Origin of the sequence: Mycobacteroides chelonae CCUG 47445 (assembly GCF_001632805.1) — a bacterium.
Lineage (GTDB): Bacteria > Actinomycetota > Actinomycetes > Mycobacteriales > Mycobacteriaceae > Mycobacterium > Mycobacterium chelonae.
This window is the reverse complement of the sequence record NZ_CP007220.1, coordinates 2,699,910-2,755,753: the sequence shown is the minus strand read 5'-3', so window position 1 is coordinate 2,755,753 and position 55,844 is coordinate 2,699,910. Positions and strand designations below refer to the sequence as shown.

The window sequence follows — 55,844 nt, the reverse complement described above, 5'->3', positions numbered from 1 at the left end:
CCCGGCGGCGCTGCCGTGGGGCGACCTGGGCGTCGACGTTGTCGTCGAATCGACCGGCATCTTCACCAAGCGTGAGAAGGCGCAGGGCCACCTGGACGCCGGTGCCAAGAAGGTCATCATCTCCGCGCCCGCCAGCGATGAGGACATCACCATCGTGCTGGGCGTCAACGACGACAAGTACGACGGCAGCCAGAACATCATCTCCAACGCCTCGTGCACCACGAACTGCCTCGGACCGCTGGCCAAGGTGCTCAACGACGAGTTCGGCATCGTCAAGGGCCTGATGACCACCATCCACGCCTACACCCAGGACCAGAACCTGCAGGATGGCCCGCACAGCGACCTGCGCCGTGCCCGCGCCGCCGCGCTGAACATCGTGCCGACCTCGACCGGTGCCGCCAAGGCCATCGGCCTGGTGCTGCCCGAGCTCAAGGGCAAGCTCGACGGTTACGCCCTGCGTGTGCCGATCCCCACCGGCTCGGCGACCGACCTCACCGTGGAGCTCGCCAAGGCCGCTAGCGCCGACGAGATCAACGCCGCCATGAAGGCCGCCGCGGAGGGCAAGCTCAAGGGCATCCTGAAGTACTACGACGCGCCGATCGTGTCCTCGGACATCGTCACCGACCCGCACAGCTCGATCTTCGACGCGGGATTGACCAAGGTGATCGACAACCAGGCCAAGGTGGTCTCCTGGTACGACAACGAGTGGGGCTACTCGAACCGCCTCGTCGACCTGGTCGGCCTGGTCGGCAAGTCGCTGTAACGATGGCGATCAAGTCCCTCAACGACCTGCTGGCCGAGGGAGTTTCGGGCAAGGGCGTGCTGGTCCGGTCGGACCTGAACGTCCCGCTCGACGACAATCTCAACATCACCGACCCCGGTCGCATCGTGGCCTCGGTCCCGACCATCCGCGCGCTCGCGGGTGCCGGGGCCAAGGTCATCGTCACCGCGCACCTCGGCCGCCCGGACGGTGCGCCGGACCCCAAGCTGTCCCTGGCTCCGGTCGGTGCGGCGCTCGGTGAACTGCTGGGGCAGCACGTGCAGGTGGCCGGCGACGTTGTCGGGACCGATGCGCTGGCGCGCGCCGAAGGCCTGACCGACGGTGACGTGCTGCTGCTGGAGAACATCCGGTTCGACCCGCGTGAGACCAGTAAGGATGACGCGCAGCGACGAGCGCTCGCCCAGGAGCTCGCCGAATTGGTGGGCGGCCCAACGGGCACCGACGGTGCGTTCGTCTCCGATGGATTCGGTGTGGTGCATCGCAAGCAGGCCTCCGTCTACGACGTGGCGACACTGCTGCCGCATTACGCGGGTGGTCTGGTGGCCGCCGAGGTGGAAGTTCTCCGGGTGCTCACGGCCAGCACCGAGCGTCCGTATGCGGTGGTGCTTGGCGGGTCCAAGGTCTCCGACAAGCTGGCAGTCATCGAATCGTTGGCCACCAAGGCCGACAGCCTGGTGATTGGTGGCGGGATGTGCTTCACCTTCCTGGCCGCGCAGGGGTTGCCGGTGGGCAAGTCGCTGGTGCAGCCGGAGATGGTCGATACGTGCAAGCGGCTGCTGGATACGTATGCCGACGTGATTCACCTGCCGATGGACATCGTGGCAGCGGACGAGTTCGCCGCCGATTCGCCCTCGGAAATCGTTGCCGCAGACGCTATCCCGGACGGCAAGATGGGTCTGGACATCGGGCCCGAGTCGGTGAAGCGGTTCACGGCCGTGCTGTCGAACGCCAAGACCATCTTCTGGAATGGTCCGATGGGTGTCTTCGAGTTCCCGGCTTTCGCCGCGGGTACTCGGGGTGTGGCCGAGGCGATCATCGCGGCCACCGAGAAGGGTGCGTTCAGCGTGGTCGGAGGCGGTGACTCGGCGGCCGCGGTGCGTGCGCTGGACTTGCCGGACGACGGCTTCTCGCACATCTCCACCGGTGGTGGCGCATCCCTGGAATACCTTGAGGGCAAGACGCTTCCGGGTATCGACGTTCTCGAAAGCTAGAGGAGCATCGCATGTCGCGTAAGCCGTTGATCGCCGGCAACTGGAAGATGAACCTCAATCACTTCGAGGCCATCGCCCTGGTGCAGAAGATCGCGTTCTCGTTGCCGGACAAGTATTTCGACAAGGTGGATGTGACGGTCATTCCGCCGTTCACCGACATCCGCAGCGTGCAAACTCTGGTCGACGGGGACAAGCTGCGGTTGACCTATGGCGCACAGGACCTGTCGGTGCACGACTCGGGTGCCTACACCGGCGAGATCAGCGGCGCCTTCCTGGCCAAACTGGGCGTCACGTACGTCGTGGTCGGGCATTCCGAGCGTCGTCAGTACCACGCCGAGGACGATGCGCTGGTCGCCGCCAAGGCGGCCGCGGCCCTCAAACACGGTCTGACGCCGATCGTCTGCATCGGAGAAGCCCTGGACATCCGCGAAGCGGGCGACCACGTGCAATACAACGTGGACTCGTTACGGGGGTCGCTGGCCGGGCTTACCGCCGAGCAGGTCGAGAAGGTCGTCATCGCCTACGAGCCGGTGTGGGCGATCGGCACCGGCCGGGTGGCCAGCGCCGCCGACGCTCAGGAAGTGTGTGCGGCGATCCGGGCCGAGTTGGCGCAGATCGCCAACGCCGACGTGGCGGCGTCCGTGCGAGTGCTCTATGGCGGCTCGGCCAATGCCAAGAACGTGGGCGAATTGGTTGCGCAGGAAGATGTGGACGGCGCCCTGGTGGGCGGCGCCTCGCTGGATGGCGAGCAGTTCGCCCAGATGTCGGCGATCGCGGCGGGCGGGCCGCTGCTCTAACTCAGTTCTGCGGCAGGTTCTGTAGGTGCGCGCCACGCGCCAGCACGCCGTCCAGAATGGTGAGGAAGGTCGGCAGATTCGCGGTGATGTTCGCCGTGGTTTTGTTGACTTCTTCCGAAGTCGTTTCGTACCAATCGATTCCGGGTGAGCCGTCTGCAGCGGTATCGAGTGTTTCCATGGCTTTGAGCCATGCGTCGAGCTGCCCCAGGACCACAGCGTAGGGCGCCGCCCGGGTGAGGATGATCTCCCTGTCGGTGGGCTCCAAGTCCTCCATGCTGAGCTCACCCAAGTAGCGGCGCAGCGCGGCCACATGCGCTACCAGTAGCCGGCCACGAGCCGTTCGCACCGGAAGTAGCATTCCGGCCAGTGCGAAGACGGCTCCTACGCCGCATACCGCCACACCGATCATGGCGCTGCCGAAGCTCAGCGCCAGGGCGGCCGTGATCATGAGACCGCCGAGTAACACGCCGATCCCGTAACGGGTCAGGGAGCCAACGTGTTCTGGCGAACGGCGGAACCACCGATTGCGCTGGGCGTCGGCATACATCGTGTCGGAGATGCCGGCAAGATCCAGCCGGGAATCCGGTGTCTGGAAGCTGGATACGAAGACCGTCTCGGTGCCTTGGGGGAGCAGGATATTCAGCAGCTGGGTCTCGTAGGTGGTCAGTAGGCCATCCATCGGAGCGCGATGGGATATCTGCCAATCGAGCTGTGCACCGGGGCCGTCTGTTTCGGCGATCCAGAGGTATCCGCGCACCGCGAGGTCGACGATCGTCGCGGTGAGGTCCACGGCGTCGACACGCAGATCGACAACGGTGCCAACCTGTCCCGGTAGGACACCGTCCGGTGCTGCGAATCGTGCCCCCTTGTCATCGTGCACGAGGGGATCGGCCAAGGCGATGGCCATTTCGGCGGCCCGTGCATCACGACGGCGCGCGGTAATCACCCAGCAGGCTAGGGCGATCGCAGTGCCACCGAGCCCTGTGAGCGCGGTGATCGACGACCTCGTCAGCGCGAACGGCCCCGGCGCCCCGGGGATTGTGGTGAAGGTGGCGCTGGCCGGGACCGTGCCGGCCGGCAGCATGACGCTGAAGACGACGACAGAATCCGGTGGGAGTTCGTTCTGCTGAAGCCGGATTACCCCGGTGTGATCGACCTGCGCTGAGGTACAACGTATTTGAAAACCTGGCGCGCCGACAGAGCATTCGGGAGAGCTGGGTTTGGTGCTCGGGGACACGAACGAGGCCGTGACGTTTCGCAGTCCCGAGTCCCATCCGGAGGCTACGGGCCACAGCACCTGTTGCCGATCACCGATGTCGGTGACAGCGCCGCGCACCGTGTAGCTGATCGTGGCCGGGCCGTGAGCGACGGCGGTCAACGCGTTACCGTCCGAGATAGCCTGGGCGGCACCGGTAGTGGCTATCTGGTCGACTTCGAAATGCTGTACCCGATTGCCTTCGACGGCCGTGTCGAGCAGCAGGCGACGTTGCAGCACTTGGTCCTTGGCGGGCGTGATGGTTTCGGTGATGTGCAGCGTGCCGTCCTCGGCCAGATTCATGGCGACCGCCACGGTGCCGGCGGGATCGTCTGCGCGCGCAGGCGTCGCCGCGACCAGCCATCCGGTACCGAGCGTTAAACAGATCAACAGCCGCAACACCGCCCCGCGAATCATCTCTCCCACGGCGGTAACCCTAGGTCAGGGTCGATATGCTGGCGCGCATTCACCGAAGGTGTTCAGGGGGCGGACCACATGGGGCAGCAGCCGTACTACCAATCCAGGCCGGTGCCCGGCTGGGGTACACCACTACCGCCGCCCGCGCAGGCTCCGATGGCGCCACCTCCACGTGGATGGCGTCCACCGCCCGTTGCGCCATTGCCGGGACACCCTGCGCCTCAACCGCGGCCCGCCTACCCAGTGCCACCGGTACGTCCGGTGTATCTGCCGCCCGCCGGATACGGACCGCGGCCGCGTACGCACGGTGGGTCTCACACCGGCCTGATCGTCGCCGGCGTAGTTTGCGCTCTGGTTGTCGCTTTCGTGCTGGGCACGGTGGCGGTATGGGCACTGCGGCCGAATAGAGACCGTTCGGTGCGAGCCACAACCACGTGGCAGTACCCGTCGACCACAGTTCGCAGTACCACCGTGTGGACCGCATCGTCGACGAGGCCCACCACGGCACCGGCGCCCCCGCCGCCTCCTGGCCCCAAGCCGGTGTACGCGCTCGGCAACAATCCGTTATTTCGGAATCAGGACGCGGGATTCACGAATGCGCCCTGCTCCACGAGCACATGGCCGTTCGACATCCCGCACGCCGACGCCTTCTACCGCGACCTTCGCGGGTGCATGGATCCGGAGTGGCGGCGGCTGCTTGACGGGCACAGCCTGCCGTGGTCGTCGCCGGGTTTGGTAGTGGCGGGAGACTATGTGGATTCGCCCTGTGGAGGTGAATATTTCGGAAGGGAGAGGGCCGCCTTTTACTGCCCCTCGAACAACACCATCTACATGTCGATCGTGGGTGTGCCGCCGGGCAGGTATGGGAATCATGACGGTATCTACCTGGCCGTTTACGCCCACGAGTATGGGCACCATGCGCAGGAGCTCAGCGGGATGTGGGATGAGTACTGGCGCCAGCGCCGCGCTGCCGGAGTCGATTCACCGCTGGGACTTGAGCTGTCCCGACGACTGGAACTGCAGGCCCAGTGCTTCTCAGGAATGTTCCTTGGCTCCCGACGTGGTGGCACCATCACCCAGCAGGAACTCGACCTGGCCTGGAACGATCAGGATCGCGGAGATGGGCAACAGCCGCAGCGTGACCACGGTTCCAACCAGCACGCCGAGGCATGGTGGCGGCATGGTTCGCTCAAGAATCGACTGTGGGAATGTAATACCTGGCTGGCTGATAGTTCCGAAGTGAGCTGACCGGAGTCCCTGCGCAGATGAGCGGAACCGAGCCGGTACGCTTACCTCCATGGAATTGGCGTTGCAGATCATCCTGGTGATCACGAGCTTGCTCGTGGTCTTGCTGGTGCTGTTGCACCGTGCGAAGGGCGGTGGTCTGTCCACGCTGTTCGGTGGTGGCGTGCAGTCGAGCCTCTCCGGTTCAACCGTGGTGGAGAAGAACCTGGACCGGCTCACCTACTTCGTCACGGCTATTTGGGTGATCTCGATCATCGGCGTCGGGCTGGAGATCAAGCTCGGCGGATAACGGAACGACGTTTTACCGGCAGCGGACTACTCCACAGGTAGTCCGCTGTTTTGTCTCTGCGGTAGATATTCTCGCTGGTAGTTGATGTTTCATCTATTTGCCGAGAAATTTCTTCAAAATTCATGGAACCGATTCATGTCCTCGGACCATCAATCTCTATGTATGGCACTGAAGTCGACGAGTGCCATCAGCGGTCGGTGGACCGGGGACGCGGAGGGGACGTTCCCGTTTCACCGGCCGTACCCCCCCCAGGAAAGGAGCCCCTCGACATGTCGGAGTGCCGTGGTGACCCCCGCCAATGGATCCGTGAGTATCAGGATCGCCTGGAGGTTCTTGGGCAGCGCGCCCAGTACGTGCAGCAGACCGTGGGCCTGGTTCGCGGACACGCCAAGGATGATGTCGGAGTCGCGGTGACCGTTGGGTCGGGCGGCCGCATCGAGGCGCTGGATCTCGATGAGTCGACACTGTCGATGGACGCGCGAGATCTGTCGGCAATCATCACCAGGACTATCGCCGCGGCACAGGTCAATGCGGCCAGCCAGATCCACAGCACGTTGCATGACCTCACCGGTGATGGACCGGCCATGGACTACGTCAAGGGCTACCTGGACGGGGGGCACCTTGGGGAGGGTGAACATCTGGGACCGTCCTCATGAGCAATGAGCCGGGCGGGACCTTCCACTTTGACCGCGATGTGGTGTTGCACGAGGCGGCGAACCTGGAGAGCGCCGGGGAGTCGGTGCGGTTCTTGCTCGAGCACCACGGCGAGGGGCTCGGCGATCAGGACCTGGGGTCTGTGTCGTCGGATTTCGTGATGTCGGTGCGGGGAAGCATCGATGAGCTGTCCGACGCGGTCCGCACGCTGGGCGATGTCATTGTGGAGACGGGACAGCGCCTGCACGATCAAGCTCGGCAGATCGCCGAGGCGGAGGATCAGACTGTCGCCGCGATGACGAAGATTGGTGAAGGGTTCGGTGGACACCCTTGATGCCGAGCTGAAACCGCTCACTCGCCTCTATGACGCCGGATTGGGCTTCCTGGTCGAGCATGTGCAGTTCCTCGAAGAACCACTCGATGCAATGCGGGGTGACCCCGTCGCGGCGTCCGCCGAAGCCACGTTCTGGCGCTATTGCATTGCCGATATCACCAATGTGCAACAGGAACTGTCGGCGGTGCTCAGTGGGCTGGGCGATGGTCACAGCGGCGCGGCGGCAACAGGATTCGGTGAGGCGGCAGGTGCTCTCGATGACGCTTTGCAGGAGCTGCGCCTCGTCGCAGCGAATGTCAATCAGCGCATCAACGTCGTGACGGATCTGGTCACGCATACCCGGAGCATGCTCGGGCAATGGGTGGAAGGGTATGTGGACGACGTCATTACCGAGTTCACGGCGGCTCGGGCGGCCTCGCCCATCACGCAGGGTGGCAGCGTGGCGACCACGATCGCCTCCGCCGTGGCCGATGCCTCCGAGCTTGGAAACAAGATGGGCCGCACGCTATCGCAGCTCTTGGACCGTCTTGACGAGCATGCGGCAGCGATCCGGGATGCGGTGGCGGAGTTCGCGATCAATGTTCAGCGTCTGAAAACGCCCGCGCCGGGACCCTCCGTCGCGCCCTCGCCGGGTGCGCCAGCTCAGCTGTCTGCGCCGGCACCGGCCCAGACGGCGCATGGCCTGTCCGTAGACCCGGACGCGCTCTTCGCCGCCGGACAGGGCAACGAGAGCTAGACCGCCACGCACAGGGTGTAGGTAAGGATTGCGAAGACAACGATGATCCAAGTACCGCACAGTGTTTGAAGCCACCGCGGTGCGCGGTTGATCTCCATGTAGGAGGCGATGATGAGTACTGCCTTCACCGCAGTCAGCGACAGCACGATCAGTATCACCGCCTTCGAGGGCCGTACCGGGGAACTCTCGGACCACGAGAGCACGGTGCAGACCGTCAGCGCCAGCCAGGTAGGCAGTGCGGTACGACCCACGCGCGTGTGCAGCGAAGAAATGGTCATCGGCTTGCTCACTATCTAAATCAGGTAGATCAATGCGAACAGCACGACCCAGAGGACGTCCACCATGTGCCAGTACACGCCGATGCCTTCGAGGAGCGCTACGCCGTAGCGGCGTGTGGCGGTGGGACGCATTGAGCGGGCGGCAGCACTCAGGCCGAGCAGTCCCACCAGCACGTGCAGCAGGTGAATTCCAGTGAAAACGAAGTAGTACATGAAGAACTCACCCGCGACGGTATGAGAGCCCGCAGCCAGATGGCGACTGTATTCAACTGCCTTCAGCACCACGAACATCGAGCCGAATCCGATGGCGGCCAGATAGTAGCCCTGGGCGCGAGCCCATTGTTTCCAGCGGGCATGGGTAAGTGCGGCTACCACCGCAGCGGAACTCGTTATCAGGGTGAGGGTTTCGGCCAGCCCGAGTGGCTGTGACATGCTCGCGCGGCCGAGCTCGAACATAGCGGGGTTTCGGGAGTAGTTCCATCCCCAGATCGCGAAGAAGACGCCGAAGACCGTGAGATCCCCCATGATGAAGATCCACAGCTCTGCTTCGCCCGGTACGTGTCCTTTGGTGCGGGTCCGGTGCGTGGGCACCCGCACACCGGCCTCGAGGCTCACGAAAAGTGCGCCTTTGTAAGAGTATTGGAGGATTCGGATTCGGCGATGAGCGTGCGTACGGCTGGTACGAGGATCGCCGGTGAGACCGCGAAGTAGACGATGAAAAGAATTGCGGGGATCCAGAACCCCACGACACCGTTCCATGCGAACGGACCCGAATGGAAGAAGAACACCAGGAGCTCGGGCAGGTAGAGGATCGCGATCCACAGGTTCAGGTATCCGAACCAGCGCGGGATCAACGGGTCGTGACGGGGGCTCAGTACGAGTATGGCGTAGGCGCTCAGTATCCATACCATCAAGAACATGGGGATACCCCCGATGAATTGGAGAAATCCGTAATCGCTCGCGTACTGCACAAGCGCAGGGTCGCGCTCGGTCCGAAACGCCGCCACGGCGAACGAAAACGGTGTGTAGAAGTTCATCACCAGATACGTCGCCAGGGTCAGGCCCATCATGACGGTGACCAGGCCGGCGTGGCGCTCGATCCTCCGGGCAATCAGGACCAATAGTGCCGAAACTGGGAACAGGGCAAATGTCGAGCACATCATGAGTACCGCTGCGAGCATGAGCCAGACATGTCGGCGCTCGAACTGGCCGGCTACCGCCGCGGGGTCGGCCGAAGGTGGAATTGGTGGCATGAAGTGTGCCACCAGCATCCAGCCGGTGCCGAATATCAGCAGGTAAAGCAGCCCTGACCACGCGCTGGCGCGCTCTAACGTCCGGTCGTGCATGCGTCGAACTCCTCACCGTGTAGCCCGCCGTGTGCGGCTATCGCTCAGGACCCTGTTGGTCGAAAGGTCTGTGGCCGCGATGCGGTGTGGGTATGTCAGCGAATTGACCGATCGTTAACATATGCCCGAAGCGTGGAGGAGGTCAATACCCTGTGGGAAGTTGCCGCCGCATCGAATCTGAGCGCGTCGGTACGTGGAGTCGGTTCGTCGGGGGCGTCGGCGGATCTGGCGCTCGGTAAAACGCGAAGCGGCAATCTGTTTCGGCCCTGAATCAAGGCCGAATGAGGATCGCCTAGTTCAGCTGGCTCGCGGCGGCTTCGTCGAGCAGCCACACGGTACGTTCGGTGCCCTTGGCGCCTGCCGCGGGCACATCGATCGGATCGGCCCCTCCGATCGCCGCCGCGACGGCTTCGGCTTTGGCTTCGCCGGAGACGATCAACCACACCTCGCGTGAACGCTGAATAGCGGGCAGCGTCAACGTGATCCGCTGCGGTGGGGGCTTGGGGGAGTCGGGCACCGCAACCACCAGTCGGTGTGTTTCCTTGACGGCATCGGTATGCGGGAACAGTGAATTGATATGCCCCTCGCCGCCCATGCCCAGCAGGTGGACGTCGAAGGCCGGGCAGTCCTGGCCGGGCTCGGCATTGGCCGCCAGCAGCTGCTCGTAGGCGAGTGCGGCCGCGTCCAGGTCGGTGCCGTACTCGCTTTCGCTGTTGGGCATCGCGTGCATGTTGCGCAGCGGGAAGTCGACATGCTCAAGCAGTGCCTCCCAGGCCTGCCAGGCATTACGTTCCGGATCGGTCTTCGGGACGTACCGGTCGTCGCCCCAGAACACGTGGACGTTGGCCCAGTCGAGATCGCTGGCCACCTCGCGCAGATGCTTGAGCAGGGCGATGCCGGTACCGCCCCCGGTGAGCACGATCAGCGCCTTGCCGCGTTCGGCGAGGGCACCGGCGATTGCCGATGCCAGCCGGTCGCCTGCTGCGGTCACCAAAGTATCGGTATCCGCGTACTTTTCGATGATTGTTTCACTCATAGGTATTGCACCTTCGCGATTCCCTCAAGCGCCGTGCGGTAGATCTCATCGGGATCGAGGCGGCGCAAATCCTCGGCCAGGCAATCTCGTGTCTCTCTGCGCGGCAACGGAAGTGATGCTGTCGGGCGCCCGGTGCGGGCCAAGGTCGCGATGGCCCCGGTCTGCGGCCGGCTCAGGGTGACGACCTCGCTGTCCCGGTGCAGTTCCACCTTGAGCTCGCCGACCAGCCGGGTGACGGGTCCTTCGATACGTGACGCGAGCCAGCCCGCGGTGACATCGAGCGCGGGTTCGGTGGCGAGCCCGGACACCACTGCCGAGTTGATGCCCTCGTACGGTGGCTGATCCAGGGCCGAGGCCAGCAGCGCACGCCAGTAGGTGATCCGGCTCCATGACAGGTCGGTGTCGCCGGGGGTGTATCCGGCGAGCCGGTTCTTGATGGCGTTCAAGGGGTCTGGTGCCGTCGTCGCATCGGTGATGCGGCGGATCGCTAGACGTCCCAGCGGATCTTTCGCGGGAATGGCGGGCGCCTGGTTGGGCCACCACGCCACCACCGGGGTATCGGGCAACAGGAACGGGATCACGACACTGTGCTCGTGGGCGGCGAGAGGGCCGCGCAGCCGCAATACGACGACCTCGCCGGTCCCGGCGTCACCCCCGACCCGGATCTGGGCATTGAGCCCGGTGGTGGGGGCCAGCGGATTGCGCTCCAGCACGATGATGCGGCACGGATGCTCGTGGCTGGCGCCGTTGGCAGCCTCGATGACCTCTTCGACGTCATCGCCGGCGTCGGTGATGACAACCAGGGTCAGGACGCGCGCCATGGTGACAGCACCACCGGTTTCGCGCAGCTCCACCAGCTTTTTGTTGACGTCGTTGGTGGTGGTGTCGGGCAGATCGATGATCATGGTCGCCTCCAGTCACGTCCCGTACGGGCCAGCATGTCGAACGCCGACTGGGGGCCCCAGGTGCCGGATTCGTAGGTCTCGGGTTTTCCTTCCGACGCCCAGAAGTCCAGGGCGGGATCCAAGATCCGCCACGACAACTCGACTTCGGCGTTCACCGGGAACAGCGAGGGCTCGCCCAACAGCACGTCGAGAATCAATCGCTCGTACGCCTCGGGCGATTCCTCGGTGAAGGCCTGCTCATACGAGAAGTCCATGTTGACGTCTCGTACCTCCATCGCGGTGCCCGGAACCTTCGATCCGAAGCGCAGCGTGACGCCCTCATCGGGCTGCACCCGAATCACCAGCGCATTGGCGCCAAGTTCCTCGGTCATCGTGGAGTCGAAGGGCAGATGTGGTGCCCGTTTGAACACCAGGGCGATCTCGGTGACCCGGCGGCCGAGGCGTTTACCGGTGCGCAGATAGAACGGGACCCCTGCCCAGCGGCGGCTGTCGACCTCCAGGGTGATCGCGGCGAAAGTCTCGGTGGTCGAGGTCTTGGAGAAGCCTTCCTCCTCCAGCAGACCGGGCACCTGCTGGCTGCCCTGCCACCCGGGCCCGTATTGGCCGCGGGCAGTGGTTTCGGCGAGCGGCTCGGCCAGCCGAGTGGCCGAGAGCACCTTGATCTTCTCGGCCTGCAGCTCGGCGGGGGAGAAGTTGATGGGCTCTTCCATCGCGGTGAATGCCAGCAGTTGCAGCAGGTGATTCTGGATGACATCGCGTGCTGCCCCGATGCCGTCGTAATAGCCTGCGCGGCCGCCCAATCCGATGTCCTCGGCCATGGTGATCTGCACATGGTCCACGAAGTGGGCGTTCCAGATCGGGTCGAACAACTGGTTAGCGAACCGCAGCGCCAGGATGTTCTGCACCGTCTCCTTGCCGAGGTAATGATCGATCCGGAAGACCGATTCCTCGGGGAACACCTCATTGACCACGGCATTCAGCTCGCGGGCGCTCTGCAGATCGTGGCCGAAGGGTTTTTCGATCACGACGCGGCGCCATGCGCCGTCCACGGGCTGCGCGAGTCTGGACTTGGACAGCTGCTCGCACACCGTGGGGAATGCCTTCGGCGGAATCGACAGGTAGAAGGCGTGATTGCCGCCGGTGCCGCGTTCCTCGTCGAGCGTCTGCAGGGTCTTCTTGAGCTGCTCGAAGGCCTCGTCATCATCGAAACTGCCCTGCACGAAACGGATTCCTTCGGCAAGACGGTCCCAGACGTGCTGACGGAACGGGGTGCGTGAGTGTTCCTTCACGGCATCGAGCACGATCTGGCCGAAGTCCTCGTTGGCCCAGTCCCGGCGGGCGAACCCGACCAACGCGAAGCTCGGTGGCAGCAGCCCGCGATTGGCCAGGTCATAGATGGCCGGCATCAACTTCTTGCGGGCCAGATCGCCGGTGACCCCGAAGATCACCAGCGAGCAGGGTCCCGCGATGCGTGGAAGACGCTTATCGCGCTTGTCCCGCAACGGGTTTGTCGCCGATGAGCCGTTCGCGCGAAGAATGTCAGTCATGGATGAGCCTTTCGTGTGAAGACCGTCATCCACGCTCACTCCTTGGTGGATACCGCGTCGAGTTGGGCTTGGGTGGCGTCGATGAGCTCGTTCCAGGCGACCTCGAACTTGTCGACGCCCTCGGTCTCGAGCACCTCGAACACGTCGTCCAGATCGATGCCGGCGCGACTGAGCTCATGGAAGACCGCGTGCGCGCCGTCATATGTTCCGTGAATGGTGTTGCCGGTGACGATGCCGTGATCGGCAACGGCCTCCAACGTCTTCTCGGGCATGGTGTTGACGGTGTGCGGAGCCACCAGGTCCACCACGTAGAGGGTGTCGTCGTAGTCGGGGTTCTTGACTCCGGTCGAGGCCCACAGCGGACGCTGCACGCGCGCACCGGCCTTCTTGAGCTCGGCGAACCTGTGACCGTGATCGAAGACCTTCTCGTAGGCCTGGTAGGCGAGGCGGGCATTGGCGACCCCGGCCCGGCCCCGCAGGGACAGTGCCTGACCGTTGCCGATGTCCTCGAGGCGTTTGTCGATCTCGGTGTCTACCCGGGAGACGAAGAACGAGGCCACCGAGTGGATCTTGGAGAGGTCGCGTCCGGCTTCCTTGGCGGCCTCCAGACCGGCCAGGTAGGCATCCATCACTTCCTTGTGGCGTTCCACCGAGAAGATCAGGGTGACGTTGACCGAGATGCCTTCGGCGATGACCGCCGAGATCGCGGGCAGACCGGCCTTGGTGGCTGGGATCTTGATCAACAGGTTGGGCCGATCGACGATCTTCCACAGCTCGATCGCCTGCAGGATGGTCTTGTCGGTGTCGTGTGCCAGGCGCGGGTCCACCTCGATGGACACTCGGCCGTCGACGCCCTCGGAGGCTTCGTACTGCGGAGCCAACACGTCGCAGGCGGCGCGCACGTCATCGGTGGTGGCGGTGCGGATTGCCGAGTCGACATCGGCCCCCCGCTCGGCCAGCTCGGCGATCTGCGCGTCGTAGGCATGCCCCTTGGACAGGGCGGCCTGGAAGATCGCAGGGTTGGTGGTCACCCCGACGATGCTTCTGGTCGCGATCAACTCGGCGAGGTTGCCCGAGTTGAGTCGGTCCCGGGAGAGATCGTCGAGCCAGACGGCGACTCCGGCTTCGCTCAGTTCGGCGAGATTAGCGTTCTGATCAGATGTGCTCATGGGATTCATCCCTTCCTGATTCGGGGTTATTGAGCTGCTGCGATGGACCTTTCGGCGGCCGCAGCCACTGCATCCGGGGTGAAGCCGAACTCACGGAACAAGGTCTTGTCGTCAGCGGAAGCTCCGAAGTGCTCCAGTGAGACGATTTGACCGGCGTCGCCGACGAACTTGTACCAGCCTTGCGCGATGCCGGCTTCCACGGACACCCGGGCACGCACCGACGGCGGCAGCACGCTGTCGCGGTATTCCTGGGGCTGGGACTCGAACCATTCCACACAGGGGAACGACACCACCGAGGCCGCAATTCCCTTGGCGGCAAGAATCTTCTTGGCCTCGACGGCGAGCTGCAGTTCCGAGCCCGTGCCGATGAGGATCACATCGGGCTGGCCATCGGCTGCCTCCAGCACGTAGCCGCCCTTGGCCACACCCTCGCGGCTGGTGCCTTCCAGGATCGGTACACCTTGGCGGGTGAGCGCCAAACCGACTGGGCCGGTGCTGGATTGACGCTCCAGGACTGTCGCCCAGGCGTAGGCGGTTTCGTTCGCGTCACCGGGGCGCACCACCGAAAGGTTGGGGATGGCGCGCAGGGCGGCCAGGTGCTCCACCGGCTGGTGGGTGGGGCCATCCTCGCCGAGACCGATCGAGTCGTGTGTCCACACGTAGATCGGGTCGATGTTCATCAATGCCGCCAGGCGCACCGCGGGCCGCATGTAGTCGGCGAACTGCAGGAACGTTCCGCCGTACGCGCGGGTGGGGCCATGCAGCACGATGCCGGACAGGATCGATCCCATCGCATGCTCGCGGATGCCGAAATGCAGTGTGCGGCCGTATGGTTGGGCATTCCAGTCCGATGTCGCGATGGACGTTGGGCCGAAGGAATCGGCGCCCTTAATGGTGGTGTTGTTGCTGCCCGCGAGGTCCGCGGAGCCACCCCACAGCTCGGGAAGCTTGGCGCCGAGCGCCGACAGGGTGTCGCCGGACGCGGCACGAGTAGCCACGCCCTTGGAGCCGGGCTCCCAGGACGGCAGGTCGGCGTCCCAGCCCTCGGGCAGGGTGCGCGCCTCCAGTCGGTCCAGCAGTGCCTTGCGCTCGGGCTCGCGGGCGGCCCAGGCGTCAAAATCCTTGTCCCACTCCGCATGTGCTTGCTTGCCGCGCTGCACCAGCTCGCGGGTGTGGGCGATGACCTCTGGGGCCACGTCGAAGGATTTCTCCGGATCGAAGCCCAGAATCTTCTTGGTGGCGGCCACCTCGTCAGCCCCCAGCGCCGAGCCGTGCACGCCGCCGGTGTTCATCTTGGTGGGAGCGGGGTAGCCGATGATCGTGCGCAGCGCGATGAACGACGGGCGGTCGGTGACCGCACGGGCGTTGGCCAGTGCTTCCTCGATGCCGGTGACGTTCTCACCACTGATGACGGTCTGTACATGCCAGCCGTACGCCTCGTAGCGCGCGGGGGTGTCCTCGCTCAGTGCGATCTTGGTGTCGTGCTCGATGGAGATCTCGTTGTCGTCCCAGATGACGATGAGGTTCCCGAGCTGTTGGGTACCGGCCAAGGAGGACGCTTCCGAGGTCACGCCCTCTTCGATGTCGCCGTCGGAGGCGATGACGTAGATGAAGTGGTCGAACGGGCTGGTGCCGGGCGCGGCGTCGGGGTCGAACAAGCCGCGCTCGTACCGAGAGGCCATCGCCATGCCAACCGCCGAGGCCAGGCCCTGGCCGAGCGGCCCGGTGGTGATCTCGACACCCTTGGTGTGGTGGTACTCGGGGTGACCGGGGGTCAATGAGCCCCAGGTACGCAGTGCCTCGATATCGGAGAGTTCCAGGCCGAATCCGCCCAAGTACAGCTGCAGGTACAGGGTCAGGCTGCTGTGCCCACAGGACAGCACGAATCGGTCGCGCCCGATCCAGGAGGGGTCGCTGGGATCGTGGCGCAGCTGACGCTGGAAGAGCGTGTATGCCACGGGTGCCAGGCTCATCGCGGTGCCGGGGTGGCCATTGCCGACCTTCTGCACGGCATCGGCGGCCAGCACCCGCGCGGTGTCTACCGCACGCGAGTCCAGGTCTGTCCAGTCATCCGGGTGGTTGGCCCGGGTGAGGGTTGGGATATCGGTCGGGATCTCGTCGATCGCGGTCACGGGCCCATCGTAGTGCCGCCGATTTCGCGCCGCTGCCTCACGGCCGGGTCACGCCTCGTGGGCAATGTGATAGTCCGGTGGCGGACAACCTCTGTTCACTTCCAGGGGCCGACCTTGGTTGTCGACGCGCGACCCTGGCGGTCTACCATCGTCTGTAGTAGAGCGCTCAGTGCCGCGGGTCGGCTGGCTCACCGGATTAATTACCCAGGAGGATCAGCGCGGTGCGGATGCGAGAGACGCAAGGCGCGCGTGCTCGCGGCCCGTTCCTTTCGACAATCCTCGCCTACGTGGCGCTGACCAAGCCCAGGGTCATCGAGCTGCTGCTGGTCACCACGATCCCCGCGATGCTGCTGGCCGACCGCGGTCACGTGAATCCGCTGTTGATCCTGAACACGCTGCTCGGCGGCATCATGGCCGCGGCCAGCGCCAACACGCTGAACTGCGTGGCCGATGCCGATATCGACAAGGTCATGAAGCGCACCGCGCGGCGGCCGCTGGCGACATCGACGGTCACCACGCGCAACGCCCTGGTCTTCGGGATCGTGCTCGGCGTGGGGGCCTTCGCCTGGCTGTGGTGGACCGCCAACCTGCTGTCCGGCGTGCTCGCCGTCGCCACCATCGCCTTCTACGTGTTCATCTACACACTGGTGCTCAAGCGCCGCACCGCGCAGAACGTGGTGTGGGGCGGGGCGGCCGGATGCATGCCGGTGATGATCGGGTGGTCGGCGGTCACCGGCACCATTGCCTGGCCGGCGGTGGTGATGTTCCTGATCATCTTCTTCTGGACTCCGCCGCACACCTGGGCGCTGGCCATGCGCTACAAGGAGGATTACCGGGCAGCGGGGGTCCCGATGCTGCCCGTGATCGCCACCGAGGAGAAGGTCACCCGGCTGATTCTCATCTACACCTGGCTGACGGTGCTGGCCACGCTGGCACTCGCGCTGGCCGCGGGTGTCATCTACGCCGTGGTCGCGTTCCTGGCCGGGGTGTGGTTCCTGGCGATGGCGCACCAGCTGTACTCGGGTGTGCGCAAGGGGCAGCCGATCAAGCCGCTGCGGTTGTTCCTGCAGTCCAACAACTACCTGGCCGTGGTGTTCTGCGCCCTGGCGGTCGACTCGGTGGTCGGCTGGCCGCTGTTGTTCAGCAATGGGCTGCTAGGGCACTAGGACGACCGACCCGGTGGTCTTGCGTGCCTCCAGGTCGATGTGGGCCTGGGCGGCCTGCTCCAGCGGATAGCTGGCTCCGACGGTGATCTTCAATGTCCCGCGCGACACCAGGTCCAGGACATCATCGGCGCGCCAGGCGAATTCTGCCGGGGTGCGGATGAAATGCCCCATGGTCGGTCGGGTTAGCACTGCCGACTTCGCGGTGAGGCGCTGCGGGTCGAAGGGCGGCACCTGGCCACTGGCCGCGCCGTACAGAGCGATCAGGCCACGCACCCGGACTGCCGCCAGGCTTGCCTCGAAGGTCGACTTGCCGACGCCGTCGTAGGCGACCGCGACACCCTCACCCGAGGTCAGCTCGAGGATCTTCTCGGCGAATTCCGCCGGATCTGTGGGATCCGGGTAGGGCAGCACCTCGGCGGCACCGGCCTCGCGGGACAGTTTCTCCTTGGCCGCGCTCGACACGGTCGTGATGACCCTGACCCCGCGATGGGACGCCCATTGGGTCAGCAGCAAGCCCATTCCGCCGGCTCCGGCGTGCACCAGCACGGTGTCACCGGCGGCGACGGGGTATACCGAGGTGAGCAGGTAATGGGCGGTGATGCCTTGAAGCAGGGCGCTCGCGGCAACCTCCGAAGACAGGCCCGCGGGCACTTTTGCGGTGTAATCGGCTGGTGCGGTGGTCGATTCGGCATATCCCCAGGCGGCCACGGGGCTGGCGACCCGGTCGCCAGGGGCAAGGTTTTCCACACCCTCACCCACCGCGCTTACCACTCCGGTGACCTCGGATCCCGGAATGTGGGGGAGCGGGGCGGCGTAGCTGCCGTTACGCAGATAGATATCGCGGAAGTTGACCCCCACCGCGTCGACGTCGATGAGTACCTCGCCGGGGCCCGGTGTCGGAGCTGTCTTTTCGACGAGGGTGAGCACTTCGGGTCCGCCGGTCACCGGCACTTCGATGGCGCGCATGGGTACCAGTATCCAGGCACGTACGCTCTATACATGACCGATGAAGCCCAGCCCGCCGACAAGCAGCGGAAGGTGTCCGTTCCGTCGACCGTGCATCGCGCACTGACGGCGTTCGTGAAGGCGCATCACATGCCCACCAAGGCGGTGCTGCAGCCCATCGGGCAGGCGGGTGTTCGCATCACCCTGGTCGGCGCCGACGGAATCCTCGGCGATCAGGTGGTCACCGACCTGGCGACCGCGCACGCCGCCGTGGAGGCCGTCGAAGGCATCGAGGCCGTTGAGGAATGGGACCGCGAGCTGGTCAGTACCGCCACCCCGGCACCGGGTCACGCCAAGAAGATGGCCGGGTGGGTCGCCCGGACGTAAGGCTGGGACGGCCGGATATCTTCCATCCGCGCATCGTTCTGGCCGGTTGTCCTCAGCTCGTCTCCGGTGACGGTGACGACGCCGAACTTGTTGCTGCACTGCGTGTTCGTGACCTACACGCGCGTTGGCTGTCCTGGGATGACCCGGAGACCGCGCAAGCCGATCTGGTGATCCTGCGCGCTACCTGGGACTACCCCGAACGTCTTGATGAGTTCCTGCGATGGGCCGGGTCGATGCGCAACCTGCTCAACCCACTGCCGGTGGTGCGCTGGAACACCGACAAGCGTTACCTGAATGATCTTGCCGCAGCGGGTATTCGGACAGTGCCGAGCACCTTCTTCGCACCCGATGAGCCCGTCGTGCTGCCCGACGGCGAACTGGTGATCAAGCCCGCGGTGGCCGGTGGCTCGCGCGGCGCGGGGCGTTTCACGTGCCCGGAAGCCGCCCGTGATCATGCCGAGGCGCTGCAGGACGAGGGCCGCACCGTTCTCATCCAGCCCTACGACCCGCGTGTCGATGTGCACGGCGAAACAGCGTTGGTGTTCCTCAACGGCGAACCGTCCCATGCGTTTACCAAGGGCGCGCTACTACCTCCGCCGGGTGCTGCCGCCGAGGTCGACGAGTCGGGCCTGTTCCACTCCGAGCGGTTGGCACCGGTGAAACCGTCCTCGGCGCTGTGGAAGTTCGGCGCTTCGGCATTGGCTGCCGCGGCCACCAAATCCGGCATCGCCATGGCCGAGCTGCTGTATGCGCGTGTCGACGTGATCGGTGGAGTGCATGATGACGACCCGCAGCTGTTGGAGCTGGAATTGGTAGAGCCGTCTCTGGGCTGGCGTCAGCTGGAGACCGAAGAGCGCGATCTAGCGCAACGAAAGTTCGTGATCGGTGTGGACGAGGCGTTAGAGCGTTTGGGCCTTGGCCCGCTGGGGCAGCACCGACGCGGCTAGCGCCGGGGTGGTCAGCGCCGCCCAGAGAGCGGCGGTGGCCGCGGTGCACGCTGCCGCACCTGCGACGTGGACGGCGACGAGCACGGCAGGCACGCCGGTGTAGAACTGCACCACACCCACGAATCCCTGTGCCAGGGTGAGTGCCAGCAATACCGTGAAGCGCACCCAGATAGGCCGGGTCACGCCGACGGCCGCGAGCCCGAATCCCAGCCCCACCAGCAGCGCCAGGTAGGCGATGAGCAGTGTGCCGTGCAGATGCACCAGCGTGGTGATCTCCACCTGTAGCCGGGGCACTACCCGGGTGACGCTTTTGTCGCCGGCATGTGGGCCTGCTCCGGTCACCAGCGTTCCGGCCACCAGGACGGCGGCCAAGGTCACGCCGATCAGCGCGGTCAGGCGGCGCAGCGGTGCGGGCGGCGGCGGCACCATCGGGAAGTCGGAGACGACATCGGGCTCACCGATTTTCACGTAGAGCAGCGTGGCCAACCACACCATGCCCATCGACACCAGCAGGTGGATCGCAACCGTCCACCACAGCAGGCCGGTCAGTACGGTGATGCCACCGATGACGGCCTGTAGCACGGTCGAGGCCGGCATCAGCCACGCGTACACGAGCACCTCGTGGCGGCGGCGCGCACGTGTCACCGCAAGGACGGCCAACGCGGCGGTGATCACCACCAGGAAACTGATCATCCGGTTGCCGAATTCGACGGCCTGGTGGATGCGGGGCACTTCGGCGACGGCGACCGGGGTGAAACTTCCGGGGAAGCACTGCGGCCAGGTGGGGCATCCCAGGCCCGAGGCGGTGACGCGAACTACGGCGCCGGTCACGGCGATGCCGCCCTGGGTCAGCACGACCGCCGCGGCGATGAGTCGCTGCGCGCGCAGGCTCGGCATCGGCAGCAGATCGACCACCCGCAAAAACGCCCGATATAACACCCGATGAGTCTATGCCACTGCCAACTACGCGTTGTAGTAGCGGATGTCCTACGTTCGGACCCCTACTGTGGCGGCTCGATGGGCAGCGTTGGTCCGCCGTATGGGGTGGGGATGCTGAAACGTCCCGTGGGCGTCCGATCTGTGGTTATCCCGAGATCGGCCCCGGCGCGAGTCAATGGGCAACAGTGCGGAAATGGACCGGTTAGCCGAGTTTGCGGCTGATTCGCGGAAGTATGTAGTTGGCGTACGAGTACTTGCCGGTGATCTTGCCGCGCGCGTCAAAGTGGAAGACATCCAAGCCTTCCCACCCGAAACGGGGGAGGACAGCCGCCGCCAGGCGGGTCGCCAAACCCAGCAGCGGTACCGGGGACCGGCGCGCACGGATGTCGTGGTGGCAGGTCCACCGAATGGTCGCTTTGCGTGCGGACTGATCGATCAGTCGGTCGTGCTCATCGAATGTCATCGCGCCATAGGCGCCCCGGAACTGCGGTTCGAATTCACGACGAATGGCGGTGAGACCCACGTGGCGGGACCCATCGCCCGGCAGGTACTCGGCGTCCTCGGCGAAGTGCTGCATGACCACGTCCAGATCGTTGGTGTTGAACGCAGCCACGAAGCGATCCAGAGCTGCCGCGATATCAGCCATAAGGGGAGAGTACGGGTCTTTGCTAGTACTCGTCGTGCAAGCGCCACCACTGATAGGGCGGCGTCTGCGGCCAGCCGTCGGGGGAGTCTTCCCAATCTTCTTGACGACCATAGGGTGTGAGGTCGAGCAGCGTGAAGTCCAGGCGCATCTTGTCGCCGCCCCGGCCCGTGCTGAAGTAGGTCTGATACACGGTGCCGTCGTCGCGTAGAAACACGCTGATGCCGAATCCGCTCCCAGCGCCGCAATCCTCGGCGAAGGTCGTGTCGCGGGACGACACGAACGGGAACGACCACTGCATGCGGTGCTTGAAGGCGTCGATCTGTGCATACGGCATCGTGGACGCCACCGCGAAGGTGGTACCGCGGGCGTTCAGATGCTCGTGCCTGCCGATGTTGTCGCATACCGAGGCGCACCCGGAGCAGAAGTTGTCGGCACCGTTGTCCATGAACTGGTACACGATGAGCTGGTCGCGCCCGTCGAACAGATCCGGTAGTGACAGCTCGCCGCCGGGGCCGGTGAACGTGTAACCGCCGGGCATCGCGACCATCGGCATCCGGCGACGCCGAGCGGCCAGATCATCGAGGGCTCGCGTTGCGGCCTTCTCGTGGACCAACAACTCGGCGCTCGCTTCGAGCCACTTGTTACGGGAGACAATCGGGGGCAGAGGCTTGGCATGGGACATACGGGTATAGACCGGTGGTAAGCCCCGATCTCATCGGCTCAGGTGAACCGGAACCAGCGCAGCGCACCGTATCCGGCGAGCGAGCCCCACACCGCGAGCACGGCGATCGCGAACCAGTCCACCGAAAGCGTCATGGCGGCGGCCAGTGCCTCCGAGAGCGCACCGGAGGGAGACAGCCGCGCCAAAAGCACCACGGCATGGGGGATCGCATCGGTGGTGCGACCGTCCTCCAGGGTCAACGCCCCAAGCCCGGCGAAGATGAACCACAGCAGATTCGCCAGGGCGAGCACGATTTCCGCGCGCAGTGTGCCGCCGAGGAGCAGTCCCATCGCCGCGAACGTCGCAGTGCCGAGCGCGATGACCACAGCGCCGAGGAGTAGCCCGACCGGATGCGGGCGCCAGCCCAGCGTGGCACCAATGGCGCCGATGATAGCGGCCTGCAAGACCACCACCGTCACCACCGCCAGCGCCTTGCCTGCGATGATGCCCCATACCGGTAATGCGGTGGCGCCCAGGCGTTTCAGTGCGCCGTACCGGCGGTCGAACCCGACGGCGATGGCCTGCCCGGTAAAGGCGGTGGAGATGACCGCCAGTGCCATGATGGCGGGCACGAAGATGTCGGTACGCGATCCGGGGAATTGGCCCAGCGGCAGCAAGGTCAGCCCGATGAGCAGTGTGATCGGGATGAACATGGTCAGCAGTAACTGTTCGCCGTTGCGCAGCAATAGCTTGAGCTCCAGCCAGAACTGCGCGAAGAGCATGGTGTGTACCGCGCTGGCGCGCGGATCCGGCGTGAACGTTCCCGGATGGAAACGGGGTGTGGTGTCGGTCATCGCAATTCCCTGCCGGTCAATTCCAGGAACACATCCTCGAGACTGCGTTTCTCTACGCGCAGGTCGCTGGTCAACACATCCATGCGGGCGCACCACGCGGTCACCGTCGCCAGTACCTGCGGATCGACCACGCCCTCGACGCGATACTCGCCGGGCGTAACCTCGGCCACCTTGTATCCCTCTGGCAGCGCCGAGGTGAGCAGGGTCAAGTCGAGTCGTGGTGGCGCCGAGAAGCGCAGCTGGTTCTCGGCGCCGGTCTGCATCAGCTCCGACGGTGTACCGGCCGCCACCACGGCACCGTGATCGATGATCATGAGCTGGTCGGCCAGTTCCTCGGCCTCCTTCATGTGGTGCGTGGTCAGCACCACCGACACGCCGTCACGACGCAGGCAGTCGATGAGTTCCCACACCACCAGCCGGGCGTGGGCATCCATACCGGCTGTTGGCTCGTCGAGGAAGACCAGTTCGGGCCGGCCCACCAGTGCACACGCCAGCGCCAGGCGCTGTTGCTGTCCTCCGGACAGTCGTCGATACGGAGTGCGGGCGGCGTCAGTCAACCCGAGCGTGTCCAGAAGCCATTGCGGGTCAAGGGGATTAGCTGAATATGAGGCGACGAGGCCGAGCATTTCGCTGGCCCGGGCGGTGGGGTAGGCGCCGCCGCCCTGCAGCATGACGCCGATACGCGCGCGCACCGCCGAGTTCTTCGCGACCGGATCCATGCCCAGCACCTCAACGGTGCCCTCGTCGGGATGCAGGAAGCCCTCGCACAGTTCGACGGTCGTTGTCTTTCCGGCGCCGTTGGGGCCGAGCAGCGCGAAGACCTGGGCCTGCTCTACCTCAAGGTTGAGGCTGTGGAGTGCTGTCGTTGTCCCGTATCGCTTCGTCACCGACTGCATCCGCACCGGCGGCGCCGTCCTTGTCGGTGGTTGCGTCACGGTCAGTCAGCGTAAGCGGCGCGTCTTTGTCGCCGTTAGGCAGCCGACGCCACGGCAGATAGTCGTGCGTGATAGCGATGAGCAGTAGCGCGATGATCGCGCTGGCCACGGTGGCGTCGATGATCTGGAACAGGGCGAATCTGTCGCCGTTGGCGGTGGGCCCGAAAATGCCCACGAGCAGGGTGATGCCAATTGCCGTCCCGCGGAATGCGGGGCGGGTGGCCCACGCGGCCAGCGGAATGATCGCCCACAGCAGGTACCAGGGCTGGACTACCGGAAACAGCAACACGGTGATGCCCAGGGCGACACCCAGCCCGCCGACCGGGTGCAGGCGCCCACGCAGCACCGCCAGCAGCAGCCAGGACACCGCGATGCCGATGATGCCGATACCGATGCCACGGGTCAGGGACAGGATCGCGGTGGTGTGATCACCGAGGCCGAGCAGGATGCCGACTTGTCCGGTACCCAGCGCGACGAGCGTGGGCGGAGACATCCAGCTACGGACGGCGTTGGCGGTGCCGAGTGTGTACACCCAGCCGAACCCGAGTCCGCTGGCGAATCCGATGAGAACCGTGCAGGCGCCGGTGATGGTGCCCAGTAATGCTCCGGCCTGGAAGAGTCCGCGTACGCCACCGCCCCACCGGCGCGCCAGTGCCATGCCGACGAACCCCAGGGCTAGCAGCGAAGGGAGTTTGACCTGCGACGACGCGGTGATCAGCACCGTGCCGGCCAGCAGATTGCCTAGCGGCACCCAGGTTGCCCATTCGGTACGCACCCCGATGAGGGCACGTGTCGAGTCGACACCGCGCATGGCCAGCTCGGTGCCGGCCAGCATCAGGCCCAGCATGAGCGCTTCATTGTGGATTCCGGCGACCAGGTGCATCAGCAGCAGCGGATTCGCGGCACCGAGCCAGAGTGCGCTGACTTCCGCGACGCCGCAGCGCTGGGCCAAACGTGGTGTTGCCCAGATGATCAACAGGACCCCGAGCAGTTCGACGAGCCGATGGCACAGCGCACCGGCGACGATGTCATCGCCGGTGAGCCGCGAGATGCCTTTGCCGATCCACAGAAACAAGGGACCGTAGGGGGCGGGTGTTTCTCGCCACATGCTGGGCACCGACAGGGTGAACACGTGATCCAGTCCGAGGGCGACCGCTGGTCCTTCGGTGTAGGGATCCTTGCCCAGGCGCGCTATCTGGCTCTGGGCCAGGTACGAATACACGTCCTTGGAGTACATGGGCGGCGCGATGAGCAGCGGCAGAATCCAGAGCAGCAGGGTCCGGTCCAGTTGGCCGCGGGACATCCTGCGCACCGGGCCTCTGGTTCCATCCGGACGCCCGTCCGGACCTTTGTTGCGCAGGCTGCCGATGGCGAATCGACCCAGCATCAGCCAGGCCAGCGTCATCATCACCGCGCCGGTTGTCGTCATCGTCAGTGACACCGTTTGAATGCGCGAGGGCAGGTTGAGTAGCCGAACACCGAAGATCGGGTCTTGGATCACCGGACGCGCGCCGGCGCCGAGTGCGCCAATCGCCATAAGGGCGGTTCCCGTCGCGCCGAACAGCCGAGTTCGGTTCATGGCGGTGAGCTCGCGCTCATTGAGCGGGGCCGAGGAACGTTCGTCATCATGCAGATGCGACAGCGACGAACTCAGCCACTGACCACGTACCGACACGCGAGCAGCGTATCGGCCCGTCATCCCGGCTCCGTGGAACCTGCCGGACAGGGCCTGTCTGGCAGGCACGGCGGCGATCAACATAGGTAACCCTTGCTAGACGTGGCATTCTGAATTGCGTCACACTGGTGTTGTGAAATTCGGCCAGCCCTCTGCGGTGGCGTCTGCTGCGGCGACGTCGCAGGTGCTGGACGCTGCCCCGGCCGTGTCTCATGACGGGCAGACACGGGTGGCCGTGGTCCGGCTGCTCATGGAGTCCGGGCCGGTCACCGCGGGTGAGATTGGTGAACGGCTCGGTCTTTCGCCCCAGGGCGTGCGCCGCCACCTCGACGCCTTGATCGAGGCCGGGGACGCGATCTCGAATCCGGCGGCCGCATGGCAGCACAACGGCAGGGGCCGCCCGGCCAAGCGGTTCCAGCTCACCGCGGATGGTCGCGCCAAGCTCAATCACGCCTACGACGACCTTGCGTCTGCCGCCATGCGTCAGCTGCGCGAGATCGGCGGCGACGATGCGGTGCGCGTGTTCGCGCGCCGTCGCATTGACTCGATCCTGAGCGATGTGGTCGCCGGTGGACCGTTCCACGACACCGAGGCCACGGTGAATCAGTTGGCCGCGGCCCTGACCAAGGCCGGGTACGCAGCCAGTACCCAGCGGGTCGGGGGAGCCGGCGGACCCTCCAGTGGTGTGCAGATATGTCAGCATCACTGCCCGGTATCGCACGTGGCCGCCGAGTTCCCCGAACTCTGTGAGGCGGAACAGCAGGCCTTCGCCGAAGTGTTGGGAACACATGTACAGCGCCTGGCCACCATCGCCAACGGTGACTGTGCCTGTACGACCCATATTCCGCTGCACGTATCGACAACTCTGGCGCCCAGCCCCGCGTCAGATACAACGACCAGTAAGGAGTCACAATGACCCTCGAGCGTGAGGTGCTGACCCAGGACGAGACGATCGCGTCACTGGGCAATTACGGCTATGGCTGGTCGGACTCCGATGCGGCGGGAGCAAGTGCGCAGCGCGGTCTGTCCGAGGCTGTGGTGCGTGACATCTCGGCGAAGAAGAGCGAGCCCGAGTGGATGCTCGATGTCCGCCTGAAGGCATTGCGCACCTTCGACAAGAAGCCGATGCCCAACTGGGGATCGAACCTTGATGGCATCGATTTCGACAACATCAAGTACTTCGTGCGCTCCAGCGAGAAGCAGGCGGCCACCTGGGACGACCTGCCCGCTGACATCAAGAACACCTACGACCGCCTCGGTATCCCCGAAGCCGAGAAGCAGCGCCTGGTGTCCGGCGTCGCCGCACAGTACGAGTCGGAAGTCGTCTATCACTCGATCCGTGAGGATCTGGAGGCCCAGGGTGTGATCTTCCTGGACACCGACTCGGGCCTGCGCGAGCACCCGGAGATCTTCAAGGAGTACTTCGGCAGCGTCATCCCGGCCGGCGACAACAAGTTCTCCGCGCTCAACACCGCGGTGTGGTCGGGTGGCTCGTTCATCTATGTGCCACCGGGCGTGAAGGTCGATATCCCGCTGCAGGCCTACTTCCGCATCAACACCGAGAACATGGGCCAGTTCGAGCGCACGCTCATCATCGTCGACGAAGGTGCCTATGTGCACTACGTCGAGGGATGTACCGCACCGATCTACAAGTCCGATTCGTTGCACTCGGCCGTGGTGGAGATCATCGTGAAGGCCGGTGGGCGCTGCCGCTACACGACCATCCAGAACTGGTCCAACAACGTGTTCAACCTGGTCACCAAGCGTGCCCGGGCTGAGGCGGGGGCCACCATGGAATGGGTCGACGGCAACATCGGTTCCAAGGTCACCATGAAGTACCCGGCCGTGTGGATGACCGGTGAGCACGCCAAGGGTGAGGTGCTCTCGGTGGCCTTCGCGGGCGAGGGACAACACCAGGACACCGGTGCCAAGATGCTGCACCTGGCGCCGAACACGTCGAGCAACATCGTCTCCAAGTCGGTGGCGCGCGGTGGTGGGCGGGCCTCCTACCGGGGCCTGGTCCAGGTGAACAAGGGGGCGTACGGCTCCCGTTCAACCGTCAAATGCGATGCGCTGCTGGTCGACTCGGTCAGTCGCAGCGACACCTACCCCTACGTCGACATCCGCGAAGACGATGTCACGATGGGGCATGAGGCAACCGTCTCGAAGGTCAGTGACGATCAGCTGTTCTATCTGATGAGCCGCGGCATGACCGAGGACGAGGCGATGGCCATGGTGGTGCGCGGATTCGTCGAGCCCATCGCCAAGGAACTGCCGATGGAGTACGCGCTCGAGCTCAACCGTCTCATCGAGCTGCAAATGGAAGGCGCGGTCGGTTAAGGCATGTCGAATCTCACTGAAGCCGTAGAAGGTACGGCTGTCAACAAGGGTGAGCTGTTCAGCTCCTACGACGTCAGCGCATTCGAAGTGCCCGGCGGTCGCGACGAGCTCTGGCGTTTCACTCCGTTGCGCCGGTTGCGTGGTCTGCACGACGGCAGCGCCACCGCGACCGCTGAGCCCACGGTAGCCGTCGCCGCTGTTGACGGTGTGACGGTCGAGACCGTGGAGCGCACCGATGAGCGACTCGGCCGGGGCGGTGTCCCGTCGGATCGGGTTGCCGCACAGGCGTACTCGTCATTCTGGAAGGCGACCGTCATTTCCGTCGGCAAGCAGGCGGTGGCCGCGGACCCGATCGAGATCACGGTCACCGGCCCCGGTGCCGGGCAGGTGGCTTACGGACACACCCAGATTCACGCCGGCGAGCTTTCGGAATCGGTGGTGGTCATCGACTACCGGGGCAGCGGAACGTACGCCGAGAACGTCGAATTCGTGCTCGACGATGCTTCCCGGCTCACCGTCGTCTCGATCGCCGACTGGGCCGATGATGCGGTGCATGTCTGTGCACATCACGCCAAGCTCGGCAAGGACGCGGTACTGCGCCACATCGCGGTCACCCTGGGTGGCGATCTGGTCCGTCTCACCGGCACCGTCCGGTTTGGGGCGCCGGGAGGTGACGCCGAGTTGCTCGGTCTCTACTACGCCGACGACGGCCAGTTCTTCGAGCATCGGCTACTGGTCGATCACGCTCAGCCCAACTGCCGTTCCCATGTCACGTACAAGGGTGCGCTGCAGGGTAATCCGGCGTCCGATAAGCCCGACGCGCACACGGTCTGGATCGGTGACGTGCTCATCCGCGCCGAGGCCACCGGAACCGACACCTTCGAACTGAACCGCAACCTGATCCTCACCGACGGCGCTCGGGCCGACTCCGTGCCCAACCTCGAAATCGAGACCGGTGAGATCGCCGGGGCCGGGCACGCCAGTGCCACCGGGCGATTCGATGATGAGCAGCTGTTCTACCTGCGCTCGCGGGGTATCGCCGAGGAGGATGCGCGCCGACTGGTGGTGCGCGGCTTCTTCCAGGACATTATTGGCCGGATCGGGATCGAGTCAGTGCGCGACCGCCTCACCGCGGCCGTCGAAAACGAACTCGCCCAGACCAACTCGTAGATAGAAAGCAACTCAATGACCACTCTGGAAATCAAGGACCTGCACGTCAGCATCTCGCCCAACGAGGGCGAGGCCATCGAGATCCTCAAGGGCGTCAACCTGACCGTGAACTCGGGAGAGACCCATGCGGTCATGGGCCCCAACGGTTCCGGGAAGTCCACGCTGTCCTACGCCATCGCCGGACACCCCAAGTACGAGGTGACCTCGGGGTCCATCACCCTCGACGGGCAGGACGTGCTGGAGTTGTCCGTCGACGAAAGAGCGCGTGCCGGTCTTTTCCTGGCAATGCAGTACCCGGTCGAGGTGCCGGGCGTCTCGATGTCGAACTTCCTGCGCACCGCCGCCACGGCCGTGCGTGGCGAGGCACCGAAGCTGCGCCACTGGATCAAGGAAGTCAAGGAAGCGATGGGGGAGTTGGAGATCGACTCCGCCTTCGCCGAGCGCAGTGTGAACGAGGGCTTCTCGGGCGGCGAGAAGAAGCGCCACGAAATCTTGCAGCTGGGTCTGCTCAAGCCGAAGATCGCCATCCTGGACGAGACGGACTCCGGCCTTGACGTCGACGCCCTGCGGATTGTGTCCGAGGGCGTGAATCGCTACGCAGAGCGCGAGCACGGCGGCGTGCTGCTGATCACCCACTACACCCGGATTCTTCGTTACATCCAGCCGCAGTTCGTGCACGTCTTCGTCGGCGGGCGCATCGTGGAGTCGGGCGGCCCCGAGCTGGCCGACGAGCTGGAGGAGAACGGCTACGTGCGCTTCACTCAAGCGGTGGGAGCCTGACCGTGACCGCCACGGTGCCGCTGGACACCACTCGGATCTCGGAGATCAGGGATGACTTCCCGATCTTGAGCCGGACGGTGCGTGGCGGTAAGCCGTTGGTGTATCTGGATTCCGGTGCGACCTCGCAGCGGCCCATCCAGGTTCTCGATGCCGAACGTGCCTTCCTCACCGAGCGTAACGCCGCGGTTCATCGCGGCGCACATCAGCTCGCCGAAGAAGCCACCGATGCGTACGAGGGCGCGCGGAACACCATCGCTCGTTTCGTGGGTGTCGATGACGGCGAGATCGTCTTCACCAAGAACGCCACCGAATCGCTGAACCTGGTGGCGTACACCCTCGGTGACAGCAGGTTCGACCGCGCGTTGGGCCCGGGCGACGAGGTTGTCATCAGCGAGCTGGAGCACCACGCAAATCTGGTTCCCTGGCAGGAGCTTTGCCGGCGCACCGGCGCCACCTTGCGCTGGTACGGCGTCACCGATGACGGTCGCATCGATCTGGATTCACTTGAGCTCACGGGCGCTGTCAAGGTCGTCGCCTTCACGCACCAGTCCAATGTGACGGGTGCGGTGGCTCCCGTTGCCGAGCTGGTGCGCCGCGCTAAATCCGTTGGTGCTCTTGTTGTGTTGGACGCCTGCCAGTCCGTCCCGCATATGCCGGTGAATTTCCGTGAACTGGGTGTCGACTACGCGGCGTTCTCAGGCCACAAGATGCTCGGCCCCTCGGGTGTCGGCGTGCTGTACGGCCGTCGCGAACTGTTGGAAGCCATGCCTCCGTTCATCACGGGTGGCTCCATGATCGAGACAGTGACCATGGAGGTCAGCACCTACGCGCCGCCGCCGCAGCGATTCGAGGCCGGTGTGCCGATGACCTCGCAGGTGGTCGGCCTTGGCGCTGCCGTTGACTACCTCAACGCCATTGGCATGGAAGCCGTTGCCGCGCATGAACATCAGCTGGTATCGGCCGCGCTGGCCGGGCTCGGAAGTGTTGAAGGCGTTCGCATCGTCGGTCCCACGGAGAACATCGACCGTGGTGGCGCGGTCTCCTTTGTGGTGGATGGAATCCACGCGCACGATCTGGGCCAGGTGCTCGACGACGAGGGTGTGGCGATACGGGTCGGGCATCACTGCGCCTGGCCGCTGCATCGACGTTTCGGTATCGCGGCGAGCGCCCGGGCTTCCTTCGCGGTCTACAACACCCTGGATGAAGTCGACCGATTGGTGGCAGGAGTCCGTCGTGCGCAGGAGTTCTTCCTGGGCGAGCGGAGCGATGGGGGATCGTTCCTGTGAGGCTTGAGCAGATGTACCAGGAAGTCATCCTGGATCACTACAAGCATCCGCATCATCGCGGGCTGCGTGAGCCGTTCGCGGCCGAAGTCCACCACGTGAACCCGACCTGCGGCGACGAGGTGACCCTGCGAGTTACCTTGGATGACAACAGAATCGCCGATGTGTCCTATGACGGACAGGGCTGCTCGATCAGTCAGGCCGCGACCTCGGTCCTGACGGATCAGGTGATCGGGCTGACCGTGGATGAGGCACTCAAGACGGTGGCCTCGTTCAACGAGATGATTTCCTCACGCGGCACCATCGACGGGGACGAGGACGTCATCGGTGACGGCGTCGCGTTCGCGGGAGTTTCGCGGTACCCGGCCCGTGTGAAGTGCGCGCTCCTAGGATGGATGGCATTCAAAGACGCTCTCGTGCAGGCAGACGCCGCGACGAGCGGCACTACTGAGAAGGTGAAGCGATGACCGAAGTGTCAGCGGAAGTGAAGCTTCTCGAAGATCTCGAAGAGGCAATGCGCGATGTTGTTGACCCCGAGCTGGGGATCAACGTCGTAGATCTGGGACTCGTGTACGGACTCAACGTCGAAGAGGGCGAGAGCGGCAAAGTGGCCTTGATCGACATGACGCTTACCTCGGCGGCATGCCCGCTCACCGATGTCATCGAGGACCAGTCGCGTAACGCGCTCGTGGGCGCCGGACTGGTCAACGAGATCAAGATCAACTGGGTCTGGGTGCCGCCGTGGGGCCCGGACAAGATCACCGACGATGGTCGGGAGCAGCTCCGGGCCCTCGGCTTCACCGTCTAGTGCTGATGGCGGCCCTCCTGGCCGCCCACGCATGAGCCGTCCTGTGCGGCACGAAGGGTGATCGTCGTGGCCTGAAGATTGCCCGATGCGTCATCGGCGCCGTGCGCGGCGATGCACTTGCCTGCCGCGATCGCGCTCTGGGGCGCCGGAGCACGCTTGGCGTAGGCGGTGTCATTGTTGACGGTCACCGTCGCCGGGGTGGCAGCACCGCCGTTCGGGTCGGTGGCGGAGACGGTGATCGTGTTGCCATCGACGGCGGAGACTGTCCCGCGAATAGCCTGATGCTCGGCGCGTTTGTCCGATGTCGGGGCCGGGGAAGACTCTGGTGAATCCTTCTTGTGTGCTGGTGTGCAGTTGCCGTCCTCTGCCGGCCAGATCATCACCCGGCGGGCGGTTGGCGGGGTGGAGTCCTGCTGCGCCATAGCGGCGATACAGCTTCCCGTGGTGACGTCCGTCAATTGCGCCGAAGTAATCTCGGAAATCTTGGTGGATTGACCGAATCCGACGGTCGCGGTCCCGTCCTTCTTGGTCACCTGGATGGTGCTGCCCGAGACCGAGGCAATGAGTCCGGCTACGTGGTCCTTCCCATTGTGTTCACCGTGGGGTGCGGCCGAGGACGTAGCCGGTGCCGATGAATTCGTGGATGCGCCGGTGGTGTGTGTAGGTGTGCCGCAGGCGGCCACCGACAGCGCGGTGAGTCCGGCGAGTGCGAACAGTGCGCCGCGGGCGAACCGTGGTGGGGCGGCTGTCTGGTGTGGGTACATCGGTGTTCTCCATGGTCGATGAATGGGACACCTCAGCGTGCTAGCGCGGGCTGAAGTTGCGCTCCGGTGTGAGTGAGAAGTGGCTGTGTATCGCGGATGCCAGCTCGGATCTACCGCGGAGGAGGCCCACATCGCCCATCGGCTGCTGGGCCCAGGTCGATCTTGGTGGCCTGCAGCACCCCTTCGGCATTCTTGGTGCCGTGTGCATCAGCGCATTTGCCGGCGATGATCGCCGTGGCCTCGGTGGGTTGCCGTTGGTCGTAACGGGTATCGGCGGTCACCGTGACGTTGGTCTGAATCTCCGATGCCCCACTGGGGTCAGTGTTCGCCACCACGATGGTGCTGCCATTGACCGACGCCACCGCACCCTGGACGCTGGGGCCGCCGAACGGGGGAGGTGCGCCCTCGGGTCCGCCGCCCGGTGGTGGTCCCGGCGGTATGCCGGGGGGTGGTGCGCCGCCGGGGGGCGTCTCCACTGCGCATTTGTTGTCCTCGGCCGCGCTGATCAGCACCCGTTGCGCCGTGGCCTGGTCCGACTCATCTGCACCGGCTGTCGCCTGCACGCTGACGCAGCTGCCCACGATCACATCGGACAGGTCCGCGGGTTGCACCTCGGTGAGCTTGGTCATGGTGTTGAAGTCGATATCAATGCTGCCCACGGGGTTGGTCACCTGGACCGTGTGCCCCGACACCGAGGAGATCAATCCGCCCGCCCTGTCGTGCCCACCCGCGTGCCGTATGACGGTGGTCGAGGCAGGGCCCGCTGACGGCTGGGCCGGCTGATCCGCGGAGCCACCACACGCTGCGCTGGCGAACACGACGACTCCGGCGATCACGAGCAACGTAGGCCGTGGCCGGAGATTTGGTGACATGGTTGACCACGTTATCCGGAATGGATCAGGCGTCGGCGTAGTTTGACACCTCGTGACCGACGTGAGACCAGACGTAGCGCCCCTTTTCGAACCGTTCACCGTGAAATCGTTGACCGCACCGAATCGGTTCGCGATGGCGCCGATGACACGATCGGCTTCGCCCGGCGGAGTCCCTGGCGAGAACGTGGCGGCGTACTACCGCCGCCGTGCCGCGGGAGGTGTTGGGTTGATCATCACCGAGGGCGTCTTCATTCCCGATGACGCCGCGGGCGGTCAGGCCAGCGTTCCACGCCTAATCGGCGACGAGGCACTGGCGGGATGGTCGGCCGTCACCGACGCCGTGCACGACGAGGGATCGGCGATCGCGGCTCAACTGTGGCACCAGGGTGTCGAGCGCGGCGCCGATCCGGAGTTCAATCCCCAGGTGGAGTCGGTGAGCCCGTCGGGTCTGGCCGGAGATGCTTCCCCGCTGGGCCGAGCGCTGTTGACCGGTGAGCTTGCTCCGCTCGCGGAGCAGTACGCGTCGGCAGCGCGCAATGCCAAGTCGGCCGGATTCGACGCCGTGGAACTGCACGGTGCGCATGGCTACCTGCTGGACCAGTTCCTGTGGGAGCGCACCAACGTTCGGGCGGACGGGTATGGCGGCACCGTGGGTGACCGGCTGCGGTTTCCGGCCGAAGTCGTTCGCGCGGTGCGCGCCGCCGTCGGGCCGGACTTTCCTATCCTGTACCGATTTTCGCAGTGGAAGCAGGCTGATTACACGGCCACGTTGGCGGACAGCCCGGCAGAATTGGAGCGCCTACTGGCACCGCTGGTGGAGGCGGGTGTCGATGTTTTTCATCCGTCCACGCGCCGGCATTACGTGCCTGCCTTCGCGGATCTTGCCGGATCGGATGGCGAACTGAGCCTGGCCGGATGGACCAAACGCGTCACGGGCCTGCCGGCCATCGCTGTGGGCTCGGTGGGGTTGCAGACGGAATTCAAACCCACCGAGGTCCGAGATATCGAGCCCGCACCCGTCGAGGCCGTGCTTCGGCAGTTCGCCAATCACGAGTTCGACGTCATCGCCGTCGGTCGGGCGCTGCTGTCGGACCCCGCATGGGTGAACAAGCTGCGCACCGGGCGCCAGGATGAGTTCCTCGGATTCAACATCGGCAAGGCTCTGGCCGCGCTGTACTAGGGGCGGCGAGGAACCCGAAGGAACACCGCGCACCCCGGCAACGTTGAGGACAACATGGCAACACGTGACATCACCGCTGACGCATTCAACGACCTGATCCACGACAACGACATCGTGTTGGTTGATTTCTGGGCGTCGTGGTGCGGACCGTGCCGCCAGTTCGGGCCGGTTTTCGAGGCATCTTCGGAAGAGAACCCCGATGTCGTCCACGCGAAGGTGGATACCGAGGCCGAGCAGGCGTTGGCGTCGGCCGCGAACATCCGCTCGATTCCCACGCTGATGGTGTTCAAGCAGGGTCAGCTGGTGTTCAACCAGGCCGGTGCGTTGCCCCCGGCGTCGTTGGCGGACCTGGTGCAGAAGGTTCGTGATCTGGACGTCGAGGCGGCATTGCGCGAACAAGAGGCGTAGCGCGGCCCGCGCGGTACCGCGCGGAAACGATTTGGTGCAACCCGCCGCTGTCGGTTATATGGACGCATGAGTTTCGTGCTGGTCGACCGTCCGCGTCCGGGTATTGCCTTGGTTACTTTGAACCGGCCGGAGCGGATGAACGCCATGGCGTTCGATGTGATGCTGCCCTTCAAGCAGACGCTCGTCGACATCAGTCACGACAACGATGTGCGGGCCGTCATCATTACGGGGGCCGGCAAGGGGTTTTGTTCGGGTGCCGACCAGAAATCTGCCGGGCCCATCCCGCATATCGGGGGATTGACCCAGCCGACGATCGCGCTGCGCTCCATGGAGCTCCTTGACGAGGTCATCCTCACACTCCGCCGGATGCATCAGCCGGTGATCGCGGCCATCAACGGCGCCGCGATCGGCGGTGGCCTATGTCTGGCGCTGGCCTGCGATGTCCGGGTTGCATCGGAGGCCGCGTACTTCCGGGCTGCCGGTATCAACAACGGACTGACCGCCAGCGAGCTGGGCCTGAGTTATCTGCTGCCGCGTGCCATCGGCACCTCCCGCGCTTCGGACATCATGTTGACCGGCCGAGACGTCGACGCCGACGAGGCCGAACGCATCGGTTTGGTATCCCGCAAGGTGGCCTCGGAATCCCTGCTGGAAGAGTGTTACGCGATTGGAGAGCGCATCGCCGGGTTCTCCTGTCCAGGGATCGAATTGACCAAGCGCACCATTTGGAGTGGGCTGGACGCCGCTAGCCTGGAAAGTCACATGCACCAAGAGGGCCTGGGCCAGCTGTACGTCCGGCTGCTCACCGACAACTTCGAAGAAGCCACCGCCGCCCGCAAGGAGCAGCGTAAAGCGGCATTTAGAGACAAGCGCTGACAGCGCGAGACGCTACACAGCATTCAAGGAGTAAGTAGTGATTACCGCGACGGACCTCGAGGTCCGCGCCGGCGCCCGCACGCTCGTCTACGCGCCGGGTCCCGCGTTACGCATTCAGCCCGGCGACCGCATCGGGCTGGTGGGCCGTAACGGTGCGGGCAAGACGACCTCGATGAGAATTTTGGCCGGCGAGGGTGAACCGTACGCCGGCTCGGTATCGCGTATCGGTGAAATCGGTTATCTGCCACAGGATCCCAAAGAAGGTAACTTGGATCTGCTGGCACGTGATCGGGTACTTTCGGCACGTGGCCTGGACACCATCATCAGCGATATGGAGAAGCAGCAGACGCTGATGGCCGAGCTGGCCGATGAGGCTCAGCGCGACAAGGCGGTTCGTCGTTACGGGCAGCTGGAGGAGCGCTTCTCCTCGCTGGGTGGGTATGTCGCCGAGAGTGAGGCGGCGCGCATCTGTTCGAGCCTCGGGTTGCCTGAGCGGGTGCTGATCCAGCCGCTGCGCACCCTTTCGGGCGGTCAGCGGCGCCGTGTGGAGTTGGCCCGGATTCTGTTCGGAGCGGCCGAGGGTGGCGCTGGATCGAACATGACGTTGCTGCTCGACGAGCCGACCAACCACCTCGATGCGGACTCGATCGGCTGGTTGCGCGGCTTCCTGCAAAACCACGAAGGCGGGCTCGTGGTCATCAGTCACAACGTCGAGCTGCTGGCCGATGTGGTGAACAAGGTGTGGTTCCTGGACGCGGTCCGTGGCGAGGTTGACGTCTACAACATGGGTTGGCAGAAGTACCTGGATGCACGGTCGCTGGATGAACAGCGGCGCCGGCGCGAGCGGGCCAATGCCGAGAAGAAGGCCTCGGCCCTGCGCACCCAGGCGGCCAAGATGGGCGCCAAGGCAACTAAAGCCGTTGCCGCACAGAACATGTTGCGCCGAGCCGAGAAGATGTTGTCCGGGCTCGACGAGGAGCGGGTGGCCGACAAGGTGGCCCGCATCAAGTTCCCGACGCCCGCCGCATGTGGCCGGGTGCCGCTGGTGGCCAAGGGACTGACCAAGAACTACGGATCTTTGGAGATCTTCACCGGGGTGGACCTTGCCATCGATCGCGGCTCGCGGGTCGTGGTTCTCGGACTCAACGGTGCGGGGAAGACGACGTTGTTGCGGTTGCTCGCGGGCGCCGAAACCGCCGATGCCGGCGCGCTGGAGCCCGGCCACGGCCTCAAGCTCGGATACTTCGCACAGGAGCACGACACCCTGGACGATCACGCGACGGTGTGGGAGAACATCCGCCACGCCGCTCCGGATACCGGGGAGCAGGAGCTGCGCGGGATCCTGGGTGCCTTCATGTTCAACGGCCCACAGTTGGAGCAGCCGGCGGGGACGTTGTCCGGCGGTGAGAAGACTCGCCTGGCACTGGCCGGTCTGGTCGCGTCGACGGCGAATGTGTTGCTGCTCGATGAGCCGACCAACAACCTGGATCCCGCCTCGCGTGAACAGGTTCTCGACGCGCTGCGCAGTTACCTCGGCGCGGTCGTTCTTGTCACCCACGACCCGGGGGCCGCCGAGGCATTGAATCCGCAACGTGTTGTGTTGTTGCCGGACGGCACCGAAGACTACTGGTCCGACGAGTACCGAGACCTCATCGAGCTGGCCTGACCATCCTCATTCGCCCTAGGCGTCTCATACACACGCGTGATCACATTTGCGCTATGGTGCAACCGGGTCGAGCTGCAGCCCACAGGGGCCGCGGCATGGAGTCGGGAGAGAGGTCGCGATGGCCAAAACGCGCGACGAGGAACGCGTCGAGCTGAAGGCGGCATACGAGCAGGGTGCGAGTATCCGCACACTTGCTGCGGATGCCGGCCGATCGTATGGGTACGTGCATCGTGCCCTCGTGGAATCGGGAGTGGCGCTGCGCGGGCGCGGCGGCCCGAATCGGCGCGGCCGCAAGGTTTAACTGACGTCCGACACGCAGTGTGCCCGTTGAGCTTTCGGGCACCAATTGTTGCTACCGTTATCGGATGCGAGGACATGGCGGTATCCGGAAAATCGGCGTACTGGCGCTGGCGGCACTGACGGCATCCGGTTGCGCCGGTCAGGTGCGTCAGGTGGACGAGGCGGTGTCGCCCGTGGCCACCACGACGGCGCTGCCGCAAACGTCGACACCTGCCCCGGAAACCTTCCGCGTCACGGCGTGCGAGACGGTCAGCGGTGGTGGCGGCAAGAACGTGGCCACGAAGCTGCGGGATGTGCGGGTGGGTAAGCAGGACGACTACGACAGGGTCACCTTCGAATTCGGGCCGGACGCCAAGAGCAAGGTGGCGCTGGATGAGCTGGTGGTTCCCAAGTACACGGTGGACAGCCCCACCAGCGTGTCCGCGGGCCCCAAGGGAGACAACGTCATCGTCGCCGGATCCGCCCTGCTCGGTGTGCTCTTCGATGGCGCGTCCGCGCATGAGACCGATAAGCCCATCCGGTCTTATCCGGGGCCGAGCGAGATCAAGCCGAAGGACTTCCCGATCCTGGCAGAGGCCGAACAAGGCGAGGACTTCGAGGGAAAGGTGCGGTGGGCGTTGGGCCTGAACAAACAGCGCTGCCCTCAGGTGAGCACGCTGACCAACCCGCCCCGTCTCGTGGTCGATCTGCCGCACTAGCGGAGTTTGTGACCGGGCACTACCGCCTGCCTCACCGTTAGCAACCCAGGACAATCCCCGCTCGAACGCCAGCGGTTCGGTGCCTGAGGCCGTACATTCGCTAACCATGTATCGATACCTGGTACCGCCTGTACTAGTAGTCGGCTCGCTCGTGGGTGTCCCGCAGGCGACAGCCGCGCCGGAGTGCCCGACGTTGACCGATGGTGGCGCCGAGAACTACGCCAACGTCCTGCACGATGTGCGCATCGAAACCCTCGACGACCTCGACAGGGTGACGTTCAGCTTCGGTCCCGACAAGCTGGCGCCGCCGACCGGGCCCGTCACCTACTGGCAGGCACCACCGTTCTCGGTAACCCCGGTGAGCGGCGGATACGCGGTGGCATTTCGGGGCGCCGCGGCACACGACACCGTGCTGGGAACGTGGGACCGCCCCGAGAACCAGCAGGTGAAGTCCTTTCCGCAGCCGAATGACCTCGGGGCGCCCGCGGGCGCTCCGGTGGTCCGATCGGCTCGACTGCTGCAGGACCCGGACATCTTCAAAGACAAGAACGGCGTGATGGCCTGGAAGGTCGCTGCGCAGGCTTCGAAATGTCCGGTGGTGTACATCGCCGACACACCCGCGCGGGCTGTCATCGACTTCCCGCACTAGTCCGCCGGCAGGCGGGAAACATCGTGCAGGTGATGCACCGGGTCGTGCACGAAATACAGACCCAGTGTCTCGACGGTGAAAACTGAACCGTTGCTTCGCCTTCCGCGACGGTTTAGCGAGCTTGCGGGCACCCCGGCGAAGGCGGTGGCGATTGCCTCGCCCGCGGTGGAGAGCTCCCGCGCCACTGTCTGAGGGTCCTGTGCGGCGTACCTGTCTTCGATGGCGGTCTTGTCCTGGTCCCAGTTCTCGAAGAACGGATCCTCCTCGGCGAGCATCAGCTGCAACCGGGTCAGGAAGATGCGGAACACATCCCGGACGTGGGCGCCGTACTCCAGCGGCGACCAGGTCTGCTCATCGGGACGTTGGCGCACCTCTGGCCGGGACAACACCGGCTGCCACGCCGCCAGGTTGTCCCGCACGATATCGGGTATCTGGGTGAAAGATGTTGTGGCGGGATCAAATCCGCATTCCGTGCAGCGGTTATCCAGGACCCAGGTCCAGTCCTTGGTATCAGGAGTGATCGGCACGGCGCACCGAGTCCTCGACGAGATCCAGGACGCGGCTGAGGCTTTCGGTGGACTCTCCGGCGGCCAGACGGGCCACCAGGCCATCGAGCACCAGATCCAGATACCCCAGGATCACCTCACTGGGCACGTCCTCGCGCAACCTGCCGGCCTTCTTCTGACGTTGCAGCCGTGCCAGTGTGGCGGTGTTGAGTTCTTCTGATCGCTGGTTCCAGCCCCGCCGGAATTCGGGGTCGTTGCGCAGCTTGCGGGCGATCTCCAAACGCGTGGCCAACCAATCGAACTGATTGGGGTCGGCCAGCATGTCGCGCATCACCTGGACCAGACCCTCGCGGCTGGCGACATTCGCCATCCGTTCGGCGTCTTCGCGGGCCAGCGCGAAGAACAGCGTGTCCTTGTCGCGGAAATGGTGGAATATCGCCCCCCGCGACATGCCAATGGTGTGTTCGAGGCGGCGCACGGTGGCGCCGTCGTACCCGTACTCGGCAAAACAGCGCCGCGCGCCATCAAGGATCTGGCGGCGACGAGCCGCGAGGTGATCCTCGCTAACGCGCGGCACTGTTGTTCAGCCGTTTCTAGCCGGCCAGCATGTTCCGCAGCACGTACTGCAGGATGCCGCCGTTGCGGTAGTAGTCGGCCTCACCGGGGGTGTCGATCCGGACTACCGCATCAAACTCGACCTTGGAGCCATCGCTCTTGGTCGCGGTCACGTGCACGGTCTTCGGTGTCGAGCCCTCGTTGAGCTTCTCGATACCGCTGATGTCGTAGGTCTCGGTGCCGTCGAGCTTGAGCGAGGCCGCCGATTCCCCGGCCGGGAACTGCAGCGGAATCACGCCCATGCCAATCAGATTCGACCGGTGGATGCGCTCGAACGACTCGGTGATCACAGCCTTGACGCCCAGCAGGCGGGTGCCCTTGGCGGCCCAGTCGCGCGAGGAACCGGAGCCGTACTCCTTGCCGCCCAGCACCACCAGCGGGATGCCCGCCTTCTGGTAGTTCACCGAGGCGTCATAGATGAACGACTGCGGGCCGCCCTCCAGGGTGAAGTCGCGGGTGTAGCCGCCGGACACGTCGTCCAGGAGCTGGTTACGCAGGCGGATGTTCGCGAACGTGCCGCGCACCATCACCTCGTGGTTACCGCGTCGCGAACCCAGCGAGTTGTAGTCCTTGCGGTCTACACCGTGCTCGTCGAGGTACTGCGCTGCCGGGGTGCCCGACTTGATCGAACCGGCCGGTGAGATGTGGTCGGTGGTCACCGAGTCGCCGAGCAGGGCCAGCACCCGCGCACCCTTGATATCGGTGACCGGCGTGGGCTCCAGCGGCATCCCGTCGAAATAGGGCGCCTTGCGCACGTAGGTGGACGTGTCGACCCACTCGAAGGTGTTGCCTTCGGGGGTGGGCAGACCGCGCCAGCGCTCGTCACCCTTGAAGACATCGGCGTACGAGTTGGTGAACATCTCGCGGTTGATCGACGAGGCGATGGTCTCCTCGATCTCCGAGGCGCTGGGCCAGATGTCCTTCAGGTAGACGTCGTTGCCGTCGTGGTCCTGTCCCAGCGGGTCGGTGTCGAAGTCGAAGTCCATGGTGCCCGCGATGCCGTAGGCGATGACCAGTGGCGGGGAGGCCAGGTAGTTCATCTTGACGTCGGGGGAGATGCGGCCTTCGAAGTTGCGGTTACCCGAAAGCACGGCGGTGACCGACAGATCGTTGTCGTTGATGGCCTTGGAAATCTCGTCGGGCAGTGGGCCGGTGTTACCGATGCACGTGGTGCAGCCGTAGCCGCCCAGGTAGTAACCGAGCTTCTCCAGGTAGGGCCATACGCCCGCCTTGTTGTAGTAATCGGTGACGACCTGCGAACCCGGTGCCATGTTGGTCTTGACCCACGGCTTGGTGGTCAGGCCCTTCTCGACGGCCTTCTTGGCCAGCAGCGCAGCGCCCAGCATGACCGAGGGGTTGGAGGTGTTGGTGCACGAGGTGATGCCCGCGACCACAACCGCGCCGTGGTCCAGCACGAAGTTGCCGCGCTCGGCGGACTTCACTGTGACCGGCTTGGTGGGCCGGCCCTCCGCGCCGTTCGCGGCCGACGGCACGACGGCATCGTCCTCGGCGAAGGACAGCACCGCGGCATCGCTTGCCGGGAACGACTCTTCAACGGCCTCATCGAGGTTCGTGTGAGGAGCGGGGTGGTTCTCTTCCACGTAGTTGTGGATATCCTTACGGAACGCGTTCTTCGCGTCGGACAGCTCGATGCGGTCCTGCGGACGCTTGGGCCCGGAGATGGAGGGCACCACGGTGGCGAGGTCGAGTTCCAGGTACTCCGAGAAGGCCGGCTCGTGGTCGGCGTCGTGCCACATGCCCTGTTCCTTGGCGTACGCCTCGACCAGCGCGAGCTGCTGGTCATCGCGGCCGGTCAGGCGCAGGTAGTTGATGGTCTCGTCATCGATCGGGAAGATCGCTGCGGTAGAACCGAATTCGGGGCTCATGTTGCCCAGGGTGGCGCGGTTGGCCAGCGGCACCTCCGCTACGCCCTTGCCGTAGAACTCGACGAACTTGCCCACCACGCCGTGCTTGCGCAGCATGTCGGTGACGGTCAGCACCACGTCGGTGGCGGTGACGCCCGGCTGGATCTCACCGGTGAGCTTGAAGCCGACGACCCGGGGGATGAGCATCGAGACCGGCTGGCCGAGCATCGCGGCTTCGGCCTCGATACCACCCACACCCCAACCGAGGACGCCGAGGCCGTTGACCATGGTGGTGTGCGAGTCGGTACCCACACAGGTGTCCGGGTAAGCCTGGCCGTTGCGCGTGAAGATGGTGCGGGCCAGGTACTCGATGTTGACCTGGTGCACAATGCCGGTGCCCGGGGGGACGACCTTGAAATCGTCGAAAGCGCCTTGGCCCCAACGCAAGAACTGGTAACGCTCGGCATTGCGCTCGTACTCGAGTTCGACGTTGCGCTCGAAGGCGTCGGCGGTGCCGAAGACATCGAGGATCACGGAGTGGTCGATGACCATCTCGGCGGGGGAGAGCGGGTTCACCTTGTCGGGATCGCCGCCCAGCGCCGCCACTGCTTCACGCATGGTGGCCAGGTCGACCACACAGGGCACACCGGTGAAGTCCTGCATGACCACGCGTGCCGGGGTGAACTGGATCTCGACGCTCGGCTCGGCCGAGGGATCCCAGTTGGCCAGCGCCAGCACGTGGTCCTTGGTGATATTCGCGCCGTCTTCGGTGCGTAACAGGTTCTCCGCCAACACCTTCAGGCTGTAGGGCAGTTTCTCGGTACCGGGCACGGCATTGAGGCGGAAGATCTCGTACGACTCATCGCCAACCTGCAGAGTGCCGCGCGCGCCGAAGGAATTCACCGATTCATTGCTAGTCACATCAGCTCCAGAGCTCGAAGGTCACCCGCCGGCGGGCTGTGCCAGGCGGGGTTCCGGAGGCGCCACCGCAGATGGCTGCCTTCCATCGCTAGTCTAACAGTACGCTTGTCCCGTAATAAGGGGGATGCCCAAATTTCACCCGCCATTCCCGTCGTGGCATCCGCCATCGACGGTCAGGGCGTCGTTATGCACGCGAAATGCTGCGGGTCTACCTGCGCAACGCTGCGCCCGGTGCGGGTTAGATTGATCGCGTGACGCCGCAGCACTTGCCCACCTTCATTCCCGCCGAGCTGTGCCAGGCGGTGGGCGTGTCCGTCCAGACCGCGGGCACTGATCCGCTCGGCTGGTCGGTCAAGTGCCTGGAGATGGCGCGCGCGGATGTCAACGAGGACGGAGTCGCCGCCCCGTCGGCGGATGTCGCCGGATTGAAGGATGTCATCGCGAAGGCGCACGCCAAGAACATCGACCTGAAGGTCGTGGCGCTTCCCAACAATCCCTGGATCGACACACCACTGCGCGATATCGCCACCGAGATCGGCAAGGACCATCCCGACTCGACCGTATTGGTCATCAGTCCGTCCTACGCCGGTACGTACAGCGCCACGTTCGACAGGGTGACGCTGGAGGCCGGGCAGGACGTGGCCAAGACGGGCAACTCCGTGCTGTCTGCGAACAACTTCGTGAACGAGATCGGTCGCGAGCACTTCTCATGGACGGCGCTGACCATTGTGCTTGTCCTGCTCGTTGCGGCTGTCTGCGCCGGAATTACGCTCGTGCGCGGCCGATTCACGAACGACTCGGTTAAGTAACGATTTGCAAACCATTCGCGCAGCCTGTTTTTTCATGAAATAGCCGCGCGCACTATGGAACCGGGATGATCTGCCGGTATTCAATTCGGGGCAATTAACCGTCAGAAGACGTGTCGCCAATTGCCTGTCAGAGGCCAATTAATTACACGTTTGTAATTTGTGACTAAAGTTTCATTAGTTGCAAAAGTGACGTACGGTGCAAGTGGCGCCAAAGTGGTTAGTGCGTCTTATGTGACAACTGGGAGCGTGTCGGGGAAGGGCCGCTATGACCGAGAAGGCTCGTCGCACGCCGAAGATCGAGGAGACGGCAGACCGAATGAAACGGACAGTCCCGCAGCATTTCGCGGACCGTTTCGCGGTGCGTGGCAAACGAACCGCGGTGGTCGCGCTGATGGTGCCGCCGCTGATGACCGCCAGTCTGATGATGTGGCCCACCGCGCTGCCCGTAACCTCCGCCGAGCCGAACGACATGGCCTCGCTGATCAGTCAATTGGCCGACACCAACCAGCAGATCGAACAGCTCACCGCAGACGTGCAGACGCAGCAGGAATCCATCAACAAGGGTCTGGTCGACCTGCAGGACGCGCGCGATAACGCCGCTGCGGCCGGTCAGGCGGTTGAAGAAGGTCAGCGCGCGGTCGACGCCGCCAATGGCGCGATCGCCGCGGCGCAGGGCAAGTTCGACCGGATGGCCGTGGCCACCTATATGGCAGGGCCGTCTGGCTCCTACCTGACGGCGACCAATCCCGACGATGTGGTGCGCCTTGCTTCGGTGACCAAGAGCGTGGAGTCGAGCTCGCAAACCGTCATGGACAACCTGCGCCGGGCACGTACCGAGCAGGTGAACAAGCAATCACAGGCACGGGCCATTCAGGAGAAGGCCGACCAGGCGACTGCGGATGCGCAGAAGCAGCAGGACGATCTGGTGGCTGCGATGCACGACGTGCAGAAGAAGCTGGAATCTCAGCGCGGCGTGGCCTCGGAGCTGGCGGCAAAGAAGAAGAGTGCCGAGGCGCAGCTAGCCGCCGCCCGTGGGCCGGAGTTTTCGGCGTCGGCCGCAAGTGCGCGGGTGATCAATCCGAACGCCGCCATCGCCGGTAACGGGAACGAATGGACCGAGGGACCCGCCCCTGCTGCCGCAGGTGGCGGCGAATGGGATACCACCCTCCCGATGATCGCCAGCGCCAACGTGCCTACCGATCCGACGCAGACCATCAACATGGTGTTGGGCATCGGCAACACCGCAGCCAACGTCGGCCAGTCCGCGGTATGCGGTGTGATTGGAATGTTCTGCCCCAAAGCTGCTCCGGCGGCGGCAGCTTCCAGTGAGGGCGGCGAGTACATCCCCAAGGTCTACGGCCGGGAAAACGTGGAGCGGGTGATTGCCCGCGCGGGCAGCGCGATGGGCACGCCGTACTCATGGGGTGGTGGTTCGTACAACGGTCCGACCCGCGGAATCGATTCCGGCGCAGGAACTGTCGGTTACGACTGCTCCGGACTGATGATGTACGGATTCGCCGCGGTCGGCATCAGACTCAGGCACTACACCGGATATCAGTACAACTCCGGGCGCAAGGTGCCTAGTGCACAGATGAAGCGCGGCGACATGATTTTCTACGGCCCCAACGCAAGTCAGCACGTTGCCCTCTACCTCGGCAACGGTCAGATGCTCGAGGCGCCGAACACCGGCGACGTGGTCAAGGTGTCGCCAGTGCGGACCAGTGGCATGACGCCCTTTGTAACCCGACTGATTGAGTGGTGAAATCGGTGAACGCAGCGAGAACGACCAAGTTACTCAAGGTGCAGGGCCTCTTCGTGTTACGTGCCGCCCTCGCCGTCGGGATCGCTATCGCGCTGGTGCTGTTCATGGGTGTGCCGCGGGCCACCGCCGATGACAATCCGCTCGGGCCGAATGTTGGTACCGCCTTCCTCAACGCGCTCGGACTGAACCCGTCGGGCGGCGACTGGGACAACACGCTGCCCTTCGCCGGGCCGAGCCAGGGCGCGGACCCGGCGAAGATCATGAACGGGGTCATGGGGGTCGGCCAGACCGCTTTGGGTGCCTTGGGCATCGGAGGGAACCGCGCGTCCGCCGGAGCCGGACGCCCGCTGGCCTACGGCCGCCAGGCGGTGGAAGCGGTGATTCAGCGCGGCGGTACGCAGCTGGGTGTTCCGTACTCGTGGGGTGGTGGCACGGTGCGCGGCCCGAGCGGCGGCGTCGACTACGACGCGGGCAAGGTGGGCTACGACTGCTCCGGGTTCACCATGTTCTCTTATGCGGCCGCGGGCGTGAAGCTGCCGAAGTACTCGGGCGACCAGTACAACGCGGGTATGAAGGTTCCCGTCTCGCAGGCCAAGCGCGGTGATCTCCTCTTCTACGGACCGGGTGGTTCTCAGCACGTGGTGATTTACCTGGGCAACGGTCAGATGCTGGAAGCCAGCGGCAGCGCCGAAAAGGTGACGGTGTCTCCTGTGCGCACCGGCGGCATGACTCCTTATGCCGTTCGTATCATCGCCTGGTAGCTCTTCTGATCTCTCAGGTGAGCTAGAACGGCGCGCCAGCGAACGGGTACGTGGACCAAATCCCGGGATGCTGGAATAGTGGACCGGAGGCGCCGCCCAGGGTTGGGTGCCGCCCGCAGGGACATGGCTACCAAGAAGCCACCGAAGTAGCACGGAATCGTCAGGCAGAGCCGGAGGGAAGTTGATGTCATCACCAGGGTCACCAGGGGGAGGTGCCGGTTACTCCGGCGGAAGCGCCGGCCTCGCGCCGCACGCCCCGCAGGGTGCGACATCACCGGCCCTGGCCGCCGAGGTGCAGAACCTCGAGCGCGCCATCTTTGAGGTCAAGCGCATCATCGTGGGTCAGGACAGGCTCGTCGAGCGAATTCTGGTCGGTCTGCTCGCCAAGGGGCACGTGTTGCTCGAAGGTGTGCCCGGTGTTGCCAAGACACTTGCGGTCGAGACTTTCGCCAAGGTGGTGGGCGGGTCCTTCTCGCGTGTCCAGTTCACCCCCGACCTGGTGCCTACCGACATCATCGGTACTCGCATCTACCGCCAGGGCAAGGAAGAGTTCGACACCGAGCTCGGCCCGGTGGTGGCCAACTTCCTGCTGGCCGACGAGATCAACCGTGCGCCCGCCAAGGTGCAGTCGGCCTTGCTTGAGGTCATGGCCGAGCGGCACGTCTCCATCGGTGGCAAGACCTACCCGATGCCCAAGCCGTTCCTGGTGATGGCGACCCAGAACCCGATCGAGAACGAGGGCGTGTATCCGCTGCCCGAAGCGCAGCGCGACCGCTTCCTCTTCAAGATCAACGTCGACTACCCGACCGTCGAAGAAGAGCGCGAGATCATCTACCGGATGGGTGTCACGCCGCCGGAGCCCAAGCAGATCCTGTCCGCCGAGGCGCTGCTGCGCCTGCAGGATCTGGCCGCCAACAACTTCGTGCACCACGCCCTGGTCGACTACGTGGTTCGGGTTATCTCGGCCACCCGCAACCCGGCGCAGTTCGGGCTGGGCGACGTCGCCAACTGGATCTCCTACGGCGCCAGCCCCCGTGCCTCGCTGGGCATCATCGCATCGGCACGTGCGCTGGCACTGGTTCGTGGACGCGATTATGTGATCCCGCAGGACGTTATCGAGGTCATCCCGGATGTGCTGCGTCACCGCCTGGTGATGAGCTACGACGCACTCGCCGACGAGGTTTCCGCCGACACCGCCATCAACCGGATTCTGCAGACGGTGGGCCTGCCGCAGGTGAATGCCGTTCCGCAGCAAGGGCATTCGGTGCCGCCGGCGATGGTCGGGACGAACGGCCCGGCCCCGGCAGCCCATAACGCCGCGCCCAGGTGAGCACACCCAGTCCGGGCAGCGCCCGGCCGGTAGACATCCCGTCCCTGCGTCGGGGTGAGATCCGTGATCCGCAGCTCTCGGCAGCGCTGCGGACCTTGGAACTGAAGATCCGTCGCAAGCTTGACGGGGTGCTGCACGGCAACCACCTCGGGCTGATTCCCGGTCCCGGATCGGAGCCGGGGGAGTCCAGGCTCTATCAGCCCGGTGATGACGTGCGCCGGATGGATTGGTCGGTGACCGCGCGGACCACGAGCCCGCATGTACGCCAGATGATCGCGGACCGCGAGCTGGAGACCTGGCTGGTGGTCGACATGTCGGCAAGCCTGGATTTCGGGACGACCAACTGTGAGAAGCGCGATCTCGCGGTCGCGGCAGCGGCCGCCATCATCTTTCTGAACAGCGGTGGTGGAAACCGGCTGGGCGCACTGATCGCCAACGGGGACAAGATTGTTCGTCTACCGGCGCGGTCCGGACGTGCCCACGAACAGGACATTCTGCGCAGCATCGCCACCATGCCGAAGGCGCCACAGGGTGTCCGCGGTGATCTGTCGCTGGCGATCGACGCACTGCGGCGCCCGGAGCGCCGCCGCGGCATGGCGGTCGTCATCAGCGACTTCCTGGGCCCCATCAACTGGATGCGGCCGCTGCGCGCCATCGGGGCCCGGCACGAGGTGTTGGGTATCGAGGTGCTCGACCCGCGCGATATGGAGCTTCCGGATGTCGGTGAGGTGCTGCTGCAGGACGCCGAGACCGGCATCACCAAGGAGTATCGGATCGACGAGAACCTGCGCCGGGATTTCGCTCAGGCGGCGGCAAGGCATCATGAAGAGGTGGCACGCACATTGCGTCGTTGCGGTGCACCGCTTTTGAGTCTGCGGACCGACCGTGACTGGATCAACGACATCGTGAGATTCGTCTCTCAACAGCGCCGCGGTGCGGTCGCCGGGACAGGAGCGGGGGCTCGATGAGTGATCTGCCGTTCTTCGGGCCGATGACTCTCACGGGCTTTACTCACCCGTGGTTTTTCCTGGTCCTGCTGCTGGTGGCCGCGTTGGTCGGGTTGTACGTGTTTGCGCAGTACCTGCGTGAGAAGCGGGTGCTGCGATTCGCCAACACCGAGCTGCTGGATTCGGTCGCCCCGAAACGTCCGCGCGCCTGGCGGCACGCGGCCACCGCGCTGCTGGTGGTGGGCCTGATGGTGCTGACCATCGCGCTGGCCGGGCCCAGCCATGACGTGCGGATTCCCCGTAACCGTGCCGTGGTGATGCTCGTCATCGACGTCTCGCGGTCCATGGAATCGACCGACGTCGCCCCAAACCGTCTGGGTGCCGCGAAGGAAGCCGGCAAGGAGTTCGCCCGCAACCTAACCCCGGGTATCAACCTGGGTCTGATCGCGTACGCGGGTACCGCGACGGTGCTGGTCTCGCCGACCACGAATCGCGACGCGACCGTCAACGCCTTGGACAACCTGCAGCTTGCGGATCGGACCGCCACGGGTGAGGGCATCTTCACCGCGCTGCAGGCCATCGCGACGGTGGGCGCGGTCATCGGCGGCGGTGACAAGCCGCCCCCCGCGCGCATCGTGTTGATGTCCGACGGTAAGGAAACGGTGCCGTCGAACCCGGACAACCCCAAGGGTGCCTACACGGCGGCGCGCACCGCCAAGGATCAGCAGGTACCGATTTCGACGATCGCGTTCGGCACCAAGGACGGGTATGTCGAGATCAACGGGCAGCGCCAGAACGTGCCGTACGCCCCCGACATGATGGAGAAGGTGGCCAAGTTATCGGGTGGAGAGACCTATACGGCCTCCACACTCGGTCAGCTCAAGGAGGTGTACGCCAACCTGCAGCAGCAGATCGGGTACGAGACCATCCGCGGCGACGCCAGTGTCGGATGGTTGCGTTTGGGTGCTCTGCTGGTGCTTGCGGCGGCCTTCGTCGGGTTGGTGATCAACCGGCGTCTGCCCAACTGAGTCGGCGTTCGCGCGTCGACTCGTTTGGGCCAGTCGTTTAGGAAGAAGTCTAAGAAGACGATAAGTTGGGTCCCATGTCTGATGCTCTCGGCGCTAGCGTCGCCCGTCCCGACTTTGTCTCTCGTTCTGTGCTGGTTACCGGTGGCAACCGGGGTATCGGACTTGCGATCGCGCAACGCCTTGCCGCTGACGGGCACAAGGTGGCGGTGACTCACCGCGGATCCGGTGTGCCGGAGGGTTTGTTCGGGGTGGAGTGCGATGTCACCGACAATGACGCCGTCGACCGGGCCTTCAAAGAGGTCGAGGAGCACCAGGGACCTGTCGAGGTGTTGGTATCCAACGCGGGCATCGCTCAGGACGCGTTTTTGATGCGCATGACCGAGGAGAAGTTCGAGAAGGTCATCAACGCCAACCTGACCGGAGCGTTCCGGGTGGCCCAGCGCGCGTCGCGCACGATGCAGCGGAAGCGCTTCGGCCGGATGATCTTCATCGGTTCGGTTTCCGGCACCTGGGGAATCGGCAATCAGGCCAACTACGCGGCCTCCAAGGCCGGTGTCATCGGCCTGGCGCGCTCGATCGCTCGAGAGCTCTCCAAGGCGGGCGTCACCGCCAACGTGGTCGCCCCCGGTTTCATCGACACCGAGATGACCCGCGCGCTCGATGAAAGGGTTCAGGAAGGCGCACTGGAGTTCATCCCGGCGAAGCGAGTGGGCACTGCCGCTGAGGTCGCCGGAGTGGTCAGCTTCCTGGCGTCCGAGGATGCCAGTTACATCTCCGGTGCAGTCATCCCGGTTGATGGCGGCATGGGCATGGGCCACTAGAAGGACGTTTCGGACATCGATCAGTGTGTCCGCGCGACGAGCGTGGGCATCGCAATTACCTAAGGAGAATCGTGGCAGGACTACTTGAGGGCAAGCGGATCCTGGTGACGGGCATCATCACCGATTCGTCGATCGCGTTCCACATCGCGAAGGTCGCGCAGGAGCAGGGTGCACAGCTGGTGCTCACCGGATTCGACCGGTTGCGTCTCATCGAGCGCATCACTCAGCGCCTGCCCGAGCCCGCGCCGCTGCTGGAGCTCAATGTGCAGGATGAGAAGCACCTGGACAGCCTTGCCGACCGTGTCACCGAGGTGATCGGAGAGGGCAACAAGCTGGACGGCGTGGTGCACTCCATCGGTTTCATGCCGCAGACCGGCATGGGGCTGAACCCGTTCTTCGAGGCCCCCTTCGAGGATGTGGCCAAGGGCTTTCACATCTCGGCGTTCTCGTACGCCTCCCTGGCCAAGGCTGTGCTGCCCATCATGAACCCGGGCGGCAGCATCGTAGGTATGGACTTCGATCCGACCCGCGCGATGCCGTTCTACAACTGGATGACCGTGGCCAAGAGCGCACTGGAATCGGTAAACCGGTTCGTTGCGCGCGAGGCGGGTGCTGCCGGTATTCGCTCGAATCTGGTTGCCGCCGGGCCCATCCGGACGCTGGCCATGAGTGCGATCGTCGGCGGGGCACTGGGCGAGGAGGCCGGCCAGCAGATGAGCGTGCTCGAGGATGGCTGGGATCAGCGTGCTCCGATCGGCTGGGACATGAAGGACCCGACACCGGTCGCCAAGACCGTGTGCGCCCTGCTCTCGGACTGGTTGCCCGCCACCACCGGCGACATCATCTTCGCTGACGGCGGCGCGCACACTCAGCTGCTCTAGGAACACCCATGCTTTTTGACGCGGTGCTTCTGCTGTCCTTCGGGGGGCCCGAGGGGCCGCAGGAGGTTCGGCCGTTTCTGGAGAACGTCACCCGCGGTCGTGGCGTTCCGCCAGAACGTCTCGACGAGGTGGCCGAGCACTACTTCCATTTCGGCGGTGTCTCACCGATCAACGGCATCAATCGCGCCCTGATCGCTGAGATCTCGCGCCAGCTGGAACTGAGCGGACGCCCGCTGCCGGTGTTTTTCGGCAACCGCAACTGGCACCCTATGGTGGAAGAAACAGTTGCCGACATGCGCGACAAGGGGGTTCGGCGGGCAGCGGTCTTCACGACCTCTGCCTGGGGCGGTTACTCGGGATGCACCCAATACGTGGAAGACATCGCGCGCGCCCGGGCGGCGGTGGGCGACGGAGCCCCCGAGCTGGTCAAGCTTCGTCAGTACTTCGACCACCCCGCGTTGGTGCAGCTGTACGCGGAAGCGGTGACCGCCGCGGTGTCGGGGATGCGGGAGACGCCCCGGCTGGTGTTCACCGCGCATTCCATTCCCATCGCCGCCGACCAGCGGCACGGCCCCGACTTGTACAGCCGACAGGTGCGCTACCTTGCCGAGCTGGTTGCCGACGCGGCCGGCTACCAGGATTACGACGTGGTGTGGCAGTCCCGCTCCGGCCCTCCCCAGGTCCCGTGGCTCGAACCCGACATCGTTGATCATCTTGCGGCACTCAAAGATCGGGGCATTCGCTCCGTCGTGGTATCGCCCATCGGGTTTGTCTCGGACCATCTGGAGGTGGTGTGGGACTTGGACAACGAGGCGCGTGAGTATGCGGCTGAACACGACATCGAATTCGCGCGGGCCGCGACACCGGGTGCTGACGAGCGATTCGCACGGGTGGCGGTCGACTTGATCGCAGAGGTTGCGGACGGCACGCCGCCGCGGCGTGTGGCCGGAGCGAACCCTGTCCCCGGATATGGGTTCAGCGTGAACGGCGCGCTATGTTCGCCGCTGTGCTGCGGTCGCCAGCAGGTCTAACGCGCGGATTCGATGATGGCGGCCGCGGCTGCCATCCGTGCCTCACGCACCAGGATGACGAGGGGGCGCAGCACGTCGGCGACCGCTCCGTCATCGAGGGCTCCGGGTAACTCCATGACCTCGGCAGCGGCGGTAGCTATGGCCTCGACCTGGTTGGCCGAATCCAGGACGCGCACCGCCCGGTGTGGCGCGTAGTCGGGCAGTCGGTGCCCGCGTAGCGTGGAAAGTACCTCTTCGACCAGGGCGCGGGGGTCTGCATCGGCTGTGTCCACGACCCTGTCGAGGCGGTTGAGTGTTGCTGTGGCGGTCCGGACTGCCTGGCGTAGTTGATATTCGGCTTCCCCAAGATCTGGTCCGGCTTGTGCTGGGATCCGGGCGGGGAGTGAGTACACGGTCCAGGATAGGCCAACGGTCTCATCGCGATCCTCGTCGTACTCCACGGCGGGAACCAATCCTATTGCTGTGGAGTTGTTTTGGCGGTCGCTGAGCACAATCGCCTCGCTGGCCTCCATCGCGTCACGTTGGAACTGGGTATTGGCGGGCAGACCGCGCGGGTCGCCGGGAGCGGGCAGGATCACATGGATATCGGGGACGCCGTGTGGCTGGCCGGTCGCGGTACGGACCGTCTGGAGTAGGCCGATGGGGCCGTTGTCGTCCATATCGGGCCACGAAAGTCCGGTGTGACCCGCGGCCACAGCGTCATAGGCGGTGACCAAATGCCTTGGTGCCCAGGCGATAAGGGCATCAATGACGTCGTCGGGAGCCGCGCGGCCAGCCAGCCACGCGCTTGCCCACACCGCCAGGGACACACTCGGATTCGCCATAGTGCTCGCAGTCTAAGGCCCCGTATCCGCCCCCACCAGTTGCCCACGCGGTCTAATGTGGAGCCATGCCGATTGTGTGGCTTGTCGCAGGCATCCTGCTTGCGGCCGCCGAGCTGATGACAGGTGACATGTTCCTGTTGATGCTCGGCGGTTCGGCCCTGGTCACGGCCGGTGCCGGCTGGGTGTTTGACATGCCGTTGTGGGCCGAGGGGCTGGTCTTCGTCATCAGCGCGGTCATTCTGCTGGTCGGCGTGCGGCCTGCTCTGCGCAAGCGGCTGACGGCAGGCCCGATTCTGCACACCAACGCCAAGGCGTTGGAGGGCAAGAGCGCCATTGTGATTGAACCGGTCGATGACGTCCATGGGCTGGTTCGACTCGGTGGCGAGATGTGGTCTGCCCGGAGTCTGGAGAAGTCGGGCCGATTCGAGCAGGGTGAGACGGTGACGGTTGTTCAAATCGACGGCGCGACGGCGGTTGTCGAGAAGATCTAGCGCAAGAATTCCAGTGACAGGAGTACGGGTATGGGAGTAGCTGCCGGAGCCTTTGTGCTGATCGTCTTGATCATCCTGGGCGTCACTATCGTGCTGAAGTCCGTGGCACTCGTCCCGCAGGCAGAAGCCGCGGTGATCGAGCGCCTGGGGCGGTATTCGAAGACCGTGAGCGGGCAGTTGACCATTCTGGTGCCGTTTGTCGACCGCATCCGGGCCAAGGTTGACCTGCGTGAGCGGGTGGTGTCCTTTCCACCTCAACCGGTGATCACCGAGGACAACCTGACGGTGAACATCGACACCGTTGTCTACTTCCAAGTGACCAACCCGCAGGCCGCGGTGTACGAGATCAGCAACTACATCGTCGGTGTGGAACAGCTCACCACCACCACGCTGCGCAACGTAGTCGGTGGAATGACGCTGGAGCAGACGCTGACCTCACGCGATCAGATCAACGGCCAGCTGCGTGGCGTGCTCGACGAGGCCACCGGACGCTGGGGCCTGCGCGTTGCACGCGTCGAGTTGCGATCCATCGACCCGCCACCTTCGGTGCAGGAGTCGATGGAAAAGCAGATGAAGGCCGACCGCGAGAAGCGCGCCATGATCCTGTCGGCCGAAGGTGCCAGGCAGGCCGCGATTCTGTCGGCGGAGGGGCAGAAGCAGGCCCAGATCCTCGCGGCCGAAGGCTCGCGGCAGTCGGCGATCCTGGCCGCCGAAGGTGAACGTCAATCCCGCATCCTGCGTGCCGAGGGCGAGCGTGCCGCTCAGTATCTGCAAGCTCAGGGCCAGGCCAAGGCCATCGAAAAGGTCTTTGCCGCAGTGAAATCCGGCAAACCCACGCCGGAGTTGTTGGCATATCAGTATTTACAGACACTGCCGAAGATGGCTCAGGGTGAAGCCAACAAGGTGTGGCTCATTCCCAGCGACTTCGGTTCGGCATTGCAGGGGTTCACCAAACTGCTGGGTGCTCCCGGCAGTGACGGCGTATTCCGTTACGAGCCTTCCCCGGCCGATGAGTCGACCGAGCGTCCCGAGGATGACGCCACCGAGGTTGCCGGATGGTTCGAGACAAAGACCACCCCGGAAGTCGCTGCGGCGGTTGCCGCTGCGCAATCCGCGGCCCAGGAAATCGGGGCAGCGGACCCCGCGATCGATCCCGCCAATCGTCACGGACTGCCGGGGGCGTGAGACCGACGCGGGCGCAGTCTGCTTGACAAGGCGATTCCTCCGGCCCATCATGGGTAGCGGTTCAGCACCTTGCTAGGTGAGGCTCCTACGTGAATACAGGCCACTGATCTGACGACGTCGAGAGACGCCCAAGGTTAGGACAGGTCTTCCCGGACTAAGGGATGACCCGAAGTGGCTTCCGCGAGCGGACACGTCACGTAGTGCCGAAGCCCTGACGAGAGGGGTGCATACCGGACGCCCTGAGTGTCCGGTGATTTCCTCTTGTGGTCGCTGTTCCACACAGCAGGCGCCCGCGCGCGCCCCGACAGCAAGGAGGTGAGGCACAACCGTGATATCCGGTGACAGTCCGCATAGACAACAGCTGCCGCATACCTTGCTGCTCATTCGAGGCTGAATCCTCGCTCTAGCCAACGTGTTTGACGTTCGCGTTCAGGTATGCGGCTTCCCAAAAGGAGTCCGATCATGAACACCACATTCAACGCAGTACGCCGGCTGTGGACACGTAACCGGCTGACCCCGCAAGAGCGCGCCAACCTCCAACTGGCGTACTCACCGCTGGCGGTTGTCTCGGCGTCTCTCGGGGCGCACCCACCGCGGTAACCCCGAGGGGCATCGCCATCGCATCCACGCACAGTTGATTCACAGTGCGTGGACATTCGGAATTCATTCGAGGCCAATACGCTTCGGCCGCCCGCTGGGCGGACGAAGCGTATTGGCCCAATCGCTGAGGAGTCAGCATGTCTACTTCGAGTAATGCGGCTCTGCCGCGGGTTATCCAATTTTCGGATCTATTGAAGGCCCCGGTTGTCGCACGCTCCGGTGACACAGTAGGCCGGTTGGAAGACGTCATCGTTCGGTTCCGTGGAGCAGATGAGTACCCGATTGTCACCGGCTACGTCGTCGACATGGGTGGACGCAGAGTCTTCGTCTCTTCAGACGCGGTTTCCGTCGTGGCGCCAGCTCGAATTGAGTTGAGCAAGAACAAA

General features: G+C 64.7%; 60 protein-coding genes and 1 riboswitch (2 of these 61 cut by a window edge). Of the genes, 38 read left to right on the top strand and 22 right to left on the bottom strand.

Annotated elements, in window-relative coordinates:
* The 3 genes in view from gap to tpiA are tightly spaced (at most 11 nt apart) and all read left to right on the top strand, a layout consistent with a single transcriptional unit that may run on beyond the window.
* On the top strand, window positions 1-763 hold the 3' portion of the coding sequence (gene gap, locus BB28_RS13555) for a type I glyceraldehyde-3-phosphate dehydrogenase (RefSeq protein ID WP_030093498.1). Its footprint begins 260 nt before the window's first position; 763 of the gene's 1,023 nt are visible here — the last part of the coding sequence; the start codon falls outside the window, past its left edge; the stop codon is at window positions 761-763.
* Window positions 764-765: 2 nt separating this feature from the next.
* Window positions 766-1,992 (top strand): phosphoglycerate kinase, encoded by a 1,227-nt coding sequence (locus BB28_RS13550; RefSeq protein WP_046253866.1) that lies wholly within the window; start codon window positions 766-768, stop codon window positions 1,990-1,992.
* An 11-nt stretch (window positions 1,993-2,003) separates the two neighbouring features.
* On the top strand, window positions 2,004-2,789 hold the full coding sequence (tpiA, locus tag BB28_RS13545) for a triose-phosphate isomerase (RefSeq protein WP_046253865.1): 786 nt from the start codon (window positions 2,004-2,006) through the stop codon (window positions 2,787-2,789).
* Window position 2,790: 1 nt separating this feature from the next.
* Here tpiA and BB28_RS13540 read toward each other — a convergent pair whose 3' ends face one another.
* Window positions 2,791-4,461, bottom strand: a complete 1,671-nt coding sequence (locus BB28_RS13540) for a DUF2207 domain-containing protein (protein WP_046253864.1) — start codon at window positions 4,459-4,461, stop codon at window positions 2,791-2,793.
* 78 nt (window positions 4,462-4,539) lie between these two features.
* Here BB28_RS13540 and BB28_RS13535 point away from each other — a divergent pair, with 78 nt between their 5' ends.
* The 5 genes from BB28_RS13535 (at window position 4,540) to BB28_RS13515 (ending at window position 7,719) form a co-directional block, all read left to right on the top strand.
* Window positions 4,540-5,709 carry a neutral zinc metallopeptidase gene (locus tag BB28_RS13535; protein ID WP_046253863.1) on the top strand — a complete coding sequence of 390 codons (1,170 nt, stop codon included), beginning with the start codon at window positions 4,540-4,542 and terminating at the stop codon, window positions 5,707-5,709.
* Between the two features lie 49 nt (window positions 5,710-5,758).
* A complete protein-coding gene (secG, locus tag BB28_RS13530; protein WP_030093493.1) occupies window positions 5,759-5,995 on the top strand; it encodes a preprotein translocase subunit SecG in 237 nt (78 codons plus the stop codon).
* A 269-nt stretch (window positions 5,996-6,264) separates the two neighbouring features.
* The gene (locus tag BB28_RS13525; protein WP_046253862.1) at window positions 6,265-6,651 is read left to right on the top strand and encodes a hypothetical protein; all 387 of its coding nucleotides are present in this window, start codon (window positions 6,265-6,267) and stop codon (window positions 6,649-6,651) included.
* Window positions 6,648-6,983 carry a hypothetical protein gene (locus BB28_RS13520; protein ID WP_046253861.1) on the top strand — a complete coding sequence of 112 codons (336 nt, stop codon included), beginning with the start codon at window positions 6,648-6,650 and terminating at the stop codon, window positions 6,981-6,983. Before BB28_RS13525 ends, BB28_RS13520 begins: the two co-directional genes overlap by 4 nt.
* Window positions 6,970-7,719 (top strand): hypothetical protein, encoded by a 750-nt coding sequence (locus BB28_RS13515; RefSeq protein WP_046253860.1) that lies wholly within the window; start codon window positions 6,970-6,972, stop codon window positions 7,717-7,719. The genes BB28_RS13520 and BB28_RS13515 overlap by 14 nt, the downstream gene beginning before the upstream one ends.
* Here the strand turns inward: BB28_RS13515 and BB28_RS13510 are convergent.
* From BB28_RS13510 to tkt, 8 genes are all read right to left on the bottom strand, one after another.
* A complete protein-coding gene (locus tag BB28_RS13510; RefSeq protein WP_046253859.1) occupies window positions 7,716-7,997 on the bottom strand; it encodes a cytochrome C oxidase subunit IV family protein in 282 nt (93 codons plus the stop codon). The genes BB28_RS13515 and BB28_RS13510 overlap by 4 nt on opposite strands.
* Before the next feature lie 15 nt (window positions 7,998-8,012).
* The gene (locus BB28_RS13505) at window positions 8,013-8,522 is read right to left on the bottom strand and encodes a cytochrome c oxidase subunit 3 (protein WP_081252391.1); all 510 of its coding nucleotides are present in this window, start codon (window positions 8,520-8,522) and stop codon (window positions 8,013-8,015) included.
* Between the two features lie 86 nt (window positions 8,523-8,608).
* Window positions 8,609-9,178, bottom strand: coding sequence for a hypothetical protein (locus tag BB28_RS13500; RefSeq protein ID WP_046255816.1), 570 nt, complete (start codon window positions 9,176-9,178; stop codon window positions 8,609-8,611).
* A gap of 457 nt (window positions 9,179-9,635) precedes the next feature.
* A complete protein-coding gene (pgl, locus tag BB28_RS13495; RefSeq protein WP_046253857.1) occupies window positions 9,636-10,379 on the bottom strand; it encodes a 6-phosphogluconolactonase in 744 nt (247 codons plus the stop codon).
* Window positions 10,376-11,284, bottom strand: coding sequence for a glucose-6-phosphate dehydrogenase assembly protein OpcA (gene opcA, locus BB28_RS13490; RefSeq protein ID WP_030093488.1), 909 nt, complete (start codon window positions 11,282-11,284; stop codon window positions 10,376-10,378). The genes pgl and opcA overlap by 4 nt, the downstream gene beginning before the upstream one ends.
* Complete coding sequence (gene zwf, locus BB28_RS13485; protein WP_030093487.1) at window positions 11,281-12,831, bottom strand: glucose-6-phosphate dehydrogenase; 1,551 nt, start codon at window positions 12,829-12,831, stop codon at window positions 11,281-11,283. The genes opcA and zwf overlap by 4 nt, the downstream gene beginning before the upstream one ends.
* A 35-nt stretch (window positions 12,832-12,866) precedes the next feature.
* Entirely contained in the window at window positions 12,867-14,000 is a 1,134-nt protein-coding gene (gene tal, locus BB28_RS13480) for a transaldolase (RefSeq protein ID WP_030093486.1), read from the bottom strand.
* Window positions 14,001-14,026: 26 nt separating this feature from the next.
* Window positions 14,027-16,132, bottom strand: coding sequence for a transketolase (gene tkt / locus BB28_RS13475; protein WP_046253856.1), 2,106 nt, complete (start codon window positions 16,130-16,132; stop codon window positions 14,027-14,029).
* Between the two features lie 227 nt (window positions 16,133-16,359).
* Between tkt and BB28_RS13470 the strand changes: the two genes are divergently transcribed.
* On the top strand, window positions 16,360-17,298 hold the full coding sequence (locus BB28_RS13470; protein WP_046253855.1) for a heme o synthase: 939 nt from the start codon (window positions 16,360-16,362) through the stop codon (window positions 17,296-17,298).
* Here BB28_RS13470 and BB28_RS13465 read toward each other — a convergent pair.
* On the bottom strand, window positions 17,287-18,264 hold the full coding sequence (locus BB28_RS13465; protein ID WP_046253854.1) for a quinone oxidoreductase family protein: 978 nt from the start codon (window positions 18,262-18,264) through the stop codon (window positions 17,287-17,289). The two genes, BB28_RS13470 and BB28_RS13465, sit on opposite strands and share 12 nt — an antisense overlap.
* A 33-nt stretch (window positions 18,265-18,297) precedes the next feature.
* Here BB28_RS13465 and BB28_RS13460 point away from each other — a divergent pair, with 33 nt between their 5' ends.
* Together BB28_RS13460 and BB28_RS13455 are read left to right on the top strand one after the other, a co-directional pair.
* The gene (locus BB28_RS13460) at window positions 18,298-18,630 is read left to right on the top strand and encodes a hypothetical protein (protein WP_030093482.1); all 333 of its coding nucleotides are present in this window, start codon (window positions 18,298-18,300) and stop codon (window positions 18,628-18,630) included.
* Window positions 18,612-19,577: an ATP-grasp domain-containing protein gene (locus BB28_RS13455; RefSeq protein ID WP_046253853.1), complete on the top strand. Its 966-nt coding sequence runs from the start codon at window positions 18,612-18,614 to the stop codon at window positions 19,575-19,577. The genes BB28_RS13460 and BB28_RS13455 overlap by 19 nt, the downstream gene beginning before the upstream one ends.
* Here the strand turns inward: BB28_RS13455 and BB28_RS13450 are convergent.
* The 6 genes from BB28_RS13450 to mptB all read right to left on the bottom strand — a co-directional run bounded on the left by BB28_RS13450 (window position 19,530) and on the right by mptB (window position 25,287).
* Entirely contained in the window at window positions 19,530-20,516 is a 987-nt protein-coding gene (locus BB28_RS13450) for a COX15/CtaA family protein (RefSeq protein ID WP_064393508.1), read from the bottom strand. The genes BB28_RS13455 and BB28_RS13450 overlap by 48 nt on opposite strands.
* 202 nt (window positions 20,517-20,718) lie before the next feature.
* A complete protein-coding gene (locus BB28_RS13445) occupies window positions 20,719-21,162 on the bottom strand; it encodes a YybH family protein (protein WP_046253852.1) in 444 nt (147 codons plus the stop codon).
* Window positions 21,163-21,184: 22 nt separating this feature from the next.
* Window positions 21,185-21,844 carry a DUF899 domain-containing protein gene (locus tag BB28_RS13440; RefSeq protein WP_046253851.1) on the bottom strand — a complete coding sequence of 220 codons (660 nt, stop codon included), beginning with the start codon at window positions 21,842-21,844 and terminating at the stop codon, window positions 21,185-21,187.
* A gap of 38 nt (window positions 21,845-21,882) precedes the next feature.
* Window positions 21,883-22,677: an ABC transporter permease gene (locus tag BB28_RS13435; RefSeq protein ID WP_046253850.1), complete on the bottom strand. Its 795-nt coding sequence runs from the start codon at window positions 22,675-22,677 to the stop codon at window positions 21,883-21,885.
* On the bottom strand, window positions 22,674-23,573 hold the full coding sequence (locus tag BB28_RS13430) for an ABC transporter ATP-binding protein (RefSeq protein ID WP_046253849.1): 900 nt from the start codon (window positions 23,571-23,573) through the stop codon (window positions 22,674-22,676). Before BB28_RS13430 ends, BB28_RS13435 begins: the two co-directional genes overlap by 4 nt.
* A complete protein-coding gene (mptB, locus tag BB28_RS13425) occupies window positions 23,515-25,287 on the bottom strand; it encodes a polyprenol phosphomannose-dependent alpha 1,6 mannosyltransferase MptB (protein ID WP_046255814.1) in 1,773 nt (590 codons plus the stop codon). The genes BB28_RS13430 and mptB overlap by 59 nt, the downstream gene beginning before the upstream one ends.
* 133 nt (window positions 25,288-25,420) lie before the next feature.
* On the opposite strand from mptB, the gene BB28_RS13420 reads away from it, so the two are divergent.
* Genes BB28_RS13420 through BB28_RS13390 form a run of 7 tightly spaced genes read left to right on the top strand, consistent with a single transcriptional unit; the run spans window position 25,421 to window position 31,668 of the window.
* Window positions 25,421-26,203, top strand: a complete 783-nt coding sequence (locus BB28_RS13420; RefSeq protein ID WP_044103926.1) for a helix-turn-helix transcriptional regulator — start codon at window positions 25,421-25,423, stop codon at window positions 26,201-26,203.
* Window positions 26,200-27,627 carry a Fe-S cluster assembly protein SufB gene (sufB, locus tag BB28_RS13415; RefSeq protein WP_030093470.1) on the top strand — a complete coding sequence of 476 codons (1,428 nt, stop codon included), beginning with the start codon at window positions 26,200-26,202 and terminating at the stop codon, window positions 27,625-27,627. The genes BB28_RS13420 and sufB overlap by 4 nt, the downstream gene beginning before the upstream one ends.
* A gap of 3 nt (window positions 27,628-27,630) precedes the next feature.
* On the top strand, window positions 27,631-28,797 hold the full coding sequence (gene sufD / locus BB28_RS13410; RefSeq protein ID WP_046253848.1) for a Fe-S cluster assembly protein SufD: 1,167 nt from the start codon (window positions 27,631-27,633) through the stop codon (window positions 28,795-28,797).
* A gap of 15 nt (window positions 28,798-28,812) precedes the next feature.
* Complete coding sequence (gene sufC / locus BB28_RS13405; RefSeq protein WP_046253847.1) at window positions 28,813-29,577, top strand: Fe-S cluster assembly ATPase SufC; 765 nt, start codon at window positions 28,813-28,815, stop codon at window positions 29,575-29,577.
* Between the two features lie 2 nt (window positions 29,578-29,579).
* Window positions 29,580-30,863, top strand: a complete 1,284-nt coding sequence (locus BB28_RS13400; protein ID WP_046253846.1) for a cysteine desulfurase — start codon at window positions 29,580-29,582, stop codon at window positions 30,861-30,863.
* Window positions 30,860-31,327 carry a Fe-S cluster assembly sulfur transfer protein SufU gene (sufU, locus tag BB28_RS13395; protein ID WP_044103925.1) on the top strand — a complete coding sequence of 156 codons (468 nt, stop codon included), beginning with the start codon at window positions 30,860-30,862 and terminating at the stop codon, window positions 31,325-31,327. The genes BB28_RS13400 and sufU overlap by 4 nt, the downstream gene beginning before the upstream one ends.
* Window positions 31,324-31,668, top strand: a complete 345-nt coding sequence (locus BB28_RS13390) for a metal-sulfur cluster assembly factor (protein WP_046253845.1) — start codon at window positions 31,324-31,326, stop codon at window positions 31,666-31,668. The genes sufU and BB28_RS13390 overlap by 4 nt, the downstream gene beginning before the upstream one ends.
* Here BB28_RS13390 and BB28_RS13385 read toward each other — a convergent pair.
* Window positions 31,665-32,432 carry a DUF5666 domain-containing protein gene (locus BB28_RS13385; protein WP_046253844.1) on the bottom strand — a complete coding sequence of 256 codons (768 nt, stop codon included), beginning with the start codon at window positions 32,430-32,432 and terminating at the stop codon, window positions 31,665-31,667. The genes BB28_RS13390 and BB28_RS13385 overlap by 4 nt on opposite strands.
* Window positions 32,433-32,542: 110 nt before the next feature.
* On the bottom strand, window positions 32,543-33,304 hold the full coding sequence (locus BB28_RS13380; RefSeq protein ID WP_225421936.1) for a DUF5666 domain-containing protein: 762 nt from the start codon (window positions 33,302-33,304) through the stop codon (window positions 32,543-32,545).
* 52 nt (window positions 33,305-33,356) lie between these two features.
* Here BB28_RS13380 and BB28_RS13375 point away from each other — a divergent pair, with 52 nt between their 5' ends.
* From BB28_RS13375 to BB28_RS13345, 7 genes are all read left to right on the top strand, one after another.
* A complete protein-coding gene (locus tag BB28_RS13375) occupies window positions 33,357-34,484 on the top strand; it encodes an NADH:flavin oxidoreductase (RefSeq protein ID WP_046253843.1) in 1,128 nt (375 codons plus the stop codon).
* Window positions 34,485-34,538: 54 nt separating this feature from the next.
* Window positions 34,539-34,892 carry a thioredoxin gene (gene trxA, locus BB28_RS13370; RefSeq protein WP_046253842.1) on the top strand — a complete coding sequence of 118 codons (354 nt, stop codon included), beginning with the start codon at window positions 34,539-34,541 and terminating at the stop codon, window positions 34,890-34,892.
* Between the two features lie 66 nt (window positions 34,893-34,958).
* Window positions 34,959-35,768 (top strand): enoyl-CoA hydratase, encoded by an 810-nt coding sequence (locus BB28_RS13365; RefSeq protein ID WP_046253841.1) that lies wholly within the window; start codon window positions 34,959-34,961, stop codon window positions 35,766-35,768.
* Between the two features lie 37 nt (window positions 35,769-35,805).
* A complete protein-coding gene (locus BB28_RS13360) occupies window positions 35,806-37,434 on the top strand; it encodes an ABC-F family ATP-binding cassette domain-containing protein (protein ID WP_030093459.1) in 1,629 nt (542 codons plus the stop codon).
* Between the two features lie 118 nt (window positions 37,435-37,552).
* The gene (locus tag BB28_RS13355) at window positions 37,553-37,735 is read left to right on the top strand and encodes a helix-turn-helix domain-containing protein (protein WP_030093458.1); all 183 of its coding nucleotides are present in this window, start codon (window positions 37,553-37,555) and stop codon (window positions 37,733-37,735) included.
* Between the two features lie 64 nt (window positions 37,736-37,799).
* Window positions 37,800-38,432 carry an AMIN-like domain-containing (lipo)protein gene (locus BB28_RS13350; RefSeq protein ID WP_046253840.1) on the top strand — a complete coding sequence of 211 codons (633 nt, stop codon included), beginning with the start codon at window positions 37,800-37,802 and terminating at the stop codon, window positions 38,430-38,432.
* Between the two features lie 79 nt (window positions 38,433-38,511).
* Window positions 38,512-39,081 carry a hypothetical protein gene (locus BB28_RS13345; protein WP_109550680.1) on the top strand — a complete coding sequence of 190 codons (570 nt, stop codon included), beginning with the start codon at window positions 38,512-38,514 and terminating at the stop codon, window positions 39,079-39,081.
* On the opposite strand, the gene BB28_RS13340 is transcribed toward BB28_RS13345, so the two are convergent.
* Genes BB28_RS13340 through acnA form a run of 3 tightly spaced genes read right to left on the bottom strand, consistent with a single transcriptional unit; the run spans window position 39,078 to window position 42,970 of the window.
* The gene (locus tag BB28_RS13340) at window positions 39,078-39,608 is read right to left on the bottom strand and encodes a DinB family protein (protein WP_046253838.1); all 531 of its coding nucleotides are present in this window, start codon (window positions 39,606-39,608) and stop codon (window positions 39,078-39,080) included. The two genes, BB28_RS13345 and BB28_RS13340, sit on opposite strands and share 4 nt — an antisense overlap.
* Window positions 39,592-40,164 carry a TetR/AcrR family transcriptional regulator gene (locus tag BB28_RS13335; protein WP_030093454.1) on the bottom strand — a complete coding sequence of 191 codons (573 nt, stop codon included), beginning with the start codon at window positions 40,162-40,164 and terminating at the stop codon, window positions 39,592-39,594. Before BB28_RS13335 ends, BB28_RS13340 begins: the two co-directional genes overlap by 17 nt.
* A gap of 16 nt (window positions 40,165-40,180) precedes the next feature.
* Window positions 40,181-42,970 carry an aconitate hydratase AcnA gene (gene acnA / locus BB28_RS13330; RefSeq protein WP_046255812.1) on the bottom strand — a complete coding sequence of 930 codons (2,790 nt, stop codon included), beginning with the start codon at window positions 42,968-42,970 and terminating at the stop codon, window positions 40,181-40,183.
* A 269-nt stretch (window positions 42,971-43,239) separates the two neighbouring features.
* On the opposite strand from acnA, the gene BB28_RS13325 reads away from it, so the two are divergent.
* The 9 genes from BB28_RS13325 to BB28_RS13285 all read left to right on the top strand — a co-directional run bounded on the left by BB28_RS13325 (window position 43,240) and on the right by BB28_RS13285 (window position 52,358).
* Window positions 43,240-43,797 (top strand): Rv1476 family membrane protein, encoded by a 558-nt coding sequence (locus tag BB28_RS13325; RefSeq protein ID WP_046253837.1) that lies wholly within the window; start codon window positions 43,240-43,242, stop codon window positions 43,795-43,797.
* 316 nt (window positions 43,798-44,113) lie between these two features.
* A complete protein-coding gene (locus BB28_RS13320) occupies window positions 44,114-45,559 on the top strand; it encodes an NlpC/P60 family protein (RefSeq protein ID WP_046255811.1) in 1,446 nt (481 codons plus the stop codon).
* A 38-nt stretch (window positions 45,560-45,597) separates the two neighbouring features.
* Window positions 45,598-46,320 (top strand): NlpC/P60 family protein, encoded by a 723-nt coding sequence (locus BB28_RS13315; RefSeq protein WP_046255810.1) that lies wholly within the window; start codon window positions 45,598-45,600, stop codon window positions 46,318-46,320.
* Window positions 46,321-46,504: 184 nt separating this feature from the next.
* Window positions 46,505-47,650 (top strand): chaperone MoxR1, encoded by a 1,146-nt coding sequence (gene moxR1, locus BB28_RS13310; protein ID WP_081252262.1) that lies wholly within the window; start codon window positions 46,505-46,507, stop codon window positions 47,648-47,650.
* Window positions 47,647-48,618, top strand: coding sequence for a DUF58 domain-containing protein (locus BB28_RS13305; RefSeq protein WP_030093448.1), 972 nt, complete (start codon window positions 47,647-47,649; stop codon window positions 48,616-48,618). Before moxR1 ends, BB28_RS13305 begins: the two co-directional genes overlap by 4 nt.
* A complete protein-coding gene (locus BB28_RS13300; RefSeq protein ID WP_030093447.1) occupies window positions 48,615-49,625 on the top strand; it encodes a VWA domain-containing protein in 1,011 nt (336 codons plus the stop codon). The genes BB28_RS13305 and BB28_RS13300 overlap by 4 nt, the downstream gene beginning before the upstream one ends.
* A gap of 74 nt (window positions 49,626-49,699) precedes the next feature.
* The gene (gene fabG1 / locus BB28_RS13295; protein ID WP_030093446.1) at window positions 49,700-50,446 is read left to right on the top strand and encodes a 3-oxoacyl-ACP reductase FabG1; all 747 of its coding nucleotides are present in this window, start codon (window positions 49,700-49,702) and stop codon (window positions 50,444-50,446) included.
* Window positions 50,447-50,517: 71 nt separating this feature from the next.
* Complete coding sequence (gene inhA / locus BB28_RS13290) at window positions 50,518-51,327, top strand: NADH-dependent enoyl-ACP reductase InhA (protein WP_046253835.1); 810 nt, start codon at window positions 50,518-50,520, stop codon at window positions 51,325-51,327.
* Between the two features lie 8 nt (window positions 51,328-51,335).
* Window positions 51,336-52,358 carry a ferrochelatase gene (locus tag BB28_RS13285; RefSeq protein WP_046253834.1) on the top strand — a complete coding sequence of 341 codons (1,023 nt, stop codon included), beginning with the start codon at window positions 51,336-51,338 and terminating at the stop codon, window positions 52,356-52,358.
* Here BB28_RS13285 and BB28_RS13280 read toward each other — a convergent pair.
* Complete coding sequence (locus BB28_RS13280) at window positions 52,355-53,182, bottom strand: hypothetical protein (protein ID WP_046253833.1); 828 nt, start codon at window positions 53,180-53,182, stop codon at window positions 52,355-52,357. The two genes, BB28_RS13285 and BB28_RS13280, sit on opposite strands and share 4 nt — an antisense overlap.
* A gap of 65 nt (window positions 53,183-53,247) precedes the next feature.
* Here BB28_RS13280 and BB28_RS13275 point away from each other — a divergent pair, with 65 nt between their 5' ends.
* From BB28_RS13275 to BB28_RS13265, 4 genes are all read left to right on the top strand, one after another.
* The gene (locus BB28_RS13275) at window positions 53,248-53,673 is read left to right on the top strand and encodes an NfeD family protein (RefSeq protein ID WP_046253832.1); all 426 of its coding nucleotides are present in this window, start codon (window positions 53,248-53,250) and stop codon (window positions 53,671-53,673) included.
* 30 nt (window positions 53,674-53,703) lie between these two features.
* Entirely contained in the window at window positions 53,704-54,858 is a 1,155-nt protein-coding gene (locus BB28_RS13270) for an SPFH domain-containing protein (RefSeq protein WP_030093441.1), read from the top strand.
* 61 nt (window positions 54,859-54,919) lie between these two features.
* Window positions 54,920-55,088, top strand: a riboswitch (M-box (ykoK) riboswitch).
* A 232-nt stretch (window positions 55,089-55,320) separates the two neighbouring features.
* Window positions 55,321-55,458: a hypothetical protein gene (locus tag BB28_RS25350; RefSeq protein ID WP_044103922.1), complete on the top strand. Its 138-nt coding sequence runs from the start codon at window positions 55,321-55,323 to the stop codon at window positions 55,456-55,458.
* 137 nt (window positions 55,459-55,595) lie between these two features.
* Window positions 55,596-55,844 carry the beginning of a magnesium transporter MgtE N-terminal domain-containing protein gene (locus BB28_RS13265; RefSeq protein WP_046253831.1) on the top strand. 1,056 nt of this gene lie beyond the right edge of the window, so 249 of the gene's 1,305 nt are visible here — the first part of the coding sequence; it begins with the start codon at window positions 55,596-55,598; the stop codon falls past the right edge of the window.

Excerpts from the sequence above, each read along its gene's own strand:
- BB28_RS13550 (WP_046253866.1), top strand. The coding sequence starts at position 766 with ATGGCGATCAAGTCCCTCAACGACCTGCTGGCCGAGGGAGTTTCGGGC.
- tpiA (WP_046253865.1), top strand. The coding sequence starts at position 2,004 with ATGTCGCGTAAGCCGTTGATCGCCGGCAACTGGAAGATGAACCTCAAT.
- BB28_RS13540 (WP_046253864.1), bottom strand. The coding sequence starts at position 4,461 with ATGATTCGCGGGGCGGTGTTGCGGCTGTTGATCTGTTTAACGCTCGGT.
- BB28_RS13535 (WP_046253863.1), top strand. The coding sequence starts at position 4,540 with ATGGGGCAGCAGCCGTACTACCAATCCAGGCCGGTGCCCGGCTGGGGT.
- secG (WP_030093493.1), top strand. The coding sequence starts at position 5,759 with ATGGAATTGGCGTTGCAGATCATCCTGGTGATCACGAGCTTGCTCGTG.
- BB28_RS13525 (WP_046253862.1), top strand. The coding sequence starts at position 6,265 with ATGTCGGAGTGCCGTGGTGACCCCCGCCAATGGATCCGTGAGTATCAG.
- BB28_RS13520 (WP_046253861.1), top strand. The coding sequence starts at position 6,648 with ATGAGCAATGAGCCGGGCGGGACCTTCCACTTTGACCGCGATGTGGTG.
- BB28_RS13510 (WP_046253859.1), bottom strand. The coding sequence starts at position 7,997 with ATGACCATTTCTTCGCTGCACACGCGCGTGGGTCGTACCGCACTGCCT.
- BB28_RS13505 (WP_081252391.1), bottom strand. The coding sequence starts at position 8,522 with ATGGGGGATCTCACGGTCTTCGGCGTCTTCTTCGCGATCTGGGGATGG.
- BB28_RS13500 (WP_046255816.1), bottom strand. The coding sequence starts at position 9,178 with ATGCTCGCAGCGGTACTCATGATGTGCTCGACATTTGCCCTGTTCCCA.
- pgl (WP_046253857.1), bottom strand. The coding sequence starts at position 10,379 with ATGAGTGAAACAATCATCGAAAAGTACGCGGATACCGATACTTTGGTG.
- opcA (WP_030093488.1), bottom strand. The coding sequence starts at position 11,284 with ATGATCATCGATCTGCCCGACACCACCACCAACGACGTCAACAAAAAG.
- zwf (WP_030093487.1), bottom strand. The coding sequence starts at position 12,831 with ATGACTGACATTCTTCGCGCGAACGGCTCATCGGCGACAAACCCGTTG.
- tal (WP_030093486.1), bottom strand. The coding sequence starts at position 14,000 with ATGAGCACATCTGATCAGAACGCTAATCTCGCCGAACTGAGCGAAGCC.
- BB28_RS13470 (WP_046253855.1), top strand. The coding sequence starts at position 16,360 with ATGCGAGAGACGCAAGGCGCGCGTGCTCGCGGCCCGTTCCTTTCGACA.
- BB28_RS13465 (WP_046253854.1), bottom strand. The coding sequence starts at position 18,264 with ATGCGCGCCATCGAAGTGCCGGTGACCGGCGGACCCGAAGTGCTCACC.
- BB28_RS13460 (WP_030093482.1), top strand. The coding sequence starts at position 18,298 with ATGACCGATGAAGCCCAGCCCGCCGACAAGCAGCGGAAGGTGTCCGTT.
- BB28_RS13445 (WP_046253852.1), bottom strand. The coding sequence starts at position 21,162 with ATGGCTGATATCGCGGCAGCTCTGGATCGCTTCGTGGCTGCGTTCAAC.
- BB28_RS13440 (WP_046253851.1), bottom strand. The coding sequence starts at position 21,844 with ATGTCCCATGCCAAGCCTCTGCCCCCGATTGTCTCCCGTAACAAGTGG.
- BB28_RS13435 (WP_046253850.1), bottom strand. The coding sequence starts at position 22,677 with ATGACCGACACCACACCCCGTTTCCATCCGGGAACGTTCACGCCGGAT.
- BB28_RS13430 (WP_046253849.1), bottom strand. The coding sequence starts at position 23,573 with ATGCAGTCGGTGACGAAGCGATACGGGACAACGACAGCACTCCACAGC.
- sufB (WP_030093470.1), top strand. The coding sequence starts at position 26,200 with ATGACCCTCGAGCGTGAGGTGCTGACCCAGGACGAGACGATCGCGTCA.
- sufD (WP_046253848.1), top strand. The coding sequence starts at position 27,631 with ATGTCGAATCTCACTGAAGCCGTAGAAGGTACGGCTGTCAACAAGGGT.
- sufC (WP_046253847.1), top strand. The coding sequence starts at position 28,813 with ATGACCACTCTGGAAATCAAGGACCTGCACGTCAGCATCTCGCCCAAC.
- BB28_RS13390 (WP_046253845.1), top strand. The coding sequence starts at position 31,324 with ATGACCGAAGTGTCAGCGGAAGTGAAGCTTCTCGAAGATCTCGAAGAG.
- BB28_RS13385 (WP_046253844.1), bottom strand. The coding sequence starts at position 32,432 with ATGTACCCACACCAGACAGCCGCCCCACCACGGTTCGCCCGCGGCGCA.
- BB28_RS13380 (WP_225421936.1), bottom strand. The coding sequence starts at position 33,304 with ATGTCACCAAATCTCCGGCCACGGCCTACGTTGCTCGTGATCGCCGGA.
- trxA (WP_046253842.1), top strand. The coding sequence starts at position 34,539 with ATGGCAACACGTGACATCACCGCTGACGCATTCAACGACCTGATCCAC.
- BB28_RS13365 (WP_046253841.1), top strand. The coding sequence starts at position 34,959 with ATGAGTTTCGTGCTGGTCGACCGTCCGCGTCCGGGTATTGCCTTGGTT.
- BB28_RS13355 (WP_030093458.1), top strand. The coding sequence starts at position 37,553 with ATGGCCAAAACGCGCGACGAGGAACGCGTCGAGCTGAAGGCGGCATAC.
- BB28_RS13350 (WP_046253840.1), top strand. The coding sequence starts at position 37,800 with ATGCGAGGACATGGCGGTATCCGGAAAATCGGCGTACTGGCGCTGGCG.
- BB28_RS13320 (WP_046255811.1), top strand. The coding sequence starts at position 44,114 with ATGAAACGGACAGTCCCGCAGCATTTCGCGGACCGTTTCGCGGTGCGT.
- moxR1 (WP_081252262.1), top strand. The coding sequence starts at position 46,505 with ATGTCATCACCAGGGTCACCAGGGGGAGGTGCCGGTTACTCCGGCGGA.
- BB28_RS13300 (WP_030093447.1), top strand. The coding sequence starts at position 48,615 with ATGAGTGATCTGCCGTTCTTCGGGCCGATGACTCTCACGGGCTTTACT.
- fabG1 (WP_030093446.1), top strand. The coding sequence starts at position 49,700 with ATGTCTGATGCTCTCGGCGCTAGCGTCGCCCGTCCCGACTTTGTCTCT.
- BB28_RS13285 (WP_046253834.1), top strand. The coding sequence starts at position 51,336 with ATGCTTTTTGACGCGGTGCTTCTGCTGTCCTTCGGGGGGCCCGAGGGG.
- BB28_RS13280 (WP_046253833.1), bottom strand. The coding sequence starts at position 53,182 with ATGGCGAATCCGAGTGTGTCCCTGGCGGTGTGGGCAAGCGCGTGGCTG.
- BB28_RS13275 (WP_046253832.1), top strand. The coding sequence starts at position 53,248 with ATGCCGATTGTGTGGCTTGTCGCAGGCATCCTGCTTGCGGCCGCCGAG.
- BB28_RS13270 (WP_030093441.1), top strand. The coding sequence starts at position 53,704 with ATGGGAGTAGCTGCCGGAGCCTTTGTGCTGATCGTCTTGATCATCCTG.
- BB28_RS25350 (WP_044103922.1), top strand. The coding sequence starts at position 55,321 with ATGAACACCACATTCAACGCAGTACGCCGGCTGTGGACACGTAACCGG.